At 52.9% G+C, this 57671-nt stretch carries 54 protein-coding genes and 1 CRISPR repeat array (2 of these 55 cut by a window edge); of the genes, 37 read left to right on the top strand and 17 right to left on the bottom strand.

Features of this window, described 5'->3' with window-relative positions; all coding sequences use genetic code 11:
• From LGL98_RS04990 to LGL98_RS05005, 4 genes are all read left to right on the top strand, one after another.
• Positions 1–372, top strand: the 3' end of a protein-coding gene (locus tag LGL98_RS04990; RefSeq protein WP_136029406.1) for an FAD-binding oxidoreductase. Its footprint begins 1083 nt before the window's first position; only the last 372 of its 1455 coding nucleotides appear in the window; its start codon lies beyond the left edge, outside the window; it ends in the stop codon at positions 370–372.
• Between the two features lie 113 nt (positions 373–485).
• Positions 486–1907 (top strand): MFS transporter, encoded by a 1422-nt coding sequence (locus LGL98_RS04995; protein ID WP_136029408.1) that lies wholly within the window; start codon positions 486–488, stop codon positions 1905–1907.
• The gene (locus LGL98_RS05000; protein ID WP_136029410.1) at positions 1885–2667 is read left to right on the top strand and encodes an adenine nucleotide alpha hydrolase family protein; all 783 of its coding nucleotides are present in this window, start codon (positions 1885–1887) and stop codon (positions 2665–2667) included. Before LGL98_RS04995 ends, LGL98_RS05000 begins: the two co-directional genes overlap by 23 nt.
• Positions 2664–3521, top strand: a complete 858-nt coding sequence (locus LGL98_RS05005) for an electron transfer flavoprotein subunit alpha/FixB family protein (protein ID WP_136029413.1) — start codon at positions 2664–2666, stop codon at positions 3519–3521. The genes LGL98_RS05000 and LGL98_RS05005 overlap by 4 nt, the downstream gene beginning before the upstream one ends.
• An 84-nt stretch (positions 3522–3605) precedes the next feature.
• On the opposite strand, the gene LGL98_RS05010 is transcribed toward LGL98_RS05005, so the two are convergent.
• The 4 genes from LGL98_RS05010 to queD all read right to left on the bottom strand — a co-directional run bounded on the left by LGL98_RS05010 (position 3606) and on the right by queD (position 6171).
• A complete protein-coding gene (locus LGL98_RS05010) occupies positions 3606–4181 on the bottom strand; it encodes a glycerol-3-phosphate responsive antiterminator (RefSeq protein ID WP_136029415.1) in 576 nt (191 codons plus the stop codon).
• Between the two features lie 21 nt (positions 4182–4202).
• A complete protein-coding gene (locus tag LGL98_RS05015) occupies positions 4203–4463 on the bottom strand; it encodes a ferredoxin family protein (RefSeq protein ID WP_136029417.1) in 261 nt (86 codons plus the stop codon).
• On the bottom strand, positions 4454–5725 hold the full coding sequence (locus LGL98_RS05020) for an FAD-dependent oxidoreductase (RefSeq protein WP_136029419.1): 1272 nt from the start codon (positions 5723–5725) through the stop codon (positions 4454–4456). Before LGL98_RS05020 ends, LGL98_RS05015 begins: the two co-directional genes overlap by 10 nt.
• Before the next feature lie 80 nt (positions 5726–5805).
• Positions 5806–6171, bottom strand: coding sequence for a 6-carboxytetrahydropterin synthase QueD (queD, locus tag LGL98_RS05025; protein ID WP_160585010.1), 366 nt, complete (start codon positions 6169–6171; stop codon positions 5806–5808).
• 316 nt (positions 6172–6487) lie between these two features.
• On the opposite strand from queD, the gene cysJ reads away from it, so the two are divergent.
• The 11 genes from cysJ to cas2e all read left to right on the top strand — a co-directional run bounded on the left by cysJ (position 6488) and on the right by cas2e (position 20074).
• Positions 6488–8287 carry an NADPH-dependent assimilatory sulfite reductase flavoprotein subunit gene (cysJ, locus tag LGL98_RS05030; RefSeq protein ID WP_136029422.1) on the top strand — a complete coding sequence of 600 codons (1800 nt, stop codon included), beginning with the start codon at positions 6488–6490 and terminating at the stop codon, positions 8285–8287.
• The gene (gene cysI / locus LGL98_RS05035; RefSeq protein ID WP_136029424.1) at positions 8287–9999 is read left to right on the top strand and encodes an assimilatory sulfite reductase (NADPH) hemoprotein subunit; all 1713 of its coding nucleotides are present in this window, start codon (positions 8287–8289) and stop codon (positions 9997–9999) included. The genes cysJ and cysI overlap by 1 nt, the downstream gene beginning before the upstream one ends.
• 98 nt (positions 10000–10097) lie before the next feature.
• Entirely contained in the window at positions 10098–10832 is a 735-nt protein-coding gene (cysH, locus tag LGL98_RS05040) for a phosphoadenosine phosphosulfate reductase (protein ID WP_002915177.1), read from the top strand.
• A 206-nt stretch (positions 10833–11038) separates the two neighbouring features.
• Positions 11039–13699: a CRISPR-associated helicase Cas3' gene (gene cas3 / locus LGL98_RS05045; RefSeq protein ID WP_136029426.1), complete on the top strand. Its 2661-nt coding sequence runs from the start codon at positions 11039–11041 to the stop codon at positions 13697–13699.
• Between the two features lie 606 nt (positions 13700–14305).
• Positions 14306–15862 carry a type I-E CRISPR-associated protein Cse1/CasA gene (casA, locus tag LGL98_RS05050; RefSeq protein WP_136033006.1) on the top strand — a complete coding sequence of 519 codons (1557 nt, stop codon included), beginning with the start codon at positions 14306–14308 and terminating at the stop codon, positions 15860–15862.
• Positions 15859–16401 (top strand): type I-E CRISPR-associated protein Cse2/CasB, encoded by a 543-nt coding sequence (casB, locus tag LGL98_RS05055; protein WP_004142782.1) that lies wholly within the window; start codon positions 15859–15861, stop codon positions 16399–16401. The genes casA and casB overlap by 4 nt, the downstream gene beginning before the upstream one ends.
• 18 nt (positions 16402–16419) lie before the next feature.
• Complete coding sequence (gene cas7e, locus LGL98_RS05060; RefSeq protein WP_136033008.1) at positions 16420–17475, top strand: type I-E CRISPR-associated protein Cas7/Cse4/CasC; 1056 nt, start codon at positions 16420–16422, stop codon at positions 17473–17475.
• Between the two features lie 10 nt (positions 17476–17485).
• The gene (gene cas5e, locus LGL98_RS05065; RefSeq protein WP_136033010.1) at positions 17486–18232 is read left to right on the top strand and encodes a type I-E CRISPR-associated protein Cas5/CasD; all 747 of its coding nucleotides are present in this window, start codon (positions 17486–17488) and stop codon (positions 18230–18232) included.
• On the top strand, positions 18214–18864 hold the full coding sequence (gene cas6e, locus LGL98_RS05070; RefSeq protein WP_136033012.1) for a type I-E CRISPR-associated protein Cas6/Cse3/CasE: 651 nt from the start codon (positions 18214–18216) through the stop codon (positions 18862–18864). Before cas5e ends, cas6e begins: the two co-directional genes overlap by 19 nt.
• Positions 18861–19781, top strand: a complete 921-nt coding sequence (gene cas1e / locus LGL98_RS05075; protein WP_136033013.1) for a type I-E CRISPR-associated endonuclease Cas1e — start codon at positions 18861–18863, stop codon at positions 19779–19781. Before cas6e ends, cas1e begins: the two co-directional genes overlap by 4 nt.
• A complete protein-coding gene (cas2e, locus tag LGL98_RS05080; RefSeq protein WP_136033015.1) occupies positions 19781–20074 on the top strand; it encodes a type I-E CRISPR-associated endoribonuclease Cas2e in 294 nt (97 codons plus the stop codon). The genes cas1e and cas2e overlap by 1 nt, the downstream gene beginning before the upstream one ends.
• A gap of 96 nt (positions 20075–20170) precedes the next feature.
• Positions 20171–21846: a CRISPR direct-repeat array (repeat unit 29 nt; unit sequence GTGTTCCCCGCGCCAGCGGGGATAAACCG).
• A gap of 163 nt (positions 21847–22009) precedes the next feature.
• Here cas2e and LGL98_RS05085 read toward each other — a convergent pair.
• Genes LGL98_RS05085 through LGL98_RS05095 form a run of 3 tightly spaced genes read right to left on the bottom strand, consistent with a single transcriptional unit; the run spans position 22010 to position 26296 of the window.
• Positions 22010–24031 (bottom strand): BTB/POZ domain-containing protein, encoded by a 2022-nt coding sequence (locus LGL98_RS05085; protein WP_136033016.1) that lies wholly within the window; start codon positions 24029–24031, stop codon positions 22010–22012.
• Positions 24018–25205, bottom strand: coding sequence for a DUF3142 domain-containing protein (locus LGL98_RS05090; RefSeq protein WP_136033018.1), 1188 nt, complete (start codon positions 25203–25205; stop codon positions 24018–24020). Before LGL98_RS05090 ends, LGL98_RS05085 begins: the two co-directional genes overlap by 14 nt.
• A 35-nt stretch (positions 25206–25240) precedes the next feature.
• Positions 25241–26296, bottom strand: a complete 1056-nt coding sequence (locus LGL98_RS05095; protein ID WP_136033020.1) for an aminopeptidase — start codon at positions 26294–26296, stop codon at positions 25241–25243.
• A gap of 246 nt (positions 26297–26542) precedes the next feature.
• Between LGL98_RS05095 and cysG the strand changes: the two genes are divergently transcribed.
• The 13 genes from cysG (at position 26543) to rpoS (ending at position 37774) form a co-directional block, all read left to right on the top strand.
• Positions 26543–27949 carry a siroheme synthase CysG gene (gene cysG, locus LGL98_RS05100; protein ID WP_168435355.1) on the top strand — a complete coding sequence of 469 codons (1407 nt, stop codon included), beginning with the start codon at positions 26543–26545 and terminating at the stop codon, positions 27947–27949.
• 9 nt (positions 27950–27958) lie between these two features.
• Positions 27959–28867 (top strand): sulfate adenylyltransferase subunit CysD, encoded by a 909-nt coding sequence (cysD, locus tag LGL98_RS05105; RefSeq protein ID WP_002915160.1) that lies wholly within the window; start codon positions 27959–27961, stop codon positions 28865–28867.
• A 9-nt stretch (positions 28868–28876) separates the two neighbouring features.
• Positions 28877–30304: a sulfate adenylyltransferase subunit CysN gene (cysN, locus tag LGL98_RS05110; RefSeq protein ID WP_136033024.1), complete on the top strand. Its 1428-nt coding sequence runs from the start codon at positions 28877–28879 to the stop codon at positions 30302–30304.
• Positions 30304–30909: an adenylyl-sulfate kinase gene (cysC, locus tag LGL98_RS05115; protein ID WP_002915158.1), complete on the top strand. Its 606-nt coding sequence runs from the start codon at positions 30304–30306 to the stop codon at positions 30907–30909. The genes cysN and cysC overlap by 1 nt, the downstream gene beginning before the upstream one ends.
• 50 nt (positions 30910–30959) lie before the next feature.
• Positions 30960–31286, top strand: coding sequence for a DUF3561 family protein (locus LGL98_RS05120; RefSeq protein ID WP_002915157.1), 327 nt, complete (start codon positions 30960–30962; stop codon positions 31284–31286).
• A gap of 140 nt (positions 31287–31426) precedes the next feature.
• Positions 31427–31744, top strand: coding sequence for a cell division protein FtsB (ftsB, locus tag LGL98_RS05125; RefSeq protein ID WP_002915156.1), 318 nt, complete (start codon positions 31427–31429; stop codon positions 31742–31744).
• Positions 31745–31763: 19 nt separating this feature from the next.
• A complete protein-coding gene (gene ispD, locus LGL98_RS05130; protein ID WP_009485534.1) occupies positions 31764–32474 on the top strand; it encodes a 2-C-methyl-D-erythritol 4-phosphate cytidylyltransferase in 711 nt (236 codons plus the stop codon).
• Positions 32474–32953 (top strand): 2-C-methyl-D-erythritol 2,4-cyclodiphosphate synthase, encoded by a 480-nt coding sequence (gene ispF / locus LGL98_RS05135; RefSeq protein WP_004181093.1) that lies wholly within the window; start codon positions 32474–32476, stop codon positions 32951–32953. Before ispD ends, ispF begins: the two co-directional genes overlap by 1 nt.
• Positions 32950–33999: a tRNA pseudouridine(13) synthase TruD gene (gene truD / locus LGL98_RS05140; protein WP_136033025.1), complete on the top strand. Its 1050-nt coding sequence runs from the start codon at positions 32950–32952 to the stop codon at positions 33997–33999. Before ispF ends, truD begins: the two co-directional genes overlap by 4 nt.
• Positions 33980–34741 carry a 5'/3'-nucleotidase SurE gene (gene surE, locus LGL98_RS05145; RefSeq protein WP_136033027.1) on the top strand — a complete coding sequence of 254 codons (762 nt, stop codon included), beginning with the start codon at positions 33980–33982 and terminating at the stop codon, positions 34739–34741. The genes truD and surE overlap by 20 nt, the downstream gene beginning before the upstream one ends.
• A complete protein-coding gene (locus LGL98_RS05150; protein WP_002915108.1) occupies positions 34735–35361 on the top strand; it encodes a protein-L-isoaspartate(D-aspartate) O-methyltransferase in 627 nt (208 codons plus the stop codon). The genes surE and LGL98_RS05150 overlap by 7 nt, the downstream gene beginning before the upstream one ends.
• 125 nt (positions 35362–35486) lie before the next feature.
• Positions 35487–36623: a murein hydrolase activator NlpD gene (gene nlpD, locus LGL98_RS05160; protein ID WP_136033029.1), complete on the top strand. Its 1137-nt coding sequence runs from the start codon at positions 35487–35489 to the stop codon at positions 36621–36623.
• A gap of 158 nt (positions 36624–36781) precedes the next feature.
• The gene (rpoS, locus tag LGL98_RS05165; RefSeq protein ID WP_002915106.1) at positions 36782–37774 is read left to right on the top strand and encodes an RNA polymerase sigma factor RpoS; all 993 of its coding nucleotides are present in this window, start codon (positions 36782–36784) and stop codon (positions 37772–37774) included.
• A gap of 52 nt (positions 37775–37826) precedes the next feature.
• Here the strand turns inward: rpoS and LGL98_RS05170 are convergent, their stop codons facing one another.
• Both LGL98_RS05170 and LGL98_RS05175 read right to left on the bottom strand, forming a co-directional pair.
• Positions 37827–38204, bottom strand: coding sequence for a DUF4440 domain-containing protein (locus LGL98_RS05170; protein ID WP_136033031.1), 378 nt, complete (start codon positions 38202–38204; stop codon positions 37827–37829).
• Positions 38201–39403, bottom strand: coding sequence for an MFS transporter (locus LGL98_RS05175; RefSeq protein WP_136033033.1), 1203 nt, complete (start codon positions 39401–39403; stop codon positions 38201–38203). The genes LGL98_RS05170 and LGL98_RS05175 overlap by 4 nt, the downstream gene beginning before the upstream one ends.
• A 108-nt stretch (positions 39404–39511) precedes the next feature.
• On the opposite strand from LGL98_RS05175, the gene LGL98_RS05180 reads away from it, so the two are divergent.
• Entirely contained in the window at positions 39512–40399 is an 888-nt protein-coding gene (locus LGL98_RS05180; protein ID WP_136033034.1) for a LysR family transcriptional regulator, read from the top strand.
• An 8-nt stretch (positions 40400–40407) separates the two neighbouring features.
• On the opposite strand, the gene LGL98_RS05185 is transcribed toward LGL98_RS05180, so the two are convergent.
• Entirely contained in the window at positions 40408–40815 is a 408-nt protein-coding gene (locus LGL98_RS05185; RefSeq protein WP_136033036.1) for a MarR family winged helix-turn-helix transcriptional regulator, read from the bottom strand.
• 173 nt (positions 40816–40988) lie between these two features.
• Between LGL98_RS05185 and LGL98_RS05190 the strand changes: the two genes are divergently transcribed.
• From LGL98_RS05190 to LGL98_RS05205, 4 genes are all read left to right on the top strand, one after another.
• Positions 40989–41582: a non-oxidative hydroxyarylic acid decarboxylases subunit B gene (locus LGL98_RS05190; RefSeq protein ID WP_136033038.1), complete on the top strand. Its 594-nt coding sequence runs from the start codon at positions 40989–40991 to the stop codon at positions 41580–41582.
• Positions 41582–43009, top strand: coding sequence for a non-oxidative hydroxyarylic acid decarboxylases subunit C (locus LGL98_RS05195; protein WP_136033040.1), 1428 nt, complete (start codon positions 41582–41584; stop codon positions 43007–43009). The genes LGL98_RS05190 and LGL98_RS05195 overlap by 1 nt, the downstream gene beginning before the upstream one ends.
• 10 nt (positions 43010–43019) lie before the next feature.
• Positions 43020–43256, top strand: a complete 237-nt coding sequence (locus LGL98_RS05200; RefSeq protein WP_095032812.1) for a non-oxidative hydroxyarylic acid decarboxylases subunit D — start codon at positions 43020–43022, stop codon at positions 43254–43256.
• A gap of 338 nt (positions 43257–43594) precedes the next feature.
• On the top strand, positions 43595–43747 hold the full coding sequence (locus LGL98_RS05205; RefSeq protein WP_002915097.1) for a Hok/Gef family protein: 153 nt from the start codon (positions 43595–43597) through the stop codon (positions 43745–43747).
• Between the two features lie 116 nt (positions 43748–43863).
• Here the strand turns inward: LGL98_RS05205 and mutS are convergent, their stop codons facing one another.
• Positions 43864–46431, bottom strand: a complete 2568-nt coding sequence (gene mutS, locus LGL98_RS05210) for a DNA mismatch repair protein MutS (RefSeq protein WP_136033041.1) — start codon at positions 46429–46431, stop codon at positions 43864–43866.
• A 146-nt stretch (positions 46432–46577) separates the two neighbouring features.
• Between mutS and LGL98_RS05215 the strand changes: the two genes are divergently transcribed.
• From LGL98_RS05215 to LGL98_RS05225, 3 genes are all read left to right on the top strand, one after another.
• Positions 46578–48035: a tyrosine-type recombinase/integrase gene (locus LGL98_RS05215; protein ID WP_004174653.1), complete on the top strand. Its 1458-nt coding sequence runs from the start codon at positions 46578–46580 to the stop codon at positions 48033–48035.
• Positions 48036–48046: 11 nt separating this feature from the next.
• Complete coding sequence (locus LGL98_RS05220; RefSeq protein ID WP_004174654.1) at positions 48047–48631, top strand: hypothetical protein; 585 nt, start codon at positions 48047–48049, stop codon at positions 48629–48631.
• A gap of 158 nt (positions 48632–48789) precedes the next feature.
• A complete protein-coding gene (locus tag LGL98_RS05225) occupies positions 48790–49773 on the top strand; it encodes a hypothetical protein (RefSeq protein WP_004174655.1) in 984 nt (327 codons plus the stop codon).
• A gap of 127 nt (positions 49774–49900) precedes the next feature.
• Here LGL98_RS05225 and LGL98_RS05230 read toward each other — a convergent pair whose 3' ends face one another.
• Positions 49901–50416 carry a helix-turn-helix domain-containing protein gene (locus tag LGL98_RS05230; RefSeq protein WP_000611155.1) on the bottom strand — a complete coding sequence of 172 codons (516 nt, stop codon included), beginning with the start codon at positions 50414–50416 and terminating at the stop codon, positions 49901–49903.
• 912 nt (positions 50417–51328) lie between these two features.
• Here LGL98_RS05230 and LGL98_RS05235 point away from each other — a divergent pair.
• Positions 51329–51754, top strand: a complete 426-nt coding sequence (locus tag LGL98_RS05235; protein ID WP_032434695.1) for a hypothetical protein — start codon at positions 51329–51331, stop codon at positions 51752–51754.
• 132 nt (positions 51755–51886) lie between these two features.
• Here LGL98_RS05235 and LGL98_RS05240 read toward each other — a convergent pair whose 3' ends face one another.
• The 5 genes from LGL98_RS05240 to LGL98_RS05260 all read right to left on the bottom strand — a co-directional run.
• A complete protein-coding gene (locus LGL98_RS05240) occupies positions 51887–52159 on the bottom strand; it encodes a hypothetical protein (protein WP_071994636.1) in 273 nt (90 codons plus the stop codon).
• 179 nt (positions 52160–52338) lie between these two features.
• A complete protein-coding gene (locus tag LGL98_RS05245) occupies positions 52339–53538 on the bottom strand; it encodes a relaxase/mobilization nuclease domain-containing protein (RefSeq protein WP_032434697.1) in 1200 nt (399 codons plus the stop codon).
• On the bottom strand, positions 53507–53944 hold the full coding sequence (locus LGL98_RS05250; protein ID WP_001525466.1) for a hypothetical protein: 438 nt from the start codon (positions 53942–53944) through the stop codon (positions 53507–53509). Before LGL98_RS05250 ends, LGL98_RS05245 begins: the two co-directional genes overlap by 32 nt.
• 312 nt (positions 53945–54256) lie before the next feature.
• Complete coding sequence (locus LGL98_RS05255) at positions 54257–54694, bottom strand: hypothetical protein (RefSeq protein WP_000744626.1); 438 nt, start codon at positions 54692–54694, stop codon at positions 54257–54259.
• Between the two features lie 319 nt (positions 54695–55013).
• On the bottom strand, positions 55014–57671 hold the 3' portion of the coding sequence (locus LGL98_RS05260) for a YobI family P-loop NTPase (protein WP_065801005.1). The gene runs 1155 nt beyond the window's last position; the window shows 2658 of its 3813 coding nt (coding positions 1156–3813); its start codon lies beyond the right edge, outside the window; the stop codon is at positions 55014–55016.

Consider the following 57671-nt stretch of genomic DNA (forward strand, 5'->3'; position numbering starts at 1 on the left):
ATCTATGAAAGTGTGATCCGCCGTATTCGTAGCGAATTCCCGCACGCTGACGACATCACCATGCTGGGCGGTCACTCCTCTCACAGCTATATCAATGGTACCAACATGTACTTTGTGTATGACTACAACGTGGTCGGGTGCAAGCCGGAAGAGGAAATTGATAAGTATCACAACCCGCTGAACAAGATCATTTGCGAAGAGACGATTCGCCTCGGTGGCTCCATGGTACATCACCACGGAATTGGTAAACATCGCGTTCACTGGAGCAAGCTGGAACACGGTAGCGCATGGCCGCTGCTGGAAGGGCTCAAGAAGCAGTTCGATCCAAACGGTATCATGAATACCGGAACGATCTATCCAATTGAAAAATAGCTAGTTATACGCAAAATCATTCGCGTTGTATCAAGGCGGCAAGTGAATAAGTCTCCAGGAGCGTACAAAAGTACGTGACTGGGGCTTATGAACGTAGCCAACGAAGAGGCAGCGTGAAGGATGAAGCGTATAAGCGGCTTCTCAATTGGGAAGCCACTCTTTTACCGGACCATGAAGGGGTAGAAATGAACACTTCACCGGTGCGAATGGACGATTTACCGCTCAACGGTTTTCACTGCCGTATTGCCGCGCTGACTTTTGGCGCGCATCTGGTTGATGGTTATGTCCTCGGCGTTATTGGTTACGCCATCATTCAACTTACCCCCGCCATGCAGCTGACGCCGTTAATGGCGGGCATGATTGGCGGTGCGGCGCTGCTGGGGCTTTTTATCGGCAGCCTCATTCTGGGCTGGGTTTCGGATCACATTGGTCGCCAGAAAATCTTCAATTTTAGTTTTATGTTGATTACCGTCGCTTCATTTCTTCAGTTTTTCGCTACCACTCCTGAACAGCTCATTGGTTTACGCATACTGATAGGGATTGGCCTGGGGGGCGATTACTCCGTGGGCCACACGCTGCTTGCCGAATTTGCACCACGTCGACATAGAGGTATTTTGCTTGGCGCATTCAGCGTGGTGTGGACCGTTGGTTATGTGCTGGCAAGTCTGGCTGGTCATCATTTTATTAGCGAAAACCCTGATGCCTGGCGATGGTTGCTGGCCTCGTCGGCTTTGCCGGCGCTACTGATTACTCTGCTGCGTTGGGGAACGCCTGAATCGCCGCGTTGGCTAATGCGACAGGGAAGATTTGCCGAAGCTCATGCCGTGGTGCACCGCTGTTTTGGTATGCACGTACAATTGGGTGATGAGGTTACGAAAGAAACGAATAAACAGATCAGTGCCCTGTTCTCATCGCGCTACTGGCGGCGCACCGCATTTAATAGCATTTTTTTTGTCTGTCTGGTCATTCCCTGGTTTGTTATTTACACCTGGCTTCCGACTATCGCGGAAACCATTGGCCTCGAAGACGCGCTTACCGCCAGCCTGCTGCTGAACGCGCTATTAATTGTTGGTGCGCTGTTGGGCCTGGTTTTAACTCATCTGCTGGCCCATCGCCATTTCTTATTAGGCAGCTTTCTGCTGCTTGCGGCGACTTTACTCGTGATGGCCTGCTTACCTCCTGGTAGTCACTGGACGCTGCTGCTTTTTGTTCTGTTCAGCACCACAATTTCTGCGGTCAGCAATCTGGTGGGGATTTTACCGGCGGAAAGCTTCCCCACCGACATTCGTTCATTAGGCGTGGGATTTGCCACCGCCATGAGTCGTCTCGGCGCAGCGATCAGCACTGGTTTGCTGCCCTGGATCCTCGCGCAGTGGGGGATGACCGTCACTTTGCTGCTTTTGTCGGGAATATTACTGATTGGCTTCATGGTGACCTGGCTATGGGCACCAGAGACTAAGGCGCTACCGCTGGTGGCGGCCGGAAGTGGAGATAAAAGACAAGGAGGTACCAATGAACATTCTATTGGCGTTTAAAGCCGAGCCGGACGCTGGCATGCTGGCGGAAAAGGACTGGCAGGCCGCTACGCAGGATCTCTGCGGGCCAGATGTTTCGCTATTACGCAGTACTATTGGTGTTGATGAACAAGCAGCTGCCGCCCTGCTGCTGGCCCAGCGTAATGCGGGTTGTGAGATGACGTTGACTGCATTAAGCATTGGCGATGAGCGTGCGCTGCACTGGTTGCGCTACTTTGCCGCGTTAGGTTTCGAGCAGCCGGTTCTGCTGGAAGCCACAGGGGATTTACGTTTTGCGCCGGCATTTATTGCCAGACACATTGTCGACTGGCAGCGTCAATACGGTCATGAATTGATAGTAACCGGCTGTCAGAGCGCTGAAGGACAGAATAGCCAGACACCGTTTTTGCTGGCGGAAATGCTGATCTGGCCTTGTTTTACTCAGGTTGAACGTTTCACTCTTGAGCCACCTTCTGTTGTTGTCGAGCAGCGGACGGCATCGGGTATCCGGCTCTGTCGGGTTCGGTTACCGGCGGTGATCGCGGTCAGGCAGTGTGGCGACGTCGCGCTGCCGGTTCCCGGTATGCGCCAGCGTCTGGCGGCGGCAAAGGCGGAAATAGTACGCCAGGAGGTGGCTTTAGAAGCGACACCGGCCATCAAATGCGTGCGTCTGACCCGCCCTGAACAGCGGCGCAATGCGGTGATCATCGACGGGGCAACGGCACAGGCAAAAGCGAGGTCGCTATGGGAGAACTATCTGCGGGAGAGGATGCAGCCATGAAGATAGCGATGGTAATGGCGAGTGGCGATAGCGCAGCGATGAATCACTGGCTGATGACCGCCAACCTCGCAGCGGCAGAGCTGGAGTGCTGGATTATCGATGGCGAACCGGAGGTGGCTGAACCGATACTCACTGCGCTGGTGACCCAGTGGCAACAAACACCGGTCGATATGTTGCTGTTTCCTCCGGGTATGACAGGTGATGAGCTGGCGACACGGCTGGCCTGGCGTCTGCAGGGAGCGAGCGTATGTCAGGTGCTGTCAGTGAATACGCAGGAAGGTTGGGTCACGAAGTCGCATTGGGGGAATGCGTTAATAGCGACGCTGGACGTGGTGGCCAGGCCACTTTGCCTGTCCCTGGCGCGCCAGCCTGGAATGAATATTTCAGCCGGACTTCCAGACAAACTGCCGATACGCTACCTTCCCATACCGGCAGCCCGGCCTGACTGGCTGGCCAGCGTTGAAAACGTCGAACATTCTGGCGGCCATCCCCTACAGAAAGCAAATCAGGTGCTGGTTGTCGGGCAGGGGGGGCTACATATCAATGCTGACGGCATCGCGGCGCTGGCGCGACGTCTCAGGATGGAGGTTGGCTATAGCCGCGCGCGAGTGATGAATGGCGGTTATGATGTGGAACGCCTGATTGGTATTTCGGGCCATCTGCTGGCGCCGGATGTCTGCATCGTGGCGGGAGCTTCAGGTGCAGCGGCATTGATGACGGGAATCAGAGATAGTCGGTTTATTGTGGCGATTAATCACGATCCCCACGCGCCGATTTTTACCCAGGCGGATGTTGGCATTGTGGATGACTGGCTGCCGGTGCTTGAAGCGCTGGTCGCCTGTGCAGAGACATAATTTCGGATGGTGACCAGCCTGCGCGGAGGGCGATTTGTAGGCCCGGTAAGGCGTTAGCCGCCACCGGGCAGAACGCTGTATAGCTCAACTAAGCTGCTTTGCTAATTTCCAGACCGTGGTGTTGGTGGTCGACAGTGCCGCCACGCCGGCGTTCATTGCATTCCGCGCATCTTCTTCGTCGCAGACCAACCCACCGGCGATTAGCGGCTGGCGAATTTTCTCCGTGACCCAGCCCAGAACCTTCGGCATACAGCCGGGAAGGATTTCAACGCAGTCCGGATTCGACTGCGCCACTTGCTTGTCAATATTGTGAAAAGAGATGGAGTCGACGATAAACAGGCGATGAATGCAGAAAAATCCCTCCGCCCTCGCCGCTTTTAGCATCGGCGCTTTGGTGCTGATGATACCGTCCGCTTCGGTAACCAGCTTTAAAAACTGAATGACGATTTCTTTATTGGACGCCCCCTCCAGCAGGTCGACGTGAATAAACGCGTATTTACCGGCATTTTTGATTTTCTTAACGATGTTGCTAATGGTGCAGATATTGCCATACAGCACGGAGATAAACTGGCACTCGGAATCAATGGCTAATTGCAGGCTGGCGTTATCTTTCACGGCTGCAATAACCGGATTTTGTTTTAGCAGGTGTAGCAGGGGCATGGTGTATCCTTTATCGTTTTATTACCCAAAGCGGAATGTAATACCAAATCCTGACTCAGGATAGCGCCATTCTTTCAGCGTTGCTTCATCGCATAGCAGTCGGCAGGTGCCGCACTCCAGACAGCCGCGGTAATCGACACGCAACTCGCCTTCGGCTGTCCGTGTGAAGAGCCCCGCGGGGCAAGCTTTGACGAGTCGTTCCGCGATCTCCTCGTTCGGCGATGTGGACGGAACAATATGTGCGCTGTCGGCAGGACGCCAGACGTTGCGGGCTACAGACATCGTAAACTCCTGAACAGATCGCCTGCCAGATGGCGCAGGCCGTGACGGCGAAGATGACGCCAGACTACCTGACGTAGCGGCGGAACGGGGCGCGCACCCTGTTGCCACAGTTCGCGGGAGATATCCTCCATCAACGCCGGCCAACGGCGATACCAGCCGGAGCGTTGTAATAATTCGGGGATATGCTGGTAGCGCTGAAGAACCTCCCACAGCAGACTGCGCTCAATCTCCTGGCGATACTGTGGAAACAAGTCTTGCTGCGCGCTTTGCTGGCAAGCTTTAATCAAGGTTTGCGCCGCCGCCTGCGCGCCGATTAGCGCCATATCCATGCCGCGCACGGTAAAACCGGTATTTATACAGGTACGCAGGGCGTCGCCAACCAGCAGCCAGCCTTCTCCAGCATACTGTTCGGGCATGCTATGCAGGCCGCCTTCAGGCACCAGATGTGCGCCATACTCCAGGGTTTCACTGCCGCGCAGCAGTGGCCGCAGGGCCGGGTGTGCTTTGAGATGTTCCAGCAGATCGGCGGCCGGGATGGGCCCTTTTCCCAGCGAAGCGAGCGGGCACACGATACCGAATGAGAGGGTATCCTGATTGGTATAGAGGAATGCGCCGCCGGGGAGATCTCCGCAAACGCCGCCGGTGAAAAGCATCGCGGCACCTTCGTTATCCGTAAGATGGAAGCGATCCTCCAGCGTTTTTTGCTCCAGCGACAGGACCGCTTTAATGCCCAACGCCATGGCGGAGGGGGACGGATGGGGAAGTAAACCCTCACGCTCGGCCAGCACGCTGTTCGCCCCTTCAGCCACCACCACGTAGCGGGCGCGCAGGATGTCTTTATCGCAAATCACACCGCAAACACGGTTATTTTCACGATGCAGCGCCTCCACCGTCGCGCCGGTAATACACTGGACTCCTTCGGCTTCGGCCTGGCTGACAAACCATGGGTCAAAGCGGGCGCGTAGTACACTCCAGGAATCGCCGTTGGGCTGCAGGCTGGAGTACATCGTGGCGCCATGGTCGGTTAACAGGGCCAGACTTTCGTGGGTGATGCGGCGTTCAAGCGGTGCGGAGCGTTGAAAATGAGGAAGGAGTTCGGCGAGCGCATGGCAATACAGCCGCCCTCCCGATAGATTTTTACTGCCGGGAAGTTCGCCGCGTTCAAGCAGCAGAACGGAAAGCCCGGCCCGCGCGCAGCGTAAAGCACAGGCGGTGCCCGCTATTCCTGCACCGATAATTATAATATCAAAATCGTCTGCCATTTTGCGTCCCAGATATCCAGAACGCATAAGCTAACATATCGTTATTTAAGGAATATTGACCGCCAACACAAACGCTTTAATCACTCGCCGCGATAGACGCAGCCGGCGGTGCAAGTCTCTTTAACCATCACGGCGCTCAGCAGCGGCACCCGCGGTTTCATCTCATCCCAGATCCATTTAGCCAGCACTTCGCTGGTGGGGTTTTCCAGACCGGGAATATCGTTCAGATAATAGTGGTCCAGGCGATCGTAGGTCGGCTTGAAGGCAGCCTTCAGCTCGGCAAAATCCATGATCCACCCGGTATGGGGATCGACTTCACCGGTGATCTCCAGACGCACCATAAAGGAGTGGCCATGCAGGCGACCGCATTTGTGTCCTTTCGGGACGTGCGGCAGGTGGTGGGCGGCTTCGAAGGTGAAATCTTTAAACAGCGTGGTGGACATCATTGACTCTCAACAGGACGAAAAAAACCGCCGTAGGGTACCGGAAAGTACATTTTTTCGCATTAACTAAAACGGCCCTGAACAGAAAATGGACACATTTATCTGAGTTATGATAAATAATTCCTTATATTTCATATGTTTATTTAATCGATTTTGTTGTTAATAACTACAACTAAAACAGGTTAGTCCATTTGGTTATTTATTATTTCCATCCCTTCTTTAATTGTTACTATGCCCGCCGTTAACCTTCTATTCTCTTCTGTTTTTGTCGCGCTGACAGGGTGCGAATAACAGCTTTGCTTACTGGAACAAACGACGCATGACGACACAGGCCTCACCTTCCAACTTGCTGCCGCTCAACCCGGAGCAACTGGCGCGCCTTCAGGCGGCCACCACTGACTTCACGCCCACTCAGCTCGCCTGGGTGTCTGGCTATTTCTGGGGCGTGCTGAATCAGCAGTCCGGCGCGGCTGTGGCCGTTCCTGCCCAGGCCGCAGAGGCGCCCTCGATCACGCTGATTTCCGCCTCGCAAACCGGCAACGCCCGCCGCGTCGCCGAAGCGCTGCGCGACGATCTGCTGGCAGCGAAGCTGAACGTGAAGCTGGTGAATGCTGGCGATTATAAATTCAAACAAATTGCTGCGGAAAAACTGCTGGTGGTAGTGACCTCCACCCAGGGAGAAGGTGAGCCGCCGGAAGAAGCGGTCGCATTGCATAAGTTCCTGTTCTCGAAAAAAGCGCCGAAGCTGGACGGGACCGCGTTCGCCGTCTTTGGCCTCGGCGATACTTCTTATGAATTCTTCTGCCAGTCCGGCAAAGATTTCGATAACAAGCTGGCCGAGCTCGGCGCGGAACGTCTGCTCGATCGCGTCGACGCTGACGTTGAATATCAGGCCGCGGCCGCTGAATGGCGCGCGCGCGTGGTTGAGGTGCTGAAGGCCCGTGCGCCAGTTGCTGCACCTGCGCAGCTGACCACCAGCGGCGCGGTGAACGATATTCATACCAGCCCATATACCAAAGAAGCGCCCCTGACGGCGACCCTGTCGGTCAACCAGAAAATTACCGGCCGCGATTCAGAAAAAGATGTGCGCCATATCGAAATTGACCTCGGTGATTCCGGTCTGCGCTATCAGCCGGGCGACGCGCTGGGCGTCTGGTATCAAAACGATCCTCAGCTGGTGAAAGAGCTGGTGGAGCTGCTGTGGCTGAAGGGCGACGAGCCGGTGACCGTTGAGGGCAAAACCTTGCCGCTGGCGGAAGCGCTGGAGTGGCATTTTGAGCTGACGGTTAACACCGCGACTATCGTTGAAAATTACGCCACCCTGACGCGCAGCGAATCGCTGCTGCCGCTGGTGGGCGATAAAGCTCAGCTGCAGCAGTATGCCGCCGCGACGCCGATCGTCGATATGGTCCGTTTCTCGCCGGCACAGCTGGACGCCGAGGCGTTAATCGGTCTGCTGCGCCCGCTGACGCCGCGCCTGTATTCCATTGCCTCTTCGCAGGCGGAAGTGGAGAGCGAAGTGCATGTCACCGTTGGCGTGGTGCGCTATGAAATTGAAGGCCGCGCCCGGGCTGGCGGCGCCTCCAGCTTCCTCGCCGACCGTGTGGAAGAGGATGGCGAAGTCCGCGTCTTTATTGAACACAACGACAACTTCCGTCTGCCGGCTAACCCGGAGACCCCGGTGATCATGATTGGCCCGGGCACCGGTATTGCGCCGTTCCGCGCCTTTATGCAGCAGCGCGCTGCGGACGGAGCGCAAGGCAAGAACTGGTTGTTCTTCGGCAACCCGCACTTCACCGAAGATTTCCTCTATCAGGTGGAGTGGCAGAGTTATGTGAAGGAAGGTCTGCTGACCCGTATCGATCTGGCCTGGTCCCGCGATCAACAACAAAAAATCTATGTGCAGGACAAACTGCGCGAGCAGGGGGCCGAGCTGTGGCGCTGGATCAATGACGGCGCCCACATTTATGTCTGCGGCGATGCCAATCGTATGGCGAAAGACGTGGAGCATACGTTACTGGAAGTGATTGCCGAATACGGCGCGATGGACGCCGAAGCGGCGGACGAATTTTTAAGTGAGCTGCGCGTTGAGCGCCGTTATCAGCGAGATGTCTACTAATGAGCGAAAAACATCCGGGGCCTTTAGTGGTCGAAGGTAAACTGACCGATGCCGAGCGCATGAAGCTCGAGAGCAACTACCTGCGCGGCACCATTGCGGAAGATTTAAACGACGGTCTGACCGGCGGTTTTAAAGGCGATAACTTCCTGCTGATCCGTTTCCACGGTATGTACCAGCAGGACGATCGTGATATCCGCGCGGAGCGCGCCGCCCAAAAGCTGGAGCCGCGTCATGCGATGCTGCTGCGCTGCCGTCTGCCGGGCGGAGTGATCACGACCACCCAGTGGAAGGCGATCGATAAGTTTGCCGCCGAGAACACCATTTACGGCAGTATTCGCCTGACCAACCGGCAGACCTTTCAGTTCCACGGCATTCTGAAAAAGAACGTCAAGCCGGTACATCAGATGCTGCACTCGGTGGGACTGGACGCGCTGGCCACCGCCAACGATATGAACCGTAACGTGCTGTGCACCTCCAACCCCTACGAGTCGCAGCTGCACGCTGAGGCCTACGAGTGGGCGAAAAAGATCTCCGAGCATCTGCTGCCGCGTACCCGCGCTTATGCCGAGATCTGGCTGGATCAGAAAAAGGTCGCCACTACCGACGAAGAGCCGATCCTCGGCCAGACCTATCTGCCGCGTAAATTTAAAACCACGGTGGTGATCCCCCCGCAGAACGATATCGATCTGCACGCCAACGACATGAACTTCGTGGCAATCGCCGAAAACGGCAAGCTGGTGGGCTTTAACCTGCTGGTGGGCGGCGGGCTCTCTATCGAACACGGCAACAAGAAAACCTACGCCCGTACGGCGAGCGAATTCGGTTATCTGCCGCTGGAGCATACGCTGGCGGTGGCGGAAGCGGTTGTGACCACTCAGCGTGACTGGGGCAACCGTACCGACCGTAAGAATGCGAAAACCAAGTACACCCTTGAGCGCGTCGGTGTCGAAACTTTTAAGGCGGAAGTGGAGCGCCGGGCAGGGATTAAGTTTGAGCCGATCCGCCCGTACGAATTTACCGGCCGCGGCGATCGCATCGGCTGGGTGAAGGGGATTGATGATAAATGGCACCTGACGCTGTTTATTGAAAACGGCCGCATTCTCGATTATCCGGGTCGTCCGCTGAAGACTGGCCTGCTGGAGATTGCTAAGATCCATCAAGGCGAATTCCGCATCACCGCTAACCAGAATCTGATCGTCGCCAGCGTACCGGAAGATCAGAAGGCGCGGATCGAGAGGCTGGCGCGGGATCATGGCCTGATGAATGCCGTCACCCCGCAGCGCGAAAACTCGATGGCCTGCGTCTCCTTCCCGACCTGCCCGCTGGCGATGGCGGAAGCCGAGCGTTTCCTGCCGTCGTTTATCGACAAGGTGGAAGGGGTAATGAGCAAGCATGGTGTGAGCGATGAGCATATCGTCACCCGCGTCACCGGTTGCCCGAACGGCTGCGGCCGTGCGATGCTGGCGGAAGTAGGGCTGGTGGGTAAAGCGCCAGGCCGCTATAACCTGCATATCGGCGGTAACCGCAACGGCACCCGCATCCCGCGGATGTACCGTGAGAATATTACCGAGTCGGAAATTCTCGACTCGCTAGACGAACTGGTAGGGCGCTGGGCGAAAGAGCGCGAAGCGGGTGAAGGCTTCGGCGATTTTACGGTGCGTGCGGGCATCATTCGCCCGGTGCTCGACCCAGCCCGCGATTTCTGGGAATAACATCCAGGTGCCCGGTGGCGCGTAGCGATCCGGGCCAGCGAAACCCGTAGGCCGGACGAACGCAGTGTCGTCCGGCAAAACAGGCAAACGAGGTTCATATGTCCGTACTCGATCTAAACGCGCTTAATGCATTGCCGAAAGTGGAACGCATTCTGGCGCTCGCGGAAACCAACGCCCAGCTGGAAAAGCTTGACGCCGAAGGGCGCGTGGCGTGGGCGCTGGAAAATCTGCCGGGAAACTATGTGCTGTCGTCGAGCTTTGGCATTCAGGCGGCGGTCAGTTTGCACCTGGTGAATCAGATCCGCCCGGACATTCCGGTGATCCTCACCGATACCGGCTACCTGTTCCCGGAAACCTATCAGTTTATTGACGAGCTGACGGACAAGCTCAAACTGAACCTGAAGGTCTACCGCGCGGCTGAAAGCGCGGCCTGGCAGGAGGCGCGCTACGGCAAGCTGTGGGAGCAGGGCGTTGAGGGCATTGAGAAATACAATGAGATCAACAAGGTTGAACCAATGAACCGGGCGCTGAAAGAGCTGAACGCCCAGACGTGGTTTGCCGGTCTGCGCCGCGAGCAGTCGGGCAGCCGGGCTACGCTTCCGGTGCTGGCGGTCCAGCGCGGGGTGTTTAAGGTGTTACCGATTATCGACTGGGATAACCGCACGGTGTATCAGTACCTGCAAAAGCACGGGCTGAAGTACCACCCGCTGTGGGATCAGGGCTATCTGTCGGTAGGCGATACCCACACCACCCGCAAGTGGGAGCCGGGCATGGCAGAAGAAGAGACCCGGTTCTTCGGGCTTAAACGCGAGTGCGGATTGCACGAGGGTTAAGTGCGGTTATCTCCTCTATTATTTAATCCCGGTCATTCCGGGATTTTTTATATTTAAAAACTATATCCTTATTTTATTAATTCAGTGAATGTAGCCCATTATTTTATATGCGTTAATAATAAACAATTATCTTGAGGTATATCATTTTTAAATTGGCTTAAAAGCGTACATTATCATTTCACTGCCGATTCTGCACTGGACATGCTGTGTCAATTTATAACTACTGGGGTAAAACTCGCCAGGGAGAACCCGGCGGGGGTGATGATTACCATCTGCTGTGCTGGCATTCCCTTGATGTCGCCGCAATGGGCTACTGGATGGTCAAGCGAGATATCTATGGTCTGGCAGGTTATTTCAGGCGTTTAGGGATTAATGATATTGAAAACGCCGCGCAACTCTTTGCCTGGCTATTATGCTGGCATGATATTGGGAAATTCTCCCGTTCATTTCAGCAATTATATACCCATGATAATCTCTGCGTGCAGGAGGATAGTCGAAATACATATGAAAAAATATCCCATGCGTCACTGGGATATTGGTTATGGAATTCCCACTTCAGCGATTGTCCAGAATTATTTCCGAACTCGTCACTTTCCATTCGTAAACTTAAGCGTGTAATTACTCTGTGGATGCCCTTAACTACCGGCCATCACGGGCGCCCGCCGGTGGGGATGCGCGATCTGGATAATTTTCATCCATCCGATATTAAAGCAGCGCATGACTTTCTGTTAGCTATTAAATCGCTATTCCCTGACATGGAAATCCCGGCTTTCTGGGATGACGATGAAGGCGTGGAGCTGTTCAGTCACCTGTCGTGGTTTATTTCGGCTGCGGTGGTACTGGCCGACTGGACGGGCTCATCGACCCGCTTTTTTCCCCGGGTCTCCCAACGAATGCCGCTTGATGTCTACTGGCGGCAGGCAAACGCGCAGGCAGAGCAGGCAGTGAATGTTTTTCCTCCTGCTGCGGCTGTTGCGCCATTTACGGGAATAGACGCATTGTTTCCTTTTATCCAGCATCCAACGCCGCTCCAGAAGACGGTGCTTGAGCTGGATATCAGCCAGCCTGGACCGCAGCTGTTTATCCTTGAAGATGTTACCGGAGCAGGCAAAACGGAGGCGGCGTTAATCCTGACCCACCGTTTGATGTCTGCCGGAAAGGCGCAGGGGCTGTTTTTCGGTCTGCCGACGATGGCGACGGCCAATGCGATGTTTGACCGGCTGGCGCAATCGTGGCTTGCCTTATACCAGGCTGACGCGCGACCCAGCCTGATGCTGGCGCACAGCGCTCGCGGGTTGATGGAGGGCTTTAATCAGCGTATCTGGCCCGGCGCTGTCTCCGGTTCGGAAGAGCCCGATGACGAACAGCCATTCAGCCAGGGCTGTGCGGCATGGTTTGCCGACAGCAATAAAAAAGCGCTGCTGGCCGAGGTGGGGGTGGGCACGCTTGATCAGGCGCTGATGGCGGTCATGCCCTTTAAACATAACAACCTGCGGTTGCTGGGACTCGACAATAAAGTGCTGCTGGCCGATGAGATCCACGCCTACGATGCCTATATGTCGCGGATTCTGGAAAGCCTGATTGAGCAACAGGCGCGCAGCGGCAACAGCGTTATCTTGCTTTCCGCTACGCTCTCGCAGCAGCAGCGCGATAAGTTGGTTGCTTCCTTTAGTCGCGGTAGCGGCTGCGCGCTTGCGGCGCCGCTTCTGGGTAATGACGACTACCCCTGGCTGACGCAGGTGGCGGGACGAGAGGTTATCTCCCGCTATGTCGCCACCCGCAAAGAGGTCGAGCGCAGCGTGAACATCGGCTGGCTGGATAACGAAGAAGCCTGCCTCGCCCGTATCGAACAATCCGCCAGCGAAGGCCGCTGTATCGCCTGGATACGCAATTCCATTGACGACGCCGTGCGTATCTATCGCCAACTGCTGGCCCGAGGCGCGATCCCCGCCGAAAAAATCTCGTTATTCCATAGCCGCTTCGCCTTTTATGACCGTCAGCGAATTGAGACGGAAACCTTGTTGCACTTCGGCAAGGACTACAGCACGCAGCGGGCGGGTAGGGTGCTGATTGCCACTCAGGTCATAGAGCAGAGCCTGGATATCGATATGGACGACATGATCTCTGATTTAGCGCCGATCGACTTGCTGATTCAGCGCGCGGGTCGGCTTCAGCGCCATATCCGGGATCGTCGCGGTCGGCTGAAAATCGGCGGAGAGGACGAACGTGCGGCGCCACAGTTGCTGATCCTCGCCCCGGAGTGGGATGAAGCGCCGCAAGAAGAGTGGCTGACCAGCGCGTTGCGTAACAGCGCTTATGTCTATCCCGATCACGGCCGTTTGTGGCTGACGCAGCGCGTTTTGCGACAGCAGGGGGCCATTCGAATGCCGCAATCTGCCCGATTATTGATTGAATCCGTCTACGGGGAAGATATCGCTATTCCCGATGGTTTAGCCAAAGCCGAGCAAGTGCAGTTGGCAAAATATTACTGCGATCGCGCGTTTGCTCACCAAATGCTCCTGAACTTCAAGCCGGGATATAGCCCCGATAGCAGTGATTTCCTGGCTGACAAGCTCTCTACTCGCCTGGCAGAAGAGTCGGTCACGCTGTGGCTGGCGAAAAGCGTCGATGGGCAGCTGCTGCCTTACGCCAGCGGTGCGCATCCGTGGGAAATGAGCATGCTGCGGGTACGGGAAAGCTGGTGGCGTAAACACAAAGCTGAATTCACGCTCCTGGCTGAAAAGCCGCTGCAGCAGTGGTGTGAACAACAGCATCAAAACCCGGATTTCGCCGTGGTGATTATTGTTACAGATTCGCCGGACTGCGGTTATTCGGGACATGAGGGATTGATTGGTGTGGTCGAATGAAAAGCCCGGAGCCTGCTGGACTCCGAGCTTATCCCCGCTGACACGGGGAACGTTTTATAACACAAGCATGCCAATAACTTGGTTTATCCCCTTTAGAGGAACGATACTAGTTTATCAAATGGTTTCATATTCAAAATAAATTAATCGAGTTAAAAATTTTCTTTTTGTATGCGTTTTTGTATTTACGTGTGCTTTATAAATTTAATGATGTATTAGTTTCGCATATTTATTAATTTGACTTGTGAGATGCGTATTATGAATAACCATGATGGATATTTAACGTGAAATATTACGATCTCATCAGTAGTATGAGTTATTGGCATGCTAAAACAGATTGAGGTTTGAATAAATAGGTATATGATTTCTCTCATTGGATATATGTGAAATGGAGTTAAAATATGTGGTTATTTATATTTTTTATGTAATTCGCAAAATTTATTATTATAATGAATAATTTCTCAGGAAATATTCAAAATTTAGATCTTTTTGTGAAGTGTCATCTTTATGTCGGGAATAAAATGAAAATCCTGATCCAAATAAATGTGAAAGTATCGTAAGGGATGACTGACCATAGGTATAGATGGTCATAGTTGCGAGAGGAATCGTATGGCTACGCTATCGCTTTTAACTACTGCCTGGCTTCCGGTCCGTTACCGCGATGGTACAACGGGTAAGCTGGCGCCGGTCAGGCTGACGGATGAGGACGTGGTGGATATTGCCGCCACGCGGGCGGATTTACAGGGTGCCGCCTGGCAATTTCTGATTGGACTGTTGCAGTGCGCTGTTGCTCCCAAAAACCGCAATGGCTGGGAAGATACCTGGGAAGAGGGGTTAAGCGCAGAGACGCTCGTTGCGGGATTAGCGCCGCTGGAGGCTGCCTTTCAGTTTGGCCCGGATACACCTTCGTTTATGCAGGATTTCGATTCGTTAGCGGGCGATAAGGTGTCGATTGCCTCCCTGTTACCGGAAGTCCCCGGCGCGCAGACCACTAAATTCAATAAAGACCATTTTATCAAACGTGGCGTGACCAACTCTTTTTGCCCGCACTGCGCTGCGCTGGCGTTGTTTTCTTTACAGCTGAATGCGCCAGCGGGCGGTAAAGGCTATCGCACCGGACTGCGCGGCGGTGGGCCACTGACCACGCTGATTGAACTGCAGGAGTATGAGGGGGATCGCCTCACGCCGCTATGGCGCAAGCTGTGGCTCAACGTGCTGCCGCAGGATGCCGCGGATATGCCGTTACCTGCCGCTTACGACGAGTCCGTTTTCCCGTGGCTTGCTCCGACGCGCACCAGCGAGCAAGCCAGCGCCATTACTACCCCGGAGCAGGTGGATAAGCTGCAGGCGTACTGGGGAATGCCCCGCCGTATCCGCCTGGATTTTGCTGCCACTCAGCCAGGGACCTGCGACATCTGCGCCAGCGAAAGCGATGGGCTACTCAGCCAGATGGTGGTCAAAAACTACGGCATAAACTACGACGGCTGGCGCCACCCGCTCACGCCGTATCGTCTGGCGCTGAAAGGTGATGGCGGCTTCTTTTCCGTCAAACCCCAACCCGGCGGCCTTATCTGGCGCGACTGGCTGGGGTTAAGTCAGGACAATCAGACGGAAAGCAATAGCGAATACCCGGCCCAGGTCGTGAAGGTGTTCAACGCACGCGGTCTCAGGAATATCAAAGCCGGGCTATGGGGATTTGGCGCCGACTTCGACAACATGAAGATTCGCTGCTGGTACGAACATCATTTCCCGCTGTTGACGGATGAAAGCACGATCCCGGATTTACGCAAAGCAGCACAAACCGCCGCACGCCTGCTTAGCCTGCTGCGCAGCGCGCTAAAAGAAGCATGGTTTGAGGATCCCAAAGGCGCGCGCGGCGACTTTAGCTTTATTGATATCGATTTCTGGAACCAGACCCAGCCGCGTTTTTTGAACCTCATCCACGAACTGGAGAATGGCCAACCCGCGCAGGATCGGCTGGACAAATGGCAAAGCGAGTTGTGGTTATTCGTTCGTCGCTGCTTTGACGATCGTGTCTTTACCAATCCCTATGAAAAAAACGACCTGGCGCGCTGCATGGCCGCGCGTAAAAAATATTTCGCCACGTCGGCGGAAAAGCAGAGTGCAAAAGCCGCCAGGGCTAAAAAGCAGGAGGCTGCGCAATGAATGTTGTAAGTGATGAACATAAGGCCACGCTGCGCCAATGGCATGAAGAACTGCAGGAGAAGCGCGGTCTGCGGGCCAGTCTCCGGCGTAGCGCGACGCTGAACGATGTCTGCCTGTCGGAAGGCTTTCACTCCCTGATGGTGCAAACACATTCTCTGTGGAACACCCAGGGGAAGGCGTGGCGTTTTACCGCGCTGGCGCTGGTGGCGGCGCTGGCGGCGCAGGTAAAAACGATTGATGACCGCCAGACGTTCGCCGCTCAGCTGGGGCAGAAAACGGGCGATACCCCGGTGATGTCGAGACTGAGGTTTGCCCGGCTTTCGGCGGTCAAAACCCCCGATGAGCTGCTGCGCCAGCTGCGTCGCGCGATAAGCCTGCTCCACGGTTCAGTGAATCTCTTGTCGCTGGCGGAAGATATCTTTCGCTGGTGTCGTGAGCAAGACGATTTACTGAATCACCGCCGCCGTCAGCAGCGGCCAATCGAATTTATCCGTATCCGCTGGGCGCTGGACTATTACCAGGCCGGCGATGCCGAATGATGTTAAAAGGAATTTCAAATGACGACTTTTATTCAGCTTCACTTACTGACTGCTTATCCTGCCGCTAACCTCAACCGCGACGATACCGGCGCGCCGAAAACGGTGATGCTTGGTGGGGCGACCCGTTTGCGCATCTCTTCGCAGAGCCTGAAACGCGCATGGCGTACCTCCGACCTTTTTGAGCAAGCACTGGCCGGCCATATTGGCATTCGCAGCGGCCGCATCGCCCGCGAAGCCGCGGAAATCCTGGTGAAGAGCGGGATTGAACCCAGGAAAGCGGTGGATTACGTCAAAGCTATTGGCGAATGCTTTGGCAAAGTTAAAACTAAAGCGGATCAAAACGATCCGCTGAAGTGCTCGGAAACGGAACAGCTGGCGCACATTAGCCCCGCAGAGTTTGACGCCGTGAAAGCGCTGGCGCACCGCCTGGCGGAAGAAAAACGTGCGGCAACAAAAGAAGAAGCAGCGCTGCTGCGCCACGACCGCATGGCGGTAGATATCGCAATGTTTGGCCGCATGCTGGCGGACCAACCGACCTATAACGTTGAAGCTGCCTGCCAGGTGGCGCATGCCTTCGGCGTCAGTGAAACCATTGTTGAGGACGATTTCTTTACGGCGGTGGATGACTTACGCGCGGCCTCTGAAGACGCCGGCGCGGGCCACTTAGGGGAGACAGGTTTTGGCTCGGCGCTGTTTTATACCTATATCTGCATTGATAAAGATCTGCTGGTGAACAACCTCAACGGTAATGAAGAACTGGCGAACAAAACGCTGCGCGCCTTCACCGAAGCGGCGCTAAAAGTCTCGCCAACCGGCAAACAGAACAGCTTCGCCAGCCGCGCCTATGCGTCCTGGGCGCTGGCGGAAAAAGGTACCGATCAACCGCGCTCACTGGCGGCGGCATTTTATCAGCCCATTAATGGCGGCGATCAGCTGGATGTCGCGGTGCAGCGGATTACAGCGCTGCGGGAAAATATGAACACTGTCTACGGGCAGCAGACGGCATTTCAGCACTTTGACGTGATGAATAAGCAGGGAAGCATGAATGACGTGCTTGATTTCATCTGCGCGTAAGGGGCGGCTTATGAGCCAATATCTGGTTTTTCAGCTTCATGGGCCGATGGCGTCGTGGGGTGTGGACGCCCCCGGCGAAGTGCGCCATAGCCATGAGCTACCCTCCCGTTCAGCATTGCTGGGGCTGCTGGCGGCGGCATTAGGGATCCGCCGCGAAGAAGAACAGCGGTTAAACGCCTTCAACCAGCATTACTCCTTTTTGCTCTGCGCCAGCAGCGAACCGCGCTGGGCGAGGGATTATCACACTGTACAGATGCCGAAAGAAGTGCGTAAGGCGCGCTATTTCAGCCGCCGCGAAGAGTTACAGGATCCTGAGCTACTCAGCGCGCTGATCTCCCGGCGCGATTATTATACCGATGCCTGGTGGATGGTTGCGGTGGCGGTCACGCCTGATGCGCCTTACTCGCTGGAGCAGTTGCACGAGGCGCTACGTTACCCGGTATTTCCGCTGTATCTGGGACGCAAAAGTCATCCGCTGGCGCTGCCGTTAATGCCGCTGCTGCTTGAAGGCCACGCCGCAGAGGTACTTCGCCAGGCTTATCGCCAGTATCAGGATAAATTTAGCCTGCTGAGGCTTTCTCTGCGACAGCTGCAGGATCAATGCTGGTGGGAGGGTGAGCACGCCGGTTTAGTTGCGAACAAAATACTGCGGCGCCGCGATTGCCCGTTGAACCGCCAGCAGTGGCTGTTTGGCGAGCGTAGCGTACATCAGGGAGCCTGGCTCAGTAAGGAGGAAACGTGTACCTCTCAAGAATAACGTTGCATACCGCGCAGCTTTCGCCATTGCGGCTCTTGCACCTGGTGGACCGCGGTGAATATGTCATGCATCAGTGGTTGTGGCAGCTTTTTCCAGGCGGGCAACAGCGGCAGTTTCTCTATCGGCGCGAAGCGCTGCAGGGCGCATTTCGCTTTTTCGTTTTGTCACCACAGCTGCCTGCTGAGAGCGAGATTTTTGAGATCCAAAGCCGTTCGTTTAATCCCGAACTGCGGGCTGGCCAGAGATTGTGTTTTAGCTTGCGGGCAAACCCAACGATTTGTAAAGCCGGCAAGCGCCACGATCTGCTGATGGACGCTAAGTGCCAGGTTAAAGAGCAGGTTGAACCTCGGGATATCTGGGCGCATCAGCAGCAGGCGGCGCTGGCCTGGTTAACGCGGCAAGGTGAACAAAGCGGGTTTTCTTTAGCGGAGACCGTGGTGAATGCTTATCGTCAGCAGCAGATACGGCGCGAAAAATCGCGCCAGACCATTCAGTTCAGCAGTGTGGATTACACCGGTATGTTGGTGGTGAACGATCCAGCGTTATTTTTGCAGCGTCTGGCGTCGGGATACGGTAAAAGCCGGGCTTTTGGCTGCGGAATGATGATGATCAAACCCGGAGACGGCGAGTGACCTTTGTGCCGCTAAACCCCATCCCACTGAAAGATCGGACGTCGATGATCTTTCTCCAGTACGGGCAGATCGATGTACTTGATGGCGCATTTGTATTAATCGATAAGACCGGGATCCGCACGCATATCCCGGTAGGGTCGGTAGCCTGCATTATGCTGGAGCCGGGAACGCGGGTTTCTCATGCGGCGGTGCGTTTGGCCTCGACCGTAGGGACGCTGCTGGTGTGGGTGGGGGAGGCGGGCGTGCGGGTTTACTCTTCCGGCCAGCCCGGCGGCGCGCGGGCCGACAAACTCTTGTACCAGGCTAAGCTGGCGCTGAATGACGATTTGCGCTTGAAGGTGGTGCGCAAAATGTATGAACTGCGTTTTCGTGAAGTGCCACCCGCGCGCCGTTCTGTGGAGCAGCTACGCGGTATTGAAGGATCTCGCGTTCGGCAAACCTACGCTCTGTTGGCGAAACGCTACGGCGTGAAATGGCACGGGCGCAATTATGATCCAAAAGACTGGGCCAGGGGGGATGTTGTAAACCAGTGTATTAGTGCAGCGACGTCGTGTTTATACGGTATATCTGAAGCAGCGATTCTGGCGGCAGGCTATGCGCCTGCCATCGGTTTTATTCACAGCGGTAAGCCGCTTTCGTTTGTTTATGATATTGCCGACATTATTAAATTTGATTCCGTCGTGCCAAAAGCATTTGAGATCGCCGCCAGCCATCCTGCGGAGCCGGATAAAGAAGTCAGGCTGGCCTGCCGGGATATTTTCCGCAGCACAAAGCTGACGGGCAAATTGATTCCGTTGATTGAAGAGGTGCTGTCTGCTGGCGAAATTGAACCGCCTCAACCACCGCCGGATATGCTGCCGCCGGCGATACCCGAGCCCGAGTCGATGGGAGATAAAGGGCATCGAGGGCATGGCTGATGAGTATGCTTATGGTGGTGACGGAAAATGTTCCACCTCGCCTGCGAGGACGGCTCGCAATCTGGCTGCTTGAGATCCGCGCTGGGGTATATGTTGGTGATACCTCAAAACGGATCCGGGAAATGATCTGGCAGCAGGTGATACAGCTAAGTGGCGGTGGAAATGTCGTGATGGCCTGGGCGACGAACAGCGAATCAGGTTTTGAGTTTCAAACCTGGGGTGAAAACCGTCGTATACCGGTAGATTTAGATGGCCTACGACTGGTTTCATTCCTTCCCGTTGAAAATCAATGAGTTGGATGTTCTTTAATAATGTGAAATTGTTGGGATAAAGTTGGTGAATTGTTGTGTGCTTAAAAAGCTATTATAAAACAGTAACATATCTTTAGTGTGTTCCCCGCGCCAGCGGGGATAAACCGGATGTGTGCGAAATATTCAATCTTGACAGCTAGTGTTCCCCGCGCCAGCGGGGATAAACCGTTATGCCGTGCAGGAGCGAATTGCGGTAATCCGTGTTCCCCGCGCCAGCGGGGATAAACCGGAGCCTGTATTGATTGCGTCCTATCACCAGGCGTGTTCCCCGCGCCAGCGGGGATAAACCGGGTGGTGGTGGAGTAAATCGAACCAGGAAATTGTGTTCCCCGCGCCAGCGGGGATAAACCGTAGTCCCGCAGGTGTTCAGGCTGCTCTCTGGCGTGTTCCCCGCGCCAGCGGGGATAAACCGCCGACTATCACTGCCGGCGGCCAGCACGTAGGGTGTTCCCCGCGCCAGCGGGGATAAACCGACGGGGAGCCGCGGTTGCATATCAAAGCGCAGGTGTTCCCCGCGCCAGCGGGGATAAACCGGCGTCGTATTCGCTCTGCAGTAGTGGGTCGGGGTGTTCCCCGCGCCAGCGGGGATAAACCGCGATTCAAACTCGGTGCCTAACTCCCCATCCGGTGTTCCCCGCGCCAGCGGGGATAAACCGTGCGCGTTTTATAGTTGCGGTCTGCTGGCGTCGTGTTCCCCGCGCCAGCGGGGATAAACCGAGGTGGCCCTGACAATAAACCTGGCTCCAGTAGTGTTCCCCGCGCCAGCGGGGATAAACCGAAATCTTAGAGGCTATTAGGTATTGGAATAAAGTGTTCCCCGCGCCAGCGGGGATAAACCGATATTTGCCGCCACGCCGGAGAGCTGCTCCACGTGTTCCCCGCGCCAGCGGGGATAAACCGCTGGCGATCATTAACGAGCCGCTGGGTAAAGAGTGTTCCCCGCGCCAGCGGGGATAAACCGTGTAGTTTTTCCTGAGGGTTGACGCGGACCGTGTGTTCCCCGCGCCAGCGGGGATAAACCGGATAAACGGGGAGCATTACGACCTGGTGCCGTGTGTTCCCCGCGCCAGCGGGGATAAACCGAAGTTCAGCAATATCGGCGTGCAGATCATGAAGTGTTCCCCGCGCCAGCGGGGATAAACCGTCGAAAATCCTCGGCATCGATAACTCGACGATGTGTTCCCCGCGCCAGCGGGGATAAACCGGCGGTTGAGTGAATGAGCTGGCTCTTTTCGCAGTGTTCCCCGCGCCAGCGGGGATAAACCGAATAGCTCGGACTCCTTCGCGGCGCGCTCAATGTGTTCCCCGCGCCAGCGGGGATAAACCGCAGAAGCGACCGGCGAGGTTGTCCGGCATGGTGTGTTCCCCGCGCCAGCGGGGATAAACCGGCTGGTAATATCCTGCTGGGTTCGCATTACAAGTGTTCCCCGCGCCAGCGGGGATAAACCGGATTTTTCCGGCGTTTCCAGCTTTTCGGACGCGTGTTCCCCGCGCCAGCGGGGATAAACCGGATATGCCGCCGATGATGCATTTTCGAGCGATGTGTTCCACGCGCCAGCGGGGATAAACCGTAGAATCACCAATTCGGTGATTACCCATTGTGGTGTTCCCCGCGCCAGCGGGGATAAACCGAGTGCCGAGCTGGAATCCCGCACCGTGTGGCTGTGTTCCCCGCGCCAGCGGGGATAAGCCGTGCTCCTGCTGCTTGTCGTACTGGCTGCTGATGTGTTCCCCGCGCCAGCGGGGATAAACCGAACATCACCCGCAGCGCTATCCCGCCGCAGATGTGTTCCCCGCATTCGCGGGAATAAGCCCGCCACTAACTTCATCGAGCCTTATGGTGAGGACGAAAGACGACTGAAAATAAGTATCACTACCTGCCGCTCTTTAGCGTAATGCCCCCTTAATTAGCCGATATCACTGCTTTTTCACCGTCTCCTGGAGCGCGCTAAAATCCGGCTCCGGGCAATCCCGACCAAAATTTTCGGCCCATGGGAACGGGGCGCCGTATTTAACATAGCGCTGATACAGGCGTTTGGTTAATTGAGCATCCCGCCCCCATACCCATCCTGTTGCATTACACAGCACGGCAGCATAGGCCTGTGATTTATATGGCAACAGGTCGGCCGCTTTTTCCGCCAGCGTCACCGCCTGCCAGCGATAGTGTAAGAAATGACTGTCCTGTTTTGGCAGGGATCGCTGAACGCGTTGTCGTTCGCCATCACTTATCCACGATGTCACGGCCGAATCATCTTCAGGCCCCCGGTTGTAATAGGGCCATGAATACCCGCCACCATACAGCGTAAAATCGGGCGCCATCTCATAGCCAGACAATTCCATTCCCTGATGACGCAGGATAAGCGCTGCTTGCCACCAGCCCTGCGCCCGGGCGGTTTTGTTACCCGTTGTCGGCAAGGCATCGATAAACGCCCGGGCGGCGTCTCGATCCGCGTTCAGCGCAAAATAGGCCAGCGCTTTTTGATACTGGCCCGTGCGCATCAGGCGTCGGGCGAGCAGGTTGCGTAGCCTGGCGTCAGCGCTATCGCGCCCGGCATTTTTCGGCGTAGTAGGGGCTGAAGGAGAAGGTGCCGGGACATATTTATCCACGAAAGCAAGGAGTTCATTGACCGTGAGCACTCGTTCGGCAATGTGCGCCACATCTGGCCAGTAATTTTCTTTCGCCTGATACATCAGCCGCATTGCCTGCAGATAGTCGTCGCGGTTGAGCGCGAGTATCGCCTGCTCGGCGTGAATACGGCAGACCGGCGTAACAAACTCCTCGCCGACAATGTCATCACTATAGGACTGGAAACCCCAGGTTTCATTTGGCGGGAATGACGCCGCGGCTTTGGCGTACCATGCCGCTGCCGCGTTGACATCACCGGCCCGCAGCGCCATTTTGGCCCTTACCCAGGCGGTGAGCCCATTTTCTTTGGCGTTTTTCAACATCAGCGTCACCAGCGGATATTGGCCGTTACGATAGGCGAGGGCGATCAGGCGGTCGCTACCGGGCATATCGCGATCGACTTTCTGCGCCAGCTTCGCTATTAACTCATTATGGTAATTTTTGATCTCTGTAGGATCAAAGGGCCGCGGTTCCGGCTCGTACAAGGAATTGGACGAACGAGTAAAAAAGCTCGCAATCAGCAGTTGCTGAATAACCGGATCGTCCAGGCCGGGTTGCAGGAACTGTTCGTTTTCCGGGTGGTTGAGGACGTCGACAGTGTAGCGTAAGGAGAGGCTACCACTGGGTGAGCCCTGCGCCGCTTGCCGGGCATAAAGGTGGGCCGCGGCAATGGGGTCGCTTTGCCAGTGTTTGATACGTCCCTGCTGGCCAAGACTTGCCAGCGAGAGCAGCTCCGGATCCTGCTGACCTTCACGAACGGCGTCAATGATCTGCTGGTAGAGGTCAAAGGCTTCGCGCAACTCCTGCTCACTACCGTGAGAAGAACGACTGTCAGCAAGCGGATAATCACGCATCAAATCGCGTGCGAGCGAATAACGCGCCTTAAGCCCCCACTCGCCCGGTTGTTCCACGGGCAAGGCCAAAAGCTGGCGAAAATAGTCGCGCGCCCGGCTATCGCGTTCAGTAAATGCCACTGCGCCGAGCACGTACAGGCGGCTGGCGGTCGGAAGATCGGCGGCCATTTTTTCCGCGGCGGCTAACGAACCGCTGGCCCGGATCGTCTTCAGCAGCGTCTCCTCGGCCGTGGGAGAGGTAGGCTTGTCGGCAGAAGTATCACGCCATTGTGGAAGTCGTGGGTCGGCAGGCACCAGGCGGCTGCTCTCTAAAGCAAAGCTCCCCTCCGGCAGGTACAGCAGATTGGCCTGGCGATCTGCTAACAAGTAGTTGGGGAAAAACGGCCCACAGGCGTGGCTGCTGGCAGCAACAAACGTCGCCGTCAGGAAGGCGGCCAGAGGTAATTTACGGGTTAACATGAAACTTTCCTTGTGGTGGCGTTGAGCATCTTGCCCAACCAATGGCTTGCGTCCGCCCGGCGCGCAACAGCGCAGGGGCGGTGAGGGAAAACGTTTGTTCGCTAAAGCGGTAGCTTCCGGCGCCGTCGGCGGCCAGACAATCTTCCGTGGTTAGCGTAATTTTCGCCGGGAGTGGGGAGTCAATATTGCCTGTGTTTTTAATCGCCAGTTCGTAGAGCGTGGACTCTACGCTGGCGCTGGCCTTATCGGGAAGCACCAGCCACTGCCAGCGGGAGGTTAACGGCTGATGGCGGATGACGGCCGACAGCGTGCTGAGCGACCAGACGCGGGTATCGTTATCCAGAGGCAGACGAAACCAGACGATACCTGAAAAATGATGCGGCGGCTGTTGTTCCAGTTTGCGAATAAACGTGTCGATTTGCTGCGGTGAAACGCTCAGTTCTTGTTTTTCAGCCGCAATCCACAGCGGTGACTCGCTTTCAACGCTGGCGGGCTGTCCCGGGGCAGAGATGAGCGCGGAACCATAGGCCGGGAGCGCAAGGTAAAAAGGATGAGGAGCGATAAGCGCATATTGCCTGCTCCAGCGCCGGGCCAGTGTCGGGTCGAACAAGCCGGTTCCCGGGGATTGCACGCTATGAAGTTGCAATACGGAGCTATCTACCGCTTTCAACAGAGGACGCAGTCCGGGGGAGGTGAGCCAGGTCGGGAGCGCCGTGATGCTGAGCGTGATGTCTGAAGGCAGCGCCTGGCGCAAGGTCATCAGGAGACGTTGATAATCGGAGAGCCGCGAAGTGGGAGCATCATAATCGATTTCAATGGCGCTGAGATTAACGCCCGCCGCGCGCCAGTGGGCCACCAGGCGCTGGATCGGCGGCAGTATTGTGGCGGCATCAAGCTGCGTCAGGCTGCCATCGAGGCGGACGACCAGCCACACCGGGCGGCCATCCTGCTGTAATAATGAAGTGTTAACGCGGGCCAGGCGGACGCCTTCCTGAGGATGAAACTGGATCCCCAGAACGCGCAAAGTGGAAAACAGCGCCTGGCTTTGCTGTAGCGCGGTCTTATGCTGGTCATTCCAGACCCGCTGCCAGATATAGACCTGGCTGTCGGCGAGGGCGCCCGCGCTGACAGCCAGCAGCAGAAAAAAAATGCCTGAACAGCGTAAATTGATCATGGCGACAGTCCTTGTTGCCGATGTTGACTAGCCGATTATTTTAATGACGATGGCTTCTCCACCTTCGCCAGCTCTTTCACCAGCGGCAGCATCACTTTTACTACCTCGCGTCCGCGGTGTTCGATGCGCCCCGGCAGCGCGTTGTCGAGATACTGCTGATTATCAAGCTGCACGTTGTGCCAGCTGTTACCGTCCGGGAAGGCGCGGGATTTCTGCCGCTGTTGATAGCCATCTTTTTTGCCGAGTGACCAGTTAGTCGCCTCGACCGACAGCACCGGGATCCCGGCGTTGTCGAAGACGCTGGCGTCATTGCAGCAGCTGGTGCCTTTCGGATAAGCCGGATTGAGTCCCGGGTTGGTGTAGGCGGCGATGCCCTTGCTGCGAGCGATAGCCAGCGCGCGATCGCGGGTCAGCTTGCGCACCGAGGCCGGCGTGCGGCGGCCGCTGTTGAAGTAAAGCTTATCGCCCACCACCAGATTATCGAGATTGATCACCAGCAGGGTATTTTTCTTTTCCGCTTCGCTCATCCGCTGCAGCAGGTTTTGCGCGCCGAGACGGCCTTCCTCTTCACCGCTGGTGGCGATAAAGCGGATGCCATAGCGGGTAGGGACGTTCTTTAAATGCTCCGCCAGCTCCAGCAATACGCCGAGCCCCATCGCGTTGTCATCGATGCCCTGCAGCGTCAGACCGCCGAGGTTGTTCTCCACGTCTTTATCACTCTGCGGCGCATAGGTGTCGAGGTGAGCCATGATAATAATCTGCTGGCGCACCTTGCCTTCATGGGCGGCGATCACCGTACTGCCGGTGGCGTTATGCCAGTTCTTACGCTGATTGCTATCGGTATAGATGTAGCGGGTATTGAAGCTTCGTACGTCGCTCTGATAACCCATCAGGGCGAACTGCTGACGCAGATAGTCAGCTGAGAGCATTTCCGGCGGCGTTCCGGTCATTCTTCCCGGAAAGACGGTGGCGATATGGCGGGCCTGGCTACTGGCGGTATCGCCCAGCGCGCTGAATGCGGGGGCGGCGGCGAAAACAAAACCGGTGCCGAGCGCCAGCGGAAGCAGGCGGCGGCACAACGCGGAAAACATAACGGGTCCTTACACGAACGAGACAATTTGACGGCTACAGTATGAAACTGTGACCGCGGTTAAACAATTTCAATCGCTCTTAAATAGCGGAAAAATAGCGCGTTAAGCACTTTTTGATATTTGTATTTTCGCTGCGTTATTCCTTTGCGTCACAACTCATTCCATTTCGTAATTTCATTTGCTCTAAGGCGCACCCTATAGTCGCATTATCGCTGATTGTAAGAGAGTTGTTGCACCGTGGATTACTTGCCCCTTTTTGCCGAACTGAAACAAAGGCCCGTGCTGGTGATCGGCGGCGACGAGATTGCGGAGCGCAAGATTAAGTTCCTGCTGCGCGCCCAGGCGCAGGTGCAGGTGGTTGCCGGGACGCTGTCTCCGGCGCTGGCCGACCTGGCGGCGCGCCAGGCGCTCAGCTGGCGAGCGACGGAATTTAGCGACTCGCTGGTGGATGATGTCTTTCTGGTGATTGCCGCCACGGAGGATGAGGCGCTTAACCAGCGGGTGTTTGCGGCGGCTAATGCGCGCTACCGGCTGGTCAACGTGGTGGATAACCAGGCGCTGTGCTCGTTTGTTTTCCCTTCTATCGTCGACCGTTCGCCGCTGCTGGTGGCTATCTCCTCCAGCGGTAAAGCGCCGGTGCTGTCGCGCATACTGCGCGAAAAAATCGAAGCGCTGCTGCCGACGAACCTCGGACGGCTGGCGGAATCGGCGAGCTACTGGCGCAACCATCTGAAAACCCGCCTGACGACCACCGAAGCGCGTCGCCGCTTCTGGGAGCGCGTCTTTACCGGCCGCTTCGCCAGCCTGATGGTGGCGGGCAATCATGCGGAGGCGGAAAAGGCGCTGCAGGATGAGCTGGATAAGCCCGAACGTGAGACAGGAGAGATTATTCTGGTCGGCGCCGGGCCGGGCGATGCCGGGCTGCTGACCCTTCGCGGTCTGCAGGCGATCCAGCAGGCGGACGTGGTTTTCCACGACCATCTGGTGACTCAGCCGGTTCTCGAGCTGGTGCGCCGCGATGCCGAACTTATTTGCGTCGGCAAACGCGCCGGTGAGCATTCGGTGCCGCAGCATGAAACCAATCAGCTGCTGGTGGAGGCGGCGAAGGCGGGGAAAACCGTCGTGCGTCTGAAGGGCGGCGATCCGTTTATTTTTGGCCGCGGCGCAGAAGAGCTACAGGCTGCCGCCGAGGCGGGGATCCCGTTCCAGGTGGTGCCGGGCGTCACCGCTGCCGCCGGGGCGACGGCCTACGCCGGTATTCCGCTGACCCATCGCGATTATGCGCAAAGCGCCGTCTTTGTCACCGGGCACTATAAGCCGGACAGCGCCCCCTTCGACTGGTCGCTGCTGGCGAAGAGCCAACAAACGCTGGCGATCTACATGGGCACCATGAAGGCGGCGGAAATCAGCGCGCAGTTGATCGCCCACGGCCGCGACAGCAACACGCCGGTGGCGGTGATTTCCCGCGGCACTCGTGACGATCAGCAGACGATAACCGGCACATTGCAACAACTCGAACACCTGGCGAAAGACGCCCCCATGCCTGCCCTGCTGGTGGTAGGCGAAGTGGTGCAACTGCATCAGCAGCTCGCCTGGTTTCAACATACATCATCCGCCGAGGGGTTTAACGCTTCGGTGGTCAATCTGGCTTAAGGAACGGTTATGGACCAAAAACGACTCACTCACCTGCGGCAACTGGAGGCGGAAAGCATCCATATTATTCGTGAGGTGGCCGCCGAATTTTCTAACCCGGTGATGATGTACTCCATCGGGAAAGATTCCAGCGTAATGCTGCATCTGGCGCGCAAAGCGTTTTATCCGGGAACCCTGCCGTTCCCGCTGCTGCACGTCGATACCGGCTGGAAATTCCGTGAGATGTACGAGTTCCGCGACCGTACCGCCAAAGCCTACGGCTGTGAGCTGCTGGTGCATAAAAACCCGGAAGGGGTGGCGATGGGCATCAACCCGTTCGTTCACGGCAGCGCCAAGCATACCGATATCATGAAAACCGAAGGCCTGAAGCAGGCGCTGAACAAATACGGCTTTGACGCCGCGTTCGGCGGCGCGCGTCGCGACGAAGAGAAATCCCGCGCGAAAGAGCGCATCTACTCCTTCCGCGACCGCTTCCACCGCTGGGACCCGAAAAACCAGCGTCCGGAGCTGTGGCACAACTACAACGGCCAGATTAACAAAGGCGAAAGCATCCGCGTCTTCCCGCTCTCCAACTGGACCGAGCTGGATATCTGGCAGTACATCTATCTGGAAAATATTGAAATCGTGCCGCTGTATCTGGCCGCTGAGCGTCCGGTGCTGGAGCGCGATGGCATGCTGATGATGATCGATGACGACCGTATCGATCTGCAGCCGGGCGAAGTGATTGAAAAACGGATGGTGCGTTTCCGTACCCTCGGCTGCTGGCCGCTGACCGGCGCGGTGGAGTCTGAAGCGCAGACGCTGCCGGAAATTATTGAAGAGATGCTGGTATCGACCACCAGCGAACGTCAGGGGCGCGTCATTGACCGCGACCAGGCCGGCTCGATGGAGCTGAAGAAACGTCAGGGGTATTTCTAAGGAGCCGCCATGAACACCACAATTGCCCAACAAATTGCCAACGAAGGCGGCGTAGAAGCTTACCTGCACGCGCAACAGCACAAGAGCCTGCTGCGTTTTTTGACCTGCGGCAGCGTCGATGACGGCAAAAGCACCTTAATTGGCCGCCTGCTGCATGATACGCGTCAGATCTATGAGGATCAGCTCTCTTCGCTGCACAACGACAGCAAGCGTCACGGCACCCAGGGCGAAAAGCTGGACCTGGCGCTGCTGGTGGACGGCCTGCAGGCCGAGCGCGAGCAGGGCATCACCATCGATGTCGCCTATCGCTACTTCTCGACCGAAAAACGCAAATTTATCATCGCCGACACCCCGGGGCACGAGCAGTACACACGTAATATGGCCACTGGGGCGTCCACCTGCGATCTGGCGATCTTGCTGATCGATGCGCGCAAAGGCGTACTCGACCAGACCCGCCGTCACAGCTTTATCTCTACGCTGCTGGGCATTAAACACCTGGTCGTGGCGGTCAACAAAATGGATCTCGTCGAGTTTAGCGAAGCGCGTTTCAACGAGATCCGGGAAGATTATCTGACCTTTGCCGAGCAGCTGCCGGGCAACCTTGATATCCGCTTTGTGCCGTTGTCGGCGCTGGAAGGCGATAATGTCGCCAGCCAGAGCGCGAACATGCCGTGGTACAGTGGCCCGACGCTGCTGGAAGTCCTCGAAACCGTGGAGATCCAGCGGGTAGTCGAGAGCCAACCGCTGCGCTTCCCGGTGCAGTATGTTAACCGTCCGAACCTCGATTTCCGCGGTTTCTCCGGCACGGTCGCCTCCGGTACGGTTACCGTTGGCCAGCGTCTGAAAGTGCTGCCGTCGGGCGTCGAATCGAGCGTGGCGCGTATCGTCACCTTCGACGGCGACCTGCCGGAAGCCGCCGCCGGCGAAGCCATTACCCTTGTGCTGAAAGATGAAATCGACATCAGTCGCGGCGACCTGCTGGTTGACGCGCAAGCCTCGCTGCCGGCGGTGCAAAGCGCCAGCATCGACGTGGTGTGGATGGCCGAGCAGCCGCTGACCCCGGGCCAGAGCTACGACATTAAAATCGCCGGCAAGAAGACCCGCGCTCGCGTCGACGCTATCCGCTACCAGGTCGATATTAACAACCTGACCCAGCGTGAAGTCGAGTCTCTGCCGCTGAACGGCATCGGGCTGGTGGAGCTGACCTTTGACGAACCTTTAGTGCTGGATCCGTATCAGCAAAACCCGGTGACCGGCGGGCTTATCTTTATCGATCGCCTGACCAACGTTACCGTGGGCGCCGGGATGGTCAACGAGCCGCACCTGCAGACCCTGGCCGCAGGTTCGCAATACAGCGCCTTTGAGCTGGAGCTGAACCAGCTGATCCGCAAACACTTCCCGCACTGGGACGCCCGCGATCTGCTGGGAGGCAAATAATGGCCCAGCATGACGAAAACGTCGTCTGGCATGCCCATCCTGTGACCCAGCAGCAGCGGGAGCAGCATCACGGCCATCGTGGCGTGGTGCTGTGGTTTACCGGCCTTTCGGGGTCGGGTAAATCCACCGTCGCCGGGGCGCTGGAGGAGGCCCTGCATGAGCGCGGCGTCAGCACCTATCTGCTGGACGGCGATAACGTGCGCCATGGCCTGTGCAGCGACCTGGGATTCAGCGATGAGGATCGCAAAGAGAACATTCGCCGCGTCGGCGAAGTGGCCAGGCTGATGGTCGATGCCGGGCTGGTGGTATTGACGGCATTTATATCTCCGCACCGTGCGGAACGGCAGATGGTGCGCGAGCGCCTCGGTGAAGGACGCTTTATTGAAGTGTTCGTCGACACCCCGCTGGCCATCTGCGAGGCGCGGGATCCGAAAGGATTATATAAGAAAGCGCGGGCAGGGGAATTACGCAATTTCACCGGCATAGACTCGGTCTATGAGGCACCGGAAAAGGCGGAAATTCATCTGGATGGTGAACAATTGGTAACAAATTTGGTGCACCAACTATTAGACCTGCTGCAACAGAGCGATATTATCAGATCCTGAAACGGCAGCGGCATCGAGGGGTGCCGGTTGCCCGGTCTACAGGATTCGATATGCGCAATACCCAGAACCTCAGTATTATTCGTTCAGAACCGCCTCCGGCGATCGGCGATGAGACCACCTGGTCTTTGTCGGGCGCTGCCGTGGGCTTTATTTCGTGGCTGCTGGCGCTGGGTATTCCCTTCCTTCTCTATGGCAGTAATACACTCTTCTTCCTTCTTTACACCTGGCCATTCTTCCTCGCGTTGATGCCGGTGGCGGTAGTGGTTGGTATTGCGCTGCACTCTCTGCTCAATGGCAAACTACTCTATAGCGTCAGCGCGACCATCCTGACCGTTGGGCTGATGTTTGCGCTACTCTTCCTCTGGCTGTTGGGATAACCCGTTTCTGGTATGAATCAAGCATGGGTATCGGCAGCAAAAATATGGTACAGTCCCCGCGTTACGCGGCATCGTCCGCGCGCCCCGGTAGCGTACCCGGGCGAGTTTTGGGATGATGATGCCGTTTTTCAGGGGGCAGGATGGGTAAACTAACGCTGCTATTATTAGCTTTGCTGGTCTGGCTACAGTATTCGCTGTGGTTCGGTAAAAACGGCCTGCACGACTACACGCGGGTTAACGACGACGTCACCGCCCAGCAGGCGACTAACGCCAAATTAAAAGCACGCAACGATCAACTGTTTGCCGAAATTGACGACCTCAACGGCGGGCAGGAAGCGATTGAGGAGCGTGCGCGCAATGAACTCAGCATGACCCGCCCGGGCGAAACCTTCTATCGTCTGGTACCGGATGCGTCTAAACGCAATCAGGCATCGGGGCAACAGCAGAACAATCGATAACCAGGCCCAGGATTACAACATGGCAGCCACTTTTCCGGGCGTTTGCGCCGTGGTGCCGGCAGCCGGTTTTGGCCGCCGCATGCAAACGGAATGCCCGAAACAATATCTCTCAATCGGTAACAAAACGATTCTCGAACACGCGGTCGCCGCGCTGCTGGCGGATGCGCGCGTCCAGCGGGTGGTGATTGCCGTCAGCCCCGGCGATCGGCGCTTCAGTCAGCTGCCGCTGGCGCAGCACCCGCAAATTACCGTGGTGGATGGCGGCGCCGAGCGCGCCGATTCGGTACTCGCCGGTCTGCAGGCGTTACCGGAGGCGCAGTGGGTGCTGGTGCATGATGCCGCGCGCCCCTGCCTGCATCAGGACGACCTCAGCCGCCTGCTGTCGCTCTGCGAAACCAGCCGCGTCGGCGGGATCCTCGCGGCGCCGGTGCGCGACACCATGAAGCGCGCCGAGCCGGGTAAAACCGCCATCGCCCATACCGTCGACCGCAATGACCTGTGGCATGCGCTCACTCCACAATTTTTCCCTCGTGAGCTGCTGGTGGATTGCCTCACTCGCGCGCTAAACGAGGGGGCGACCATCACCGATGAAGCCTCGGCTCTGGAGTACTGCGGCTTCCATCCGCAGCTGGTTGCCGGTCGCGCGGATAATATTAAAGTGACGCGCCCGGAAGACCTGGCGCTGGCTGAATTTTACCTCACCCGTTCCCGACACCAGGAGAAAGCTTAATGCGAATTGGACATGGTTTTGACGTACACGCTTTTGGCGGTGAAGGCCCAATCATTATTGGCGGGGTACGCATTCCTTATGAAAAAGGGCTGCTGGCCCACTCCGACGGCGACGTTGCCCTGCATGCGCTGACCGACGCGCTGCTGGGCGCCGCGGCGCTGGGCGATATCGGCAAGCTGTTCCCCGATACCGATCCGGCGTTTAAAGGCGCAGATAGCCGCGAACTGCTGCGCGAAGCATGGCGCCGCATTCAGGCCAAAGGCTATACGCTCGGCAACGTCGATGTCACCATTATCGCCCAGGCGCCAAAGATGCTGCCGCATATTCCGCAGATGCGCGTCTTTATCGCTGAAGATCTCGGCTGCCATATGGATGACGTTAACGTGAAAGCGACCACCACCGAGAAGCTGGGCTTCACCGGCCGTGGGGAAGGGATCGCCTGCGAAGCGGTCGCGCTGCTGCGTAAGGCCGACAAATGATCGCCTTTGACCAACTAACCTGGCTGCACGGCAAGCCGCAGAGCAGCGGGCTGCTGAAAGCCAATCCGGAAGATTTTCTGGTGGTGGAAGATCTGGGCTTCGCCCCGGACGGCGAAGGCGAACATGTGCTGGTGCGGATCCTGAAAAATGGTTGCAACACGCGCTTTGTCGCCGACGCGCTGGCGAAATTCCTCAAGATCCACGCCCGTGAAGTGAGCTTCGCCGGGCAGAAAGATAAGCACGCGGTCACCGAGCAGTGGCTGTGCGCCCGGGTGCCCGGCAAAGAGATGCCGGACCTGAGCAAATTTCAGCTCGAGGGCTGCCAGGTACTGGAATATGCCCGTCATAAGCGTAAGCTGCGTTTAGGTGCGCTGAAAGGCAACCAGTTTACCGTGATCCTGCGTGAGATCAGCGATCGTCAGGACGTGGAGACGCGTCTGCAGGCCATCGCTGAACGGGGCGTGCCGAACTATTTCGGCGCGCAGCGCTTCGGCATTGGCGGTAGCAACCTGCAGGGCGCGCAGCGCTGGGCGGAGAGCGGCGCGCCAGTGCGCGATCGCAATAAGCGCAGTTTTTGGTTGTCGGCGGCCCGCAGCGCGTTGTTTAATCAGCAAGTCAGTATTAGATTAAAAAAAACGGAATTTAATCAGGTTGTTGATGGCGATGCGCTACAATTAGCGGGGCGCGGGAGCTGGTTTGTCGTCACACCGGAAGAACGCGAGGTTTCGCAGGCGCGGGTGCACAACCGCGAACTGATGATCACGGCTGCGCTGCCGGGCAGCGGCGACTGGGGAAGCCAGCGCGACGCGCTGGCTTTCGAGCAGGCCGCTATCGCCGAGGAAACCGCGTTGCAGGCGCTGCTGGTACGGGAGAAAGTCGAGGCGGCGCGCCGGGCGATGCTTCTCTATCCACAGCAGCTTAGCTGGAACTGGTGGGATGACGTAACCGTTGAACTGCGTTTCTGGCTGCCGGCGGGCAGCTTCGCCACCAGCGTGGTCAGGGAGCTTATCAATACAACGGGTGACTATGCGAATATTGCTGAGTAACGATGACGGGATCCATGCGCCGGGGATACAGACCCTGGCGAAGGCCTTAAGGGAGTTTGCTGAGGTCCAGGTGGTTGCACCCGATCGTAACCGCAGCGGGGCCTCAAATTCGCTGACGCTGGAATCATCCCTGCGTACGTTTACCTATGAAAATGGCGACATCGCAGTCCAAATGGGGACGCCGACGGACTGTGTCTACCTCGGCGTGAACGCACTGATGCGCCCGCGTCCGGATATCGTGGTTTCCGGGATTAATGCCGGCCCCAACCTGGGCGATGACGTCATCTATTCCGGTACCGTGGCCGCGGCGATGGAGGGGCGTCATCTTGGGTTCCCCGCGCTGGCCGTGTCGCTCAACGGCTACCAACACTATGACACCGCGGCGGCGGTGACCTGCACTCTCCTGCGCGGCCTCAGCCGCGAACCGCTGCGTACCGGGCGGATCCTCAACGTCAATGTCCCGGACCTGCCTCTTGAGCAGATCAAAGGCATCCGCGTGACCCGCTGCGGCAACCGTCACCCGGCCGACCAGGTGATCCCGCAAAAAGATCCGCGCGGCAACACCCTGTACTGGATTGGCCCGCCGGGCGATAAGCGTGATGCCGGGCCGGGTACCGATTTTGCGGCAGTGGATGAAGGCTATGTTTCCGTGACGCCATTGCACGTCGATTTAACCGCCCATCAGGCGCATGAGGTGGTCAGCGATTGGTTGGAACGTGTCGGGGTTGACGGGCAATGGTAAGTAAACGTGTTGAAAGTTTGTTGAATCAACTGCGCACGCAGGGCATCGTCGATGAGCGTGTCCTCGAGGCGATCGCGCTGGTCCCGCGCGAAAAATTTGTTGATGAAGCCTTTGAACATAAAGCGTGGGAAAATACCGCGCTGCCGATTGGCCAGGGGCAGACCATCTCCCAGCCGTATATGGTGGCGCGAATGACCGAGCTGCTGACGCTGACGCCGGAATCGCGCGTACTGGAGATCGGCACCGGTTCCGGCTACCAGACGGCGATCCTGGCGCACCTGGTGCATCACGTTTGCTCGGTAGAGCGAATTAAGAGTTTACAGTGGCAGGCGCGTCGTCGCCTGAAACAACTTGATTTACATAATGTTTCAACCCGTCATGGTGATGGGTGGCAGGGTTGGCAGGCGCGGGCGCCGTTTGATGCCATTATTGTGACGGCGGCGCCGCCGGAAATACCGACCGCGCTGCTGGCACAGCTGGATGATGACGGCGTGCTGGTGCTGCCGGTCGGTGAAGAGCATCAGTTTCTCAAACGGATCCGTCGCCGGGGCAACGAATTTATCATTGATACCGTCGAGGCCGTTCGCTTTGTTCCCCTGGTGAAGGGGGAGCTGGCCTGAGACCCGGATTATTCCAGGTTTTTTTTGCCTAACTTTAGGCGTAGGGTGGACACATTTTTCAGTGTCCTGGCCGGGCGCCGCCCGGTAAGCAAGATATTGGCAGTTAACATATTCCTGGGGGATAAATGAGCGCGGGAAGCACCAAATTTACCGTTAGCCGTATTGCGGCTCTTTCACTGGTTTCACTCTGGCTGGCCGGATGTAGCAATACCAATAATCCGCCGGCGCCGGTCAGCTCTGCCGGCGGTGCCGCCTCTTCCAGCACCAACTCTGGCATGTTGATTACGCCGCCATCCTCCGGCGTGACGTCCGCTCCTCAGGCGCAGCCGATCCAGCCGGTGCAGACCCAGACCATTCAGCCGCAGCCGACGCCGATGGCCCAGGAGCCCGTGCAGACGGTAAATGGCCGGATTGTTTACAACCGCAAATATGGCGATATTCCGAAAGGTAGCTATACCGGCGGCAGTACCTATACGGTAAAACGCGGTGATACGCTGTTCTATATCGCCTGGGTTACCGGCAACGATTTCCGCGATCTGGCGCAACGCAACAACGTCCCAGCCCCGTATGCGTTGAACGTCGGGCAGGTGCTGCAGGTTGGCAATGCGGCAGGTCAGCCAATCACCGGTGAAAACGCCGTTTCTCAGGCCAGCGCAAGAGCGAGCGGCGGTGCGACGGCCAGCACAACTTCTGCACAAAAATCCACCGCGGTGGTTGCTTCACAACCGACTATTACGTATTCTGAATCTTCAGGTGAACAGAGTGCTACCAAGATGTTGCCTAATAATAAACCAGCGACCACAACCACAACGGTTGTCGCGCCGGTAACGGCACCCACAACGGTGAGCACAACCCAGCCGACTGCAAGCAGTACGTCAACCAGTTCGCCGATCTCAGCATGGCGCTGGCCGACTGATGGCAAAGTTATCGAGAACTTTAGTGGCGCGGAAGGCGGCAATAAAGGTATCGACATTGCAGGCAGTAAGGGACAGGCTATTGTCGCGACCGCCGATGGGCGCGTCGTCTATGCCGGTAACGCACTGCGCGGCTACGGTAATCTTATTATCATCAAACACAACGATGATTACCTGAGTGCCTACGCTCATAACGATACCATGCTGGTTCGGGAGCAACAGGAAGTCAAAGCGGGGCAGAAAATCGCTACCATGGGTAGCACCGGAACCAGCTCAACAAGATTACATTTTGAAATTCGTTACAAGGGGAAATCCGTCAACCCGCTGCAGTACTTACCGCAGCGATAATTTGGCAAAGTACGGATAAGCGAAGCATCAGCTAACAGGCGCCAGGGCGGTGTCTATGCGCCTCTCACAGAGAGGAGTAGGGGAAATCGTCCAGGCGTCTTTTGTTGATGTGCCGTGGAAGGTGCTTTGCTCAGGGATCACGGGTAGGAGCCACCTTTATGAGTCAGAATACGCTGAAAGTTCATGATTTAAATGAAGACGCGGAATTTGATGAGAACGGAATTGAGGTTTTCGACGAGAAGGCCTTAGTAGAAGAGGAACCCAGTGATAGCGATCTGGCTGAGGAAGAGCTACTGTCGCAAGGCGCAACCCAGCGCGTACTTGACGCCACTCAGCTTTATCTTGGAGAGATTGGTTATTCCCCACTGCTGACCGCGGAAGAGGAAGTCTATTTCGCGCGTCGCGCACTGCGTGGTGATGTCGCTTCACGCCGTCGCATGATTGAAAGTAACCTGCGTCTGGTGGTGAAGATTGCCCGTCGTTACAGTAATCGTGGTCTGGCGCTGCTGGATCTGATTGAAGAAGGTAACCTCGGCCTTATCCGCGCTGTTGAGAAGTTTGACCCGGAACGTGGGTTCCGTTTTTCGACCTATGCGACCTGGTGGATCCGCCAGACCATTGAACGGGCGATCATGAACCAAACCCGGACGATCCGTTTGCCGATCCATATTGTTAAAGAGCTGAACGTCTATCTGCGTACCGCGCGCGAGTTGTCCCATAAGCTGGACCACGAGCCTAGCGCGGAAGAGATTGCCGAACAGCTGGACAAACCGGTCGATGACGTCAGCCGTATGCTGCGTCTGAACGAGCGCATCACCTCCGTGGATACCCCGCTGGGGGGCGATTCAGAAAAAGCGCTGCTGGATATTCTGGCCGATGAGAAAGAGAACGGCCCGGAAGACACCACGCAGGACGATGATATGAAGCAAAGTATCGTCAAATGGCTGTTCGAACTGAACGCCAAGCAGCGTGAAGTTCTGGCACGTCGTTTTGGTCTGCTGGGTTATGAAGCAGCTACGCTGGAGGATGTGGGCCGTGAAATTGGCCTGACCCGCGAGCGTGTGCGTCAGATCCAGGTGGAAGGTCTGCGTCGCCTGCGGGAAATTCTGCAGGGACAAGGGCTGAATATCGAAGCGCTCTTCCGCGAATAAGACGTTTTCTCTCAAAAAGGCCCCCTCGAAAGTCGGGGCCTTTTTCTTTGTCCTAGCCGAGGCGGGTTTCCTGCAGATGGCGCCAGATAATTTTCCCGTCTGTTTGCTGAAAAACCACCGTCGACCAGCGTACGTTATTACTGCTATCCGCCAGCGTTTGGCTTTCACGATATAGCACTGCGGCGCCGTCGTGCCACTCGCTGATGATTTCCAGCTGATCCACTACGATGTCTAACCCCGGACGGCTGCCGCCGGCGTGGTGGAAAAAACGGCTCACCGTTGGGTAGTCCATCTTCTCACCGTTCAAGGGGATCATGGCGAATTCGGCGGCAAAACGCTTCATCAGCGCCTGCGCGCTTCCTTCGCCATGGCTTAACCAGCGTTCGATAAGGACATGGGCATCGAGGACTTCCTGCAGATAAGGATTCATGACTTCTCCAGAGTGGTGTGCAGGCGATGGATAATCGCCCGATTATTCAGCCGCAGGCAAAACAGCAGCGGCAACAGGGTAATGACGGCGGCGCTGATAAATACCCCCTGCCAGGCGTAGGCCGGCGGGAATACCCTCAGCAGCAGGGCGAGCAGCGCGCTGCCGACAAAGAAACTGACCTGGCGGTTAAGGTTCCATAGCGCGCTGGCGTCAGGCATCTCTCCGGCAGGCGTATGCAGGAAAGCGCTGCTTTGCGCGGTGCTGCTGCATAAGCTGCCGCCGCCGCCCATTAGCGTAAAGGCGAGAATTAACAGCGCCAGTGGATTCTGCGCATCGATCTTCAGCAGCAGCAGGATCCCCGCCGCCTGAAGCAGGCAGCCGATGACGACCAGCGGCCGTGGCCCGAAGCGGTTGAAATATCTGCCGGTAAAGGTGATGGCGGCAAACGAGGCCAGAGACCAGGGCACCATCAGGGCACCGATTGCCCCTGGCGCCATCCCGGTGACGCGTTGCAGGTAGAACATCCCCACCACGTTGACGCCAATAAACATCCCCGGCACGCAGAGGTAGATCAGCATCGCGAAGCGCAGCAGGGGATCGGCCAGCAGCGACAGCGGAAGAAAGCGAGTCGGGCGAACCGGACCGGGGCTGTCGTTCAGCCATTGCACCGCCAGCACAAAGGTTAGCAGAGCTACAGGCAGGCTGGCGAAAAAGACCCAGCGCCAGCTGCACGCCTCGACTAACAGGCCGCCGATCGCTGGCGAGCAGGCGGGGGCCAGCAGGCCGACCAGCATCACCGCCGCCGACAGCTTCGCCCGCTCATGTGGTTGAAACAGCGGCCACGTCAGCGCCTGGCCGAGAGGGATTAACAGCCCGCCGCCCATCCCCTGCAGCGTCCGCCATAAAAGCAGTTCGCTCAGGCTGTTGGCAAGTCCTGCCGCCAGTGCGCCGAGGCTGAACAGCCCCAGCGAGAGTAAAAACAGCCGTTTTGCCCCCCAGCGCTGGCTGAGCCAGGCGCTGAACGGTATGACGACCGTCAGGCCGAGAATATAGGCATTGCTGACCCACGCCAGCTGCGAGACGGAAACTCCCAACGCGCGGCTGATGGCCGGAAAGGCGATGCTGGCGATAAACATATTGATTAAATCGAGAAAAAAGCCGAACAGAAAAACGGTAGCAACGCGGTGGCGATAGGTCATGGTTCACTCCCTCAGACAGGCGGCTACTGTAAACCTGCCGCCGCGAGGGATAAACGGGACTAATCGGGATATACTGTCTGAATATTTTTGACAATCATCCGGACGACGATGCTTAATCTTCAGCGCGTGACCATGTTTATCGCCGTGGTAGACGCCGGCAGCTTTACCCTGGCCGCTGCGGCGCTGGGGCAGACCAAGGCGGTGGTCAGCTTTAACGTACGGCAGCTGGAAAATGAGCTGGGGGTCACGCTGCTGCTGCGTTCGACGCGGCGTTTGCGGCTCACCGATGCCGGGGCGCTGTTCTATCAGCGTGGAGTGGCGCTCCTGAACGCGGCGGAAAATCTGCAGGATGAAGTGCGGGCCAGCCATAGCGGCTTAAGCGGGGAGCTACGGATCACCACCACGCCGGAGTATGGCGCGCAGGTTATCATTCCGGCGCTGGCCGCGTTCGCCCGTCGTCATCCGGCGCTGCGGGTGCGCCACGTCTCCTCCTCCCATCATGCGGACCTCATTTCAGAACGATTTGATGTGGCGATACGCCTCGGTACGCTGGTCGATTCCCGCTATCGGGCGACGCGGATAGCCAGTTTCGCGATCCTGCCCGTGGCTTCCCCAGCCTGGCTGGCAAGCCATCCGGTGCAGACGCTGTCCGATCTGGCGCAAGCTGAGTGGATTATTCATGAGCGTCTGCCGGCGCCGTTGCGCTGGCAGCTGCGAACGGATCACCAGACAGAGGTGGATTTCGCGATAGCCCACGCGCCGCGGTTTTCAGCTGATAGCGCTACGGCGCTGATGAGCTTTGCTCTGGCGGGATGCGGCGTCGCCTTGCTGCCGGCATGGCTGGTAGCCGAAAAGGTGGCGCAGCGGGAGCTGGTGCCGCTCCTGCCGGAATATCACTTCCCTCAGCAGGGCGTGTATGCTCTTTACCCCGACTCGCAGCATTTGCCGACCCGGGTGCGGGCATTTATTGACTTCCTGCGCGAGAAGGTCGGTTAAGCGCCCGTTCAGGGCGCCATCATTTTGCGCACCAGACGGGAGAACTGCTCGCGCTCGTCATCGCTCAGGCGGCCGAGAAATTCGTCATCAACCTCATTTCCGTGTGGAATCGAACGGTTAAGCAACGCTTCGCCTTCCTCCGTCAGATAGACGAAGCGGCGGCGTTTATCAGCCGGATCGTGCTCGCGGCGCACCAGACCACGCGCTTCCATCCGGCTGAGCATCTCCGCCAGCGTGGCCTTAGTGCTGACTGCCGCTTCAATCAGCACAACCTGCTCGATCCCTGGCTGCTCCGCTACTGAGCGCATCACCGCATACTGAGGCTTGGTCAGGTCCGGTAACGCCTGCTGCCAGCGGGCGGTATGTTGCTGAAAAAGCTGGCGCAGCAGGTGGAATGCTTCGTTTCTTAACTCCATGACGACTCCGTAACAAAACTGTCACCTCTATGATAGCTGTTCGTACGCCTTTTTATACCCTTTCTACGTTTTGATTAAAAATGCGCACGTATACGAACGATCTTGCCAATAAGGCCTGGAGGGGGTAGTTTAATTGCAAAGTTCGTACACGAACAAAAGTAATGAGGTCTTAAATGAAACTGATTATTGGGATGACGGGGGCCACCGGCGCACCGCTTGGGGTGGCATTGCTGCAGGCGTTGCGCGACATGCCGGAGGTGGAAACCCATCTGGTGATGTCGAAATGGGCTAAAACCACCATCGAGCTGGAAACGCCCTGGACAGCACGCGAAGTGGCCGCGCTGGCGGACTTTTGCCACAGCCCGGCTGACCAGGCCGCCACCATCTCCTCAGGTTCATTTCGCACCGACGGCATGATCGTCATTCCCTGCAGTATGAAAACGCTGGCAGGTATTCGCGCAGGCTATGCCGAAGGGCTGGTGGGCCGTGCGGCGGACGTGGTGCTCAAAGAGGGGCGCAAGCTGGTGTTGGTCCCGCGGGAAATGCCGCTCAGCACAATCCATCTGGAGAACATGCTGGCGCTGTCGCGCATGGGCGTGGCGATGGTCCCGCCGATGCCGGCTTACTACAACCACCCGGAGACGGTTGACGATATCACTCATCATATTGTTACCCGGGTGCTGGATCAGTTTGGCCTCGACTATCACAAAGCGCGCCGCTGGAACGGTTTACGCACGGCAGAACAATTTGCACAGGAGATCGAATAATGGCTTTTGATGATTTGCGCAGCTTTTTGCAGGCGCTGGATGACCAGGGACAACTGCTGAAAATCAGTGAAGAGGTGAATGCGGAGCCTGATATAGCGGCGGCCGCCAATGCCACCGGACGTATCGGCGATGGCGCCCCGGCGTTATGGTTTGACAATATTCGCGGCTTTACCGATGCGCGGGTAGTCATGAACACCATTGGTTCCTGGCAGAACCACGCTATCTCACTGGGCCTGGCGCCCAACACCCCGGTGAAAAAGCAGATTGATGAGATTATCCGTCGCTGGGATAATTTTCCCGTCGCTCCGGAACGCCGCGCCAACCCGGCCTGGGCAGAAAATACTGTTGATGGCGATGATATCAACCTGTTCGATATTCTGCCGCTGTTCCGCCTCAATGATGGCGACGGCGGTTTCTACCTTGATAAAGCGTGCGTGGTGTCCCGCGATCCGCTGGATAAAGATAACTTCGGCAAGCAGAACGTCGGCATCTACCGTATGGAAGTGAAGGGCAAGCGCAAGCTCGGCCTGCAGCCAGTACCGATGCACGATATCGCGCTGCATCTGCATAAAGCGGAAGAGCGTGGGGAAGATCTGCCGATCGCTATTACCCTCGGTAACGATCCGATCATTACCCTGATGGGCGCTACGCCGCTGAAATACGATCAGTCTGAATATGAGATGGCTGGTGCGCTGCGCGAAAGTCCGTATCCGATCGCCACCGCACCGCTGACCGGTTTTGATGTGCCGTGGGGCTCCGAAGTGATCCTCGAAGGGGTAATTGAAGGACGCAAACGTGAAGTCGAAGGGCCGTTTGGCGAGTTTACCGGTCACTACTCCGGCTGTCGTAACATGACGGTGGTACGTATCGACAAAGTCTCGTATCGCACGAAACCGATTTTTGAATCCCTCTATCTTGGCATGCCGTGGACCGAAATTGACTACCTGATGGGCCCGGTGACCTGCGTGCCGCTATATCAGCAGCTGAAAGCAGATTTCCCGGAAGTGCAGGCGGTCAACGCCATGTACACCCATGGTCTGCTGGCAATTATCTCCACCAAAAAACGCTACGGCGGCTTTGCCCGTGCAGTGGGGATGCGGGCGATGACCACCCCGCATGGCCTTGGCTATGTGAAGATGGTGATCATGGTCGATGAAGACGTGGATCCGTTCAACCTGCCGCAGGTGATGTGGGCGCTCTCCTCGAAGGTTAACCCGGCGGGAGACCTGGTGCAGTTGCCGAACATGTCGGTCCTTGAACTTGATCCAGGCTCCAGTCCGGCGGGGATCACCGACAAACTGATTATCGACGCCACCACCCCGGTTGCGCCGGACCTTCGCGGCCACTACAGCCAGCCGGTGCAGGATCTGCCGGAAACCAAAGCCTGGGCTGAAAAACTGACCGCTATGCTGGCCAACCGTAAATAAGGAGAAGATGATGATTTGTCCACGTTGCGCCGATGAAAAAATTGAAGTCATGGCGACATCGCCGGTGAAAGGGGTCTGGACCGTGTATCAGTGCCAGCACTGTCTTTATACCTGGCGAAATACCGAGCCGCTGCGCCGCACCAGTCGCGAACACTATCCGGAAGCGTTCCGCATGACGCAGAAAGATATTGATGAGGCGCCGCAGGTGCCGCACGTACCGCCGCTATTGTCGGAAGATAAGCGTTAATGAAAGGGGCCCGCTAAGTCGGGCCTTTTTTATATTTAGTACAATTATGGAAGCTATTTTTTCATTAAATTAAAAAATTACGTGAAGGGTTAATATACTGGGATGACTTTACGAGTCTGCTTCCAGATTATTATAAAATCCGTCTGATTAATTCCTTGAAGATAAATTTAACACCCTGACGAGTATAGAATAGCGGCGGGTGCTTGAGGCTGTCTGGCCTTGAGCATTACAAGGACTCCAGACAGACGAAAGCCCCAGGAGATATATCTATCAACTGAGGCTAGCGAATGAACATAGACAATTCAGATGTTAGTCTCTTCTTTGCAGGGAGGCAAGATATGCTGACAAAATATGCCCTTGTGGCAATCATCGTACTCTGTATTACGGTACTGGGATTTACGCTGTTGGTGCACAGCTCACTGTGCGAGCTGAGTATTAAAGAGCGTAATATTGAGTTTAAAGCTGTTCTCGCTTACGAATCGAAGAAGTAGCATCCGCGCGGGGGCAACCCCGCGTATGGGTTGTCAGGACGCATCCTCTAGCACCCATTTTATTTGCTAAAACGGCAGCGCTTCGCAGCGCTGCCGTTTTTCACCTTAATGCCTGACTAGACCAGACTCTTCAGACGGTAGATCCACTCCAGCGCCTGACGCGGGGTCAGGGAATCGGGATCAAGATTCTCCAGCGCCTCAACCGCAGGCGAGGTCTCTTCCGGGGCGGCGAGCAGCGACATCTGCGTGCCGTCGACCTGGGTCGCCGCCGCGTTGGGCGAGATACTCTCCAGCTCGCGCAGTTTCTGCCGCGCGCGCTTGATCACCTCTTTCGGCACCCCGGCCAGCGCGGCGACCGCCAGGCCATAGCTCTTGCTGGCTGCGCCGTCCTGCACGCTGTGCATAAAGGCGATGGTGTCGCCATGCTCCAGCGCGTCGAGGTGGACGTTGGCAACACCTTCCATTTTCTCCGGCAGCTGGGTGAGCTCGAAGTAGTGGGTGGCGAACAGCGTCAGCGCCTTGATTTTGTTGGCCAGATTTTCCGCACAGGCCCACGCCAGCGATAGCCCGTCGTAGGTGGACGTACCGCGGCCAATCTCATCCATCAGCACCAGGCTATGCTCGGTGGCGTTGTGCAGGATATTGGCGGTTTCAGTCATCTCCACCATAAAGGTCGAGCGGCCGCTGGCCAGGTCATCCGCCGCGCCGACGCGGGTGAAGATGCGATCGATGGGCCCGATCTCGACCTTCTGCGCCGGGACGTAGCTGCCGATATAGGCCAGCAGCGCAATCAGCGCGGTCTGGCGCATATAGGTACTTTTACCGCCCATGTTCGGCCCGGTGATGATCAGCATCCGGCGCTGCGGAGCCAGCTGTAGCGGGTTAGCGATAAACGGCTCTTTCAGCACCTGCTCGACCACCGGATGGCGGCCTTCGCTGATGCGAATGCCAGGCTTATCGCTAAAGGTCGGGCAGCAGTAGTTCAGGGTTTCCGCGCGTTCCGCCAGGTTGACCAGCACGTCCAGCTCGGCCAGCGCGCTGGCGCTGGTTTGCAGGTCGGCGAGATGCGGCAGCAGCAGGTCGAACAGCTCGTCATAAAGCTGTTTTTCCAGCGCCAGCGCTTTGCCCTTGGAGGTCAGCACCTTATCTTCGTATTCCTTCAGCTCAGGAATAATGTAGCGTTCGGCGTTTTTCAGCGTCTGGCGGCGCACGTAGTGGATCGGCGCGAGGTGGCTCTGGCCGCGGCTGATCTGGATGTAGTAGCCGTGGACGGCGTTGTAGCCGACTTTCAGGGTATCAAGGCCCAGCCGCTCGCGCTCACGGATCTCCAGCTTATCGAGATAATCGGTGGCGCCATCGGCCAGCGCCCGCCATTCGTCCAGCTCTTCGCTGTAGCCCGGAGCGATGACCCCGCCATCGCGGACCAGCACCGGCGGGGCGTCGATCACCGCGCGCTCCAGTAGTTCGCGCAGTTCACTGAACTCGCCCATTTTCTCGCGCAATTTTTGCACCGGCTGACTGTCAACATCGGCCAGCATCTCACGCAGCAGCGGCAGCTGCTGCAGGGCATGACGCATGCGGGCCAGATCGCGCGGTCGGGCGGTACGCAGTGCCAGACGCGCCAGAATACGCTCCAAATCGCCGACCTGGCGCAGCACCGGCTGCAGCTCGGTATAGCGCTCCTGCAGCGCGCCGATGGTCTGCTGGCGCTCCACCAGCACGGCGGTATCGCGGACCGGCATATGCAGCCAGCGCTTGAGCATCCGGCTACCCATCGGCGTCACCGTACAGTCGAGTACCGAGGCCAGGGTGTTGTCGGTGCCGCCGGCCAGATTCTGGGTGATCTCGAGGTTACGGCGGGTGGCGGCATCCATAATGATGCTGTCCTGCTGGCGTTCCATGGTGATGGAACGGATGTGCGGCAGCGAGGTGCGCTGAGTGTCTTTGACATACTGCAGCAGGCAGCCGGCGGCGCACAGGCCGCGTGGGGCGTTTTCGACGCCGAAGCCGACCAGATCGCGGGTGCCGAACTGCAGGTTAAGCTGCTGGCGCGCGGTGTCGATTTCAAATTCCCACAGCGGGCGACGGCGCAGACCGCGGCGGCCCTCGATCAGCGACGATTCGGCAAAATCTTCCGCATACAGCAGTTCCGCCGGATTAGTACGCTGCAGCTCTGCCGCCATGGTTTCGCGGTCGGCCGGTTCACTCAGGCGAAAGCGCCCGGAGCTGATATCCAGCGTCGCGTAACCAAAGCCCTTGCTGTCCTGCCAGATGGCGGCCAGCAGGTTGTCCTGGCGTTCCTGCAGCAGCGCTTCATCGCTGATGGTGCCCGGCGTAACGATACGCACCACTTTACGCTCGACCGGTCCCTTGGTGGTGGCCGGGTCGCCAATCTGCTCGCAAATGGCCACCGACTCGCCCTGATTGACCAGTTTGGCGAGGTAGTTCTCCACGGCGTGGTGGGGGATGCCGGCCATGGGAATCGGTTCGCCCGCGGAGGCGCCGCGCTTGGTCAGCGAGATATCGAGCAGCTGCGACGCGCGTTTCGCATCGTCATAAAACAGCTCGTAAAAATCCCCCATCCGGTAAAACAGCAGAATGTCAGGATGTTGCGCCTTCAGCTTGAGATACTGCTGCATCATTGGCGTATGGTCTGAGAGATCCTTGTCGATAGACTCTTTCATATTGATTTTACTCATTTTTTAAGTCTTGCGATTACCCATGTGGCCCCATGTGAAACCGCTTTAAACCCATATAAATCGATAAATTTGTATACCAGAAGTATACCGGTTAGTATCGGGTATACACTCTGACTTGCTGGTATACATTTATGAAAATGACACTTACTCAGTCGATTATAATCAATAAGTTATCTATCGACGTGAAACCAGATCTCGACCAGCAAGGGCGAGTAGTATACTTACCCAATCCTGAACGAAAGCCGTATATTATCACTGACAACCACAGGGATTCACCCGTAGGTTTCGGTGTCAAAATCAGTGCCACCAAAAAAACCTATATCATTCAACGACGGGTGGCATCAGCAGACAAGCGACCCTCGACGGGTGGCAAGGCACCGAAACAGGTTATCAGATCTACGATTGGTAATGTTTCAGATTTTGCCAACATTGATCAGGCACGCGATTCTGCTCGCAAATTCGTTGAAACTATGAAGTTGACCAGACGAAATCCGAATGCAGTAAAGCGAGAAGCAGAGGCTTCTGAGCTAACGATCAGTGAAGTTTTTGCGCAATACAGAAGTCATCTTATGGGCAGATCGAAACCGGCAAAGCCCAACACATTAAATGTGCTGAACAAAGCCGAAAACCGCCTGAAAGAGTGGGAAAATCTTAGAGTAAAAGATCTGACAGGCAACGAGATATTGCGCAAGTTTGATGAGATCGCTTCAAGAGCCAGAACTGCGGCAGAGCAGACTTTTCGCTGGGTGAATGTGGCGGTAAGACATGCGATTGAGATCGAAGCGGGAAATGCTCAGACACAACAACGACAACCGACACTAAGCTACAACCCTTTCTCAATTCTGACGATACAGAAAAAATTCAGAACCCGTTCACAGCTTGAAGAAAGCTATCGCGCAAAAGGTGTACGAAACCCACTGTCGCCAAAAGACACCTTGGGGCGATTTTTAACGGCATTGCACAACAAGAGAAGCTTCAACCGCCTGGGATGCGATTATCTTTTGCTGACTGTTCTGACAGGAGCCAGGAAAGAAGAAACAGCTTCATTGTGCTGGCGAGAAGCTCTGACAGAAGAAGAAGCCAGAACGACCAGCTATGTTGATCTTGAAAATAGGATAATTCGATTTTACGACACTAAAAACCGCAACGACCATGAACTTCCAATTTGTGATGCTACGAAGCGAATTCTTGAAGACCGAAGAGATTTAGTCAACGAGACTGAAAAGCGAGCAGATAAACGCAAATGGGTTTTTCCTGCCCGGTCGTCGCGAAGCAAAGTTGGGCACTATTCAGACAGCAAAAGCCTACGCGAGTATATCTGCCAGGAAGCAGGAATATCGAAGCTGGGGATGCACGACCTGCGAAGAACCTTTGGTCGTGTTGCAGAAGGGCTCACTTCATATTCTGTGGTGAAAAGGTTGCTCAACCATCGCAATACCACTGATCCTACTGAACGGTATGCAATGCCTGATAATGATCGAATTTATGAGGCACTTCAAAGTATTGAGCTCCATATGCTTATGACTGCACCAGAGTTGTATAATACACTTCTGGCTTCGGCGAAATATCAACCATTGCCAACAAATTAGGGGAACAGGGAATGAGTGCAATCGATACTTTAAGGGAGCATGCCGAAGTATGGCGGCTATTTGGTAGTATGCCAGATGATGCAACCCTGAGTGCTGAGGTTTCGGCTCTTTATCTTGGTGTAAGTGTCAAAACATTGGCTCGTTATCGCCAGACTGGTAATGGCCCTGCTTATATCCAATATCAGGCAGAAGACAGCAAAGCAAGGAATCAACGAGTAAATTATCTTTTAGGTGATTTAAGAACATGGCGTGATCGTCATAAGGTCAGCAGCACAATGGAGGCTGCACAGGTCCGTGGACTGGCTTTTACTTCGTTGGTTGACTTTATCGAACCGGAACCTTTCTGGACTATTGATAATAAAATTTATTCACATGTTCTTACTGTTTCTGACGAAATATTCAAGGAACTATTAAATACAAGCCGTGCAGAAGTTATCTGGATCTCTGTGGAAAAAGTTTTGTCTGAGGACTGGCATACTGCGAGAGAACGGCAGAGATGGAATGATCTGTTTGTTGGGGTTATGACAGGATTGGTAGATGCTTGTGTGGCTGAGCAGGAGAGGCATGTATTGTATGAAGAATTTTTGCAATCATAATTTAATTTCTATTTTTTTGTTATTTTGAATAAGTTTATTATTGGTTATGCTCAGTGTAATAATATTCAGTTAATTATGGATTACAAAGAGTAAATAATTTGAAAATTCAATATCGTAGCACATATATCTTTTAATCTTTTATCATTCCGGAGTTAACTATGAGTATTGACTCACGATTTGAAAAATTCATGCTTTCATTACCTTCAATAGAAAGCATAGATTCAATAGAATTGAGTGAGGAACTCAGAAAAGAGAAAAAGGCTGATTATTTGGGAATGGGAAGGAAGATCATTTTTGAACAAAAATGTATAACACAAGAGCAATCTCAAAAAATCGAACTTGAGTTAGAGCAATATGTCAATGACGAAAACTATCCTGTTTTCTATGGTGAAAGGGATTTCAATTTAGTCATAAAAGATCTTCCTAATAGTGAAGATATCAAAAACAGAGTATTTGTTCGAATTACAAAATTACTTGAGTCATATTTGAGTCAGGCATGTAAACAAATAGAATCATCTAAAAATATTTTTAATTTAGATAATTCAGTTGGTGTGCTTGTCATTTTAAATGAGAAAATAAAAATATTATCACCAGATTTAGTTGTTTACCGATTACAACAAAGAATGAAAGAAAAAAAAGATGGAGAGTATAGATTTAACTCTATTGACTATATAATATTTATATCTGAAACACATGAGATAAACGGTAATCCAGTTGTGATTATTTTAGAAGGTTCTAATGCGGCTAAGAACCCTGCAGAAATTAATGAATATTTGAATTATATTGCTAATGGGTGGTCTCAATTTAATGGTCGTAATACTATGAAAATTGACAATGCCAGAGATTTATTCATTAATTTAGAAGAGAAAGAAGAGCCTAAATCAAATAGTTTAACTCGCACTGATGAAAGAAAACTATGGTATCGTAAAAACCGATATATGAAAGATTGGTCAGATGATAAAGTTTTAAAGGCGGCGGTTGATCATATGAACAAAATAATGCCATTTATTTTGAAAAATGGACCAAAATTACCAGTGGATAAGTTAGGTGAGCTAATGTTGGCATTTGGTGATTTTATTGAAGAGTCCAACATGCGTGGCTTAGATCTAAAAGGACTTAATAACCTTTTCACGGATAAGTGATTTTTAAAGATATCAAATATAATATATTATAATTGTTGCCATTTTTTGTAACTAATTAAAAATGGCAACCTTTTTAGTATTGTTTTTATCATTCTAGATATATATATTTTAGTACTGTGAGATTTATTCACGATTGTTTTTTTCTAACACTATAAAAACTAAATGAGTTATCAAAGTCCTCTGTTTCTGCTTTGGATCTCTTGAATTTACCCATTTGCTCCTCATTAAATTTATGAGGAATCCCTTTTACACATAAATTAGAGTTCAAATAAACATGATCGTCTTCTGCATTTCGAATCAATATTTTCTTTTCGAATAATTCTTTGAATGCTCTTGAAACATTAGATTTTTGTAGTCCTAAATCTTTTGCTACCCTTGATTGAGAGAAATTAACAAGAATATTACCATAATCAATGATTGAAAAAAGATAAATAATTATCCGAAAAGAAGTTGGTGTTAGCTTCATTTTTGCCAGAGTGCCGATATTTGTTTTAAAGATCATGGAAAAATCATCCTTAAAGGAGGTTTTCCTTTTATTACTGGCTTTAATTCTAAGTTCTTCTAAATCGTCTAATGATACGTCTAATGCTTCTGCAATCGCGGATTTTTGTTCTCTGGTTAGAATAACATTTGTATTTATCATATTATCTCCTTTTGTTGTTTATCTGATAATATATATTGCATATTTTATTTAATTGTCAAATTTTTATTCACAAAAACACAAATTATTTTATCTATATTGATATATGGAGTATTAAAATAAATACTATGGGTGGTAGATTTAATGTTTCAGGTTATAAAGTAAATAAATTTACTTCATGGAAATCATTACCGCTCATCTGATGTAATATTATGATTTACTTAGTTTTATTTTGTTTGTCTTTCGCAAGATAAAAGATAAATAAAGAAATAAGAAACCATAGCATTACAATACTAATTGGATCTGCCATATTGTCTTGCTTGATTCAATATCGAATATATCCATTATGCTTATGTGTATAAATGTAATGAAGTCTGCGCAACTTCAGTGTTGCGCCATTGGACTTCGGTCATCATTATTTTTTTTTGGACTAAATGTAAATAATCACGCTATATACAGATATCTGGAGTTAAATGAATGAGCAAGGTTGTCGCAGAAGAGCTTAGATATCAGAATAACTGAAAATCATTGTATTACATGATTATAAAAACCGGCTTTCGCCGAAAACCTCTGGAAAATTATTTCTACTTCAGCGAGTGAGTGCTTTGTGCACTCAGCGGTGCTGCAAGAAAGTCCGTAGAGAAGTATAAACCAATATCTTCGTATCAGTATACGGGGCGTAAGCCAGTGCGAAGCACTTTGTCATAAATATCCGTCGAAGGTTTTTTATTAATTGGTTTTAAATTCGATTAAAGGAGCATCGTTTTTAACTTAAATATATTATTCTTTTGTTTTCCATAAGCGAGATAAAAATCATTTCTCATTAGTAATGACATAAAAATATTTTGTTTTAGATGTTGACTTTTTATGTTGGCATGATAGTACTTGATTATAAAACTAAAAAAGGATCAAGCTATGTGCAATAATATTACTCTTTCTCAGGAAGAAAAATTTATCAAGTTGATTGATAAATATATCACTCAGCATCGTGATCATACTATCAATGCTGTTTTTTACCGAAAGCTGTATGTGCTTTTCGTCGGATATCATCTTAAATATTATTACTCAAGTAAGCAATACTGCAACTCGTGTTTTCATGTGGATAATATTATGCAGATGTTCACAGGTGTAGTTTCTTCACTCAAGGCTAATGTGCTAACAAAGCTCAACAATAGTCATACAATGCTTCATTGCTTGAACGGGCTTGTGGATTACATTTCCGCTAACCTCATGGAGGTTGAACAACTCTATGCAGATTTACTGGCGCAATATGAAAGGAAAAGTATTTCTCATTCGTTGGATTTTATACCACCACCTATGGGTGGCAGAAAAAGACTGTGAGAATACGGGAATAAGAGTTATTCGGAACTTTCAGTTCAAATTAATTAGCGGGTAAGAAAAGCAGGAGTTGGTTATCCAAGCTCCTGCCTGAATGAAGAATTTGCTGAAATTTTACTTATTATGGGATTTATTTTATTGAATAAACAGAACCCTGTCTGCATAGATTTTTTTAAGTATACATATAAGAACAATACAGCTTACGAAAAACGTAATGACTGAGACTGGAGTGTTTCCGGTCAATGAAAATGCTAACCATGCGAGACCGAACGCCACGAATTGAAATAGAAATGCCACTATGACCGGGCTTTCGCCATAGACCACTTTTGCATGGCATCCAATGCATATTTTTACACCGTGGGGACTTTCCTTAAAGCAGAAGGGGCATCGAACTGTCTGGTTACTCATTGTGACTCCGTGGCCTAAATTAAGTTGATGTCTTTTTGACCATTCTCGATGAATAATTCTCTTTAGTAAAATTGCTTGTACCGATCGATGATTATCATGTGATAGATTTTAACTATCATAATCAAAATAATGATCTGTATAAACGATCAATAATTTATTGACTAAATTACATTTGTGAACTAAAGGTGGTGTGGCTTGTAGCTGTGAAATTTCCTAACTGATTGTTCTGAAAGCTGTTTGTCAAAAGACTCAAGGTTTTGTGCAAGTAAGTGAAGATGATAAATTTGTCTAAAGGGACGAGCGGTCGCATACAACAGAGAACTATCCAACTGTCTGAGCAGTTGTATGAGCTTGCTAAGAAATGGAAGCCACATCTGGAAGTGGGATTGGTGTTGTCTGGATATCTGATGGGCCGTAAAGCGTAGTTTTTGGTTCAACTGGATGGTTTGGGAAAGTTCATTCTCCCTTTCATTTCTGACTTGCTCGTCGAGTTGTAGTAGTTTATCGAGAATAGTTTCTCTGCTGGGATGTTGTGCTTCTGGCTGTTTACAAGGAGCTGGAGCAAATTTAGATCTTGTATTAAGTAGTTTTACATGTCCAGGCGAGTAATCAATAAGTGTCTGAATATTTGACCAGGCATACCTTTTCCCAAGCTGCGAAGCCTTGAAGGCAATTCCCTGAAATTCAAATGAAAAACCATTCATTTTGCCCGTCGAAGCAATGTTGGGCTGGCAGGTTACACCCACTTGTTCCAGTTGCTGAATGAACGATAACAAATCTGGGTGATTGGCTAACACATTATCGATGCAAGTTTGCAAAGCGGCTTTTGGGCAGGGAGTTGCCGTTCGTTCAGAGAGCATCTTTTCGTTGCGCGAAAGCTTCTTTATGCTCTGAGATCGTCGGTTTGAAGTAGTCGCTGTTTCTGTGAGACCATGTATTCTTTCAAGCTCACTGATAATTCGAGTGCTGGCAAGGTTCTCATTTTTTCCCAGATACAACTTTCCGTCAGTAATATCGATACGACTGGCAATAATGTGAATATGCTGTCCCGCCTCATCATTATGAAGAACATAGCAACGAAGATGTGTATCATTAAAACCCATACGGGACATATAGTCGTCGGCTACGGTTGCCCATTGTGCTTCTGACAATTTTTCTCCATCCGGTAAGCGAAGAGAGTTGTGCCATACCGGTTTTTTGATATCAGGTCGTAAAAGTTTTGTTTGTCCAAACTCGCGAATAAGGTCAACGATATGGTTGCCAGCCATATTGCCACCAATAACCCTGGGATCAGTTTTATGGTGTGAAGCGGGTTCAAGTGCATAGACAACTACTCCTGTAAATTGCTTACCTCTCTTGATTTTCTGCATACCTTTCATTTGTATTACTCCAAAAAGTTGAGGGAAGTAGAAGAGTGCGAAGTGTCTGCACCTGCCGTTTGATTACATGCATTTCTGTCAGGGTTGGATCGCTGTCTGGACTTTTACCATCGAGGTATGTCAGCAGGCGATTTAAATCTTGTGAAAGGCGACCAAGCTCTACCCATGCACTTTTATTAATCTCTGGTAATACCAAAGGAAGTTTATTCAGCGAAGCCATCCTGAGCCATTCTCCTTTTTTATAGGAACCTCTTTTTTCTTCCAGAATAGATAATTCATTTTCATTTAATCTGACACTTACACAGTATGATCTGATTTCATTCTCTGGTAACCGTTCAGTATGAAATTTCCCCCTTCTCGATGTTTTTGTTAAATCAGGCTGTTGTTTTTGAGGATTATAATGCATATAAATACCTAAATTTTAATCGTGTCATGAACCATATATAAAAGATAATAATAAAACGTCAAGTGTATAATCGTGAAAAAATAAACACCGGATAAAGGAGTGTCTTAAAATAGTTTAAGACTTACCCGGTTTAGATTTAGATATATAGTCTTGAGTCTGTTATTGATATTTCACATTGAATTCATATTTCTAATATACCTCTATTATCTATACTGTATCCTTTTGAACCGTTTAGGTAACCTGGATTTAGTTGTAATGATCTTTATTGTTTTTCTTATTGATTTAGTTTTTTTCATTGTTGCTTATTCCCCATTATGCTATTTTTCTATAAATATTGTTATTAAATTGATGTTCTTTTATTCCTAATACTTCGTCATAGATTCGTGAAAAGGTAAACCATGATATTTCTTTTTGTTCTCGCTTTTTATCCAAATAAATAACATTGCAACCACGGAAGGAGAATGATTTCCAGAAAACAACTGAGTTAATATTTTTAAGAAACAGTATGAAATCTTTGATCGTTTCTTTCTTGGTCATGCCATAAGAGAAGTGTGCGTAAATTGAGAATATAGTTAGAATGTTTCTCTCTGTAATCATATGACGAGAGAAATAGGTAAGATAGAAATCATGGTCATAAGTGTAGCTTTTGCAGAAGCTTGAAAAATGTGGGTTGTACAATCTATAAAGATCTACATTTTTGTGCGTTTTAGAAAGATAACTTGTGAAGGTTGAGTAGTTTTGTTTTTTCATTTTTATTCTCCTTTATTGTTTTTGTTAAAGAGAATATATATTAAGAAATAAATAAAATTCAAATTTATTTTGTCATGATGAAAACATATAAGAGTTTTTATTCTATTTTTAAAGAAATAATGCATTGTTTAATAACATGAAATTTTATTTTATCAAAAAGTGCTATTTAATATTTGAATGCCAATTATTGGGTGGTGTTTATATTTTTCATGTAATATATAACTTTTAATTATCACTGAGGCCAAGAAGGAAACATTCGGCGTGAAATCTTTTTTTTATATGGTTGGGGAGAGGGGGAAGTTCCTTCCCCCTAAACTCATTAGAGGTAACTTTCGTCCTCTTCATAACGACAGTCAACGTAATATTTCCCATCTTCACGCTGGGACCATCTCTTGATCAAGCCTGCTTGCTGTAGGGCAGAAAGGAATCTGTCTGAGTTTAAGTTTTTACTTGGATTCAATGTCGCACTTTTTTGATTGAATATTTTTGAAAACTCTCTTTCGGTAAGCTCGTTAGTCAAATGTGCAATCTCAGTTCTTTCTCTAAAACCTAATTTTAATAGTCTGACAATCTGGTCTATTGTAAAGCTATCATCCGTAGACAAAGCAATTAAATCGATTAAGGTTTCATGAGGCATTGTTAACTCATTCAGGAAAGATTCATCATAGCTTTCATGATAGCTATATAATAGAGAAGCTTTTTCCTTAACTGTGAATTGCTGTGAGGAATTAATTGCAGTTAGCATTTTCTCAAGTAAGGTGTTGTCACTATCTTCACACAGGTAATAATCCGTCTTAGCAAAAAATATTTCTTTAAATTTTGAGAACCAAAGAACGAAAGTATTAATTGTTTCTGTTTCTAATGATTTTACTTCAGTATTGGAAATGAAACATTGTGCAGCCAGTTTAAAAGATTCATCATTTAACTCTACTTTGTTATTTTTTATCAAACGAGAGAAGTTGGCTATACTTAATCGGTCGTCCCAGTAATGGACATTGATATAGATTGGAGCCAACACAGCTGCGTAAGTTATGTCTTTAAGTTGATCATTACAAATAACTTTCATGTAAAGGCAGTTATAACTATCACCGTCGGTCAAATTTAGTTCTTGTTGGCTCAAGGTCTGTGCGTGAGTCTCAAGATACTCAGTTAGAACTTTAAGATCGCAGTCTTCACAGATATAATCTATTAAGACTTCCCATTCAGGAGAAACATGCTCGTAGCTAAAGAAAAGATCATGATAGGAAATTTTATTGCCATCAATATCAAGACGTTCTGGGAATACGTCTAAGTTTGTTACCGTAAACTGCATTTTTTTCAAGATCTCGACTTTAAGTCTATTGCTTAAATCTGAATGAGTGAGTACCACAATAATAGCCTCAGTGTTCTCTTTTGAATATATGAAAATATCTTGAACAAATTTATCAATGTTATCATTTACATATGATTTTAAACTGGATAATTGATATCTTTCAATTATTGACCACGGTAATTCATCTACCTGTTCACAAGTTATATTTTCATGCTGTAGTAACCCAGCTACGACCACTCTATAATTGATTCTATCTAAGCTATACATTTGGTTGTCAGCAATAAAGAGTAATGCTTGATTTTCAGATGGAGTTACTGGCATGGAAATATCTTTATAGACAACACCAAGTTGTTTGATATTGTTAAGGAATGATGGAAGATCATCGTCTTCGACGAAAGCGATTAAATTAAATCCTTGCTTTACAATATATTGTTGGTAATTTTTCTGATCGATAGAAATACTTGGAGAAACTAAGGCTATCATTTTAGTAGTAATAGACGTAATGATATCGTTATTGTCCTGCTCTTCAAGCACTGTAAGCATTTTATCCAAATAGCGATTTTCACCTAAAGCAAAGGCTACTAACCGGTTAAAATAACTGGGGTCGTAAAATCGTGATTCTAATATATTAAATATGGAGATAATATCTGTTGAGGATTCACGGAAAATCATTGCAATCATTTCTGATAAGGTCTTATTGTTACTGCTATTAACATTATCAAATAAATACGATACTATTTGATAGTGGATGGCACCATTGCGATATTGATAATGTTGTTCAATTAGTTCAGTTAAAACATCTCCAGGGTTATCCAGCGAGAAATTTCGATTTACTTCTTCACAACTCATATATCGACCGACTGCTTTTATATAGTCATTGTCATTAACAGAGATACTTCCTTGATGAAATATTGACCGAAACATCATGTAATCCTGCATAATGTAGCCATTGGTCAGTAAATAATAAAGAACTTCGAACCCGCCAAAACGAAATCCATCACGGATTGATTCTATTTGTTCAGCATCAATGATTGAACGGTCGTCACATTTTTCAATATAGTTTTCGGCAATCGTTTTGAATTTTTCCCAACCAATTAACTTTATTAATTCCGATAAAGTAATTGCATTTCGGGTACGAATATTTTCTTTGATTTCCTCAAGGCTTTTGATGGCAATCTGATATTCATTATTTTTATCTTCTGCAACTACGTTAACTCTTTGGTTATATTCATCCATTATATGAGTCGTGTCTATTTCTACAAAATATGGCTCTCTATTATTATTATAACCTATGAAGGATTGTGCTGAGTTATTAAAAAAACTTACAAACTCACTTTCATTTTGGTAAAAGCTCTCAGGGGAGTATTTGTCGTAATTTAAGCTATAGTGCCTGTTCTTTTTGGCAAAGGATATCAACGACCATAATTCAGGTGATATGAATCTACTAATAATCTGTTTACGGAGGTCAGCATCTGAATTTACAGATTCTTTTTTTAATAATGCTACTTTGATATTTAGTTCTTGAAGTTTGCTGTCCAAAGAATTGAAATAACTTTCATGTAATTTACGTAGACGGTAATCATTAATAAAGTTATAAAGAACACCTGTTTTTTTATCTGTTAAATTATAATCTTGGGCATAGGTATTTTTATAAAATATTAAAGA

Origin of the sequence: Klebsiella africana, assembly GCF_020526085.1 — a bacterium.
GTDB classification, from domain to species: Bacteria; Pseudomonadota; Gammaproteobacteria; order Enterobacterales; family Enterobacteriaceae; genus Klebsiella; species Klebsiella africana.

Bases quoted from the DNA above. Each gene is read 5' to 3' on its own strand.
- LGL98_RS05000 (WP_136029410.1), top strand. From the start codon at position 1,885: ATGAACATTCTATTGGCGTTTAAAGCCGAGCCGGACGCTGGCATGCTG.
- LGL98_RS05005 (WP_136029413.1), top strand. From the start codon at position 2,664: ATGAAGATAGCGATGGTAATGGCGAGTGGCGATAGCGCAGCGATGAAT.
- LGL98_RS05010 (WP_136029415.1), bottom strand. From the start codon at position 4,181: ATGCCCCTGCTACACCTGCTAAAACAAAATCCGGTTATTGCAGCCGTG.
- LGL98_RS05015 (WP_136029417.1), bottom strand. From the start codon at position 4,463: ATGTCTGTAGCCCGCAACGTCTGGCGTCCTGCCGACAGCGCACATATT.
- LGL98_RS05020 (WP_136029419.1), bottom strand. From the start codon at position 5,725: ATGGCAGACGATTTTGATATTATAATTATCGGTGCAGGAATAGCGGGC.
- queD (WP_160585010.1), bottom strand. From the start codon at position 6,171: ATGATGTCCACCACGCTGTTTAAAGATTTCACCTTCGAAGCCGCCCAC.
- cysJ (WP_136029422.1), top strand. From the start codon at position 6,488: ATGACGACACAGGCCTCACCTTCCAACTTGCTGCCGCTCAACCCGGAG.
- cysI (WP_136029424.1), top strand. From the start codon at position 8,287: ATGAGCGAAAAACATCCGGGGCCTTTAGTGGTCGAAGGTAAACTGACC.
- cysH (WP_002915177.1), top strand. From the start codon at position 10,098: ATGTCCGTACTCGATCTAAACGCGCTTAATGCATTGCCGAAAGTGGAA.
- casA (WP_136033006.1), top strand. From the start codon at position 14,306: ATGGCTACGCTATCGCTTTTAACTACTGCCTGGCTTCCGGTCCGTTAC.
- casB (WP_004142782.1), top strand. From the start codon at position 15,859: ATGAATGTTGTAAGTGATGAACATAAGGCCACGCTGCGCCAATGGCAT.
- cas7e (WP_136033008.1), top strand. From the start codon at position 16,420: ATGACGACTTTTATTCAGCTTCACTTACTGACTGCTTATCCTGCCGCT.
- cas5e (WP_136033010.1), top strand. From the start codon at position 17,486: ATGAGCCAATATCTGGTTTTTCAGCTTCATGGGCCGATGGCGTCGTGG.
- cas2e (WP_136033015.1), top strand. From the start codon at position 19,781: ATGAGTATGCTTATGGTGGTGACGGAAAATGTTCCACCTCGCCTGCGA.
- LGL98_RS05085 (WP_136033016.1), bottom strand. From the start codon at position 24,031: ATGTTAACCCGTAAATTACCTCTGGCCGCCTTCCTGACGGCGACGTTT.
- LGL98_RS05090 (WP_136033018.1), bottom strand. From the start codon at position 25,205: ATGATCAATTTACGCTGTTCAGGCATTTTTTTTCTGCTGCTGGCTGTC.
- LGL98_RS05095 (WP_136033020.1), bottom strand. From the start codon at position 26,296: ATGTTTTCCGCGTTGTGCCGCCGCCTGCTTCCGCTGGCGCTCGGCACC.
- cysD (WP_002915160.1), top strand. From the start codon at position 27,959: ATGGACCAAAAACGACTCACTCACCTGCGGCAACTGGAGGCGGAAAGC.
- cysN (WP_136033024.1), top strand. From the start codon at position 28,877: ATGAACACCACAATTGCCCAACAAATTGCCAACGAAGGCGGCGTAGAA.
- cysC (WP_002915158.1), top strand. From the start codon at position 30,304: ATGGCCCAGCATGACGAAAACGTCGTCTGGCATGCCCATCCTGTGACC.
- LGL98_RS05120 (WP_002915157.1), top strand. From the start codon at position 30,960: ATGCGCAATACCCAGAACCTCAGTATTATTCGTTCAGAACCGCCTCCG.
- ftsB (WP_002915156.1), top strand. From the start codon at position 31,427: ATGGGTAAACTAACGCTGCTATTATTAGCTTTGCTGGTCTGGCTACAG.
- ispD (WP_009485534.1), top strand. From the start codon at position 31,764: ATGGCAGCCACTTTTCCGGGCGTTTGCGCCGTGGTGCCGGCAGCCGGT.
- ispF (WP_004181093.1), top strand. From the start codon at position 32,474: ATGCGAATTGGACATGGTTTTGACGTACACGCTTTTGGCGGTGAAGGC.
- truD (WP_136033025.1), top strand. From the start codon at position 32,950: ATGATCGCCTTTGACCAACTAACCTGGCTGCACGGCAAGCCGCAGAGC.
- surE (WP_136033027.1), top strand. From the start codon at position 33,980: ATGCGAATATTGCTGAGTAACGATGACGGGATCCATGCGCCGGGGATA.
- LGL98_RS05150 (WP_002915108.1), top strand. From the start codon at position 34,735: ATGGTAAGTAAACGTGTTGAAAGTTTGTTGAATCAACTGCGCACGCAG.
- nlpD (WP_136033029.1), top strand. From the start codon at position 35,487: ATGAGCGCGGGAAGCACCAAATTTACCGTTAGCCGTATTGCGGCTCTT.
- rpoS (WP_002915106.1), top strand. From the start codon at position 36,782: ATGAGTCAGAATACGCTGAAAGTTCATGATTTAAATGAAGACGCGGAA.
- LGL98_RS05170 (WP_136033031.1), bottom strand. From the start codon at position 38,204: ATGAATCCTTATCTGCAGGAAGTCCTCGATGCCCATGTCCTTATCGAA.
- LGL98_RS05175 (WP_136033033.1), bottom strand. From the start codon at position 39,403: ATGACCTATCGCCACCGCGTTGCTACCGTTTTTCTGTTCGGCTTTTTT.
- LGL98_RS05180 (WP_136033034.1), top strand. From the start codon at position 39,512: ATGCTTAATCTTCAGCGCGTGACCATGTTTATCGCCGTGGTAGACGCC.
- LGL98_RS05185 (WP_136033036.1), bottom strand. From the start codon at position 40,815: ATGGAGTTAAGAAACGAAGCATTCCACCTGCTGCGCCAGCTTTTTCAG.
- LGL98_RS05190 (WP_136033038.1), top strand. From the start codon at position 40,989: ATGAAACTGATTATTGGGATGACGGGGGCCACCGGCGCACCGCTTGGG.
- LGL98_RS05195 (WP_136033040.1), top strand. From the start codon at position 41,582: ATGGCTTTTGATGATTTGCGCAGCTTTTTGCAGGCGCTGGATGACCAG.
- LGL98_RS05200 (WP_095032812.1), top strand. From the start codon at position 43,020: ATGATTTGTCCACGTTGCGCCGATGAAAAAATTGAAGTCATGGCGACA.
- LGL98_RS05205 (WP_002915097.1), top strand. From the start codon at position 43,595: ATGCTGACAAAATATGCCCTTGTGGCAATCATCGTACTCTGTATTACG.
- mutS (WP_136033041.1), bottom strand. From the start codon at position 46,431: ATGAAAGAGTCTATCGACAAGGATCTCTCAGACCATACGCCAATGATG.
- LGL98_RS05215 (WP_004174653.1), top strand. From the start codon at position 46,578: ATGAAAATGACACTTACTCAGTCGATTATAATCAATAAGTTATCTATC.
- LGL98_RS05220 (WP_004174654.1), top strand. From the start codon at position 48,047: ATGAGTGCAATCGATACTTTAAGGGAGCATGCCGAAGTATGGCGGCTA.
- LGL98_RS05225 (WP_004174655.1), top strand. From the start codon at position 48,790: ATGAGTATTGACTCACGATTTGAAAAATTCATGCTTTCATTACCTTCA.
- LGL98_RS05230 (WP_000611155.1), bottom strand. From the start codon at position 50,416: ATGATAAATACAAATGTTATTCTAACCAGAGAACAAAAATCCGCGATT.
- LGL98_RS05235 (WP_032434695.1), top strand. From the start codon at position 51,329: ATGTGCAATAATATTACTCTTTCTCAGGAAGAAAAATTTATCAAGTTG.
- LGL98_RS05240 (WP_071994636.1), bottom strand. From the start codon at position 52,159: ATGAGTAACCAGACAGTTCGATGCCCCTTCTGCTTTAAGGAAAGTCCC.
- LGL98_RS05245 (WP_032434697.1), bottom strand. From the start codon at position 53,538: ATGAAAGGTATGCAGAAAATCAAGAGAGGTAAGCAATTTACAGGAGTA.
- LGL98_RS05250 (WP_001525466.1), bottom strand. From the start codon at position 53,944: ATGCATTATAATCCTCAAAAACAACAGCCTGATTTAACAAAAACATCG.
- LGL98_RS05255 (WP_000744626.1), bottom strand. From the start codon at position 54,694: ATGAAAAAACAAAACTACTCAACCTTCACAAGTTATCTTTCTAAAACG.